The organism is Pseudomonas sp. KB-10, assembly GCF_018221585.1.
GTDB lineage: Bacteria > Pseudomonadota > Gammaproteobacteria > Pseudomonadales > Pseudomonadaceae > Aquipseudomonas > Aquipseudomonas yangonensis.
In genome coordinates, this window is sequence record NZ_QYYB01000007.1 from 281,914 (window position 1) to 335,119 (window position 53,206).

At 63.7% G+C, this 53,206-nt stretch carries 63 protein-coding genes and 2 riboswitches (2 of these 65 running past the window's edge); of the genes, 19 read left to right on the plus strand and 44 right to left on the minus strand.

Translation table 11 applies throughout. The features are described 5' to 3' along the window. The 3 genes from DXK50_RS19640 to DXK50_RS19650 all read left to right on the plus strand — a co-directional run. Positions 1–172, plus strand: the 3' portion of a protein-coding gene (locus tag DXK50_RS19640) for a M90 family metallopeptidase (protein ID WP_212631492.1). 656 nt of this gene lie to the left of the window's left edge; only the last 172 of its 828 coding nucleotides appear in the window; the start codon falls outside the window, past its left edge; the stop codon is at positions 170–172. 77 nt (positions 173–249) lie between these two features. After that, positions 250–777 (plus strand): inorganic diphosphatase, encoded by a 528-nt coding sequence (ppa, locus tag DXK50_RS19645; RefSeq protein ID WP_013717208.1) that lies wholly within the window; start codon positions 250–252, stop codon positions 775–777. Positions 778–1,065: 288 nt separating this feature from the next. Beyond that, a complete protein-coding gene (locus DXK50_RS19650) occupies positions 1,066–1,323 on the plus strand; it encodes a diguanylate cyclase domain-containing protein (RefSeq protein WP_249186936.1) in 258 nt (85 codons plus the stop codon). Here the strand turns inward: DXK50_RS19650 and DXK50_RS19655 are convergent. Then, positions 1,320–2,192: a DMT family transporter gene (locus DXK50_RS19655; RefSeq protein ID WP_212631493.1), complete on the minus strand. Its 873-nt coding sequence runs from the start codon at positions 2,190–2,192 to the stop codon at positions 1,320–1,322. The genes DXK50_RS19650 and DXK50_RS19655 overlap by 4 nt on opposite strands. Before the next feature lie 179 nt (positions 2,193–2,371). On the opposite strand from DXK50_RS19655, the gene DXK50_RS19660 reads away from it, so the two are divergent. The 7 genes from DXK50_RS19660 to DXK50_RS19690 all read left to right on the plus strand — a co-directional run bounded on the left by DXK50_RS19660 (position 2,372) and on the right by DXK50_RS19690 (position 13,379). After that, complete coding sequence (locus tag DXK50_RS19660; protein WP_212631494.1) at positions 2,372–3,148, plus strand: sulfite exporter TauE/SafE family protein; 777 nt, start codon at positions 2,372–2,374, stop codon at positions 3,146–3,148. A gap of 187 nt (positions 3,149–3,335) precedes the next feature. Then, positions 3,336–3,578 (plus strand): exodeoxyribonuclease VII small subunit, encoded by a 243-nt coding sequence (locus tag DXK50_RS19665; RefSeq protein WP_161867424.1) that lies wholly within the window; start codon positions 3,336–3,338, stop codon positions 3,576–3,578. Continuing rightward, positions 3,575–4,462: a polyprenyl synthetase family protein gene (locus DXK50_RS19670; RefSeq protein ID WP_212631495.1), complete on the plus strand. Its 888-nt coding sequence runs from the start codon at positions 3,575–3,577 to the stop codon at positions 4,460–4,462. The genes DXK50_RS19665 and DXK50_RS19670 overlap by 4 nt, the downstream gene beginning before the upstream one ends. Before the next feature lie 308 nt (positions 4,463–4,770). Further along, positions 4,771–8,043 carry an acetyl-CoA carboxylase family protein gene (locus DXK50_RS19675; RefSeq protein ID WP_212631496.1) on the plus strand — a complete coding sequence of 1,091 codons (3,273 nt, stop codon included), beginning with the start codon at positions 4,771–4,773 and terminating at the stop codon, positions 8,041–8,043. Between the two features lie 10 nt (positions 8,044–8,053). Then, complete coding sequence (locus DXK50_RS19680; protein WP_212631497.1) at positions 8,054–9,004, plus strand: alpha/beta fold hydrolase; 951 nt, start codon at positions 8,054–8,056, stop codon at positions 9,002–9,004. Positions 9,005–9,086: 82 nt separating this feature from the next. Then, on the plus strand, positions 9,087–10,982 hold the full coding sequence (dxs, locus tag DXK50_RS19685; protein WP_212631498.1) for a 1-deoxy-D-xylulose-5-phosphate synthase: 1,896 nt from the start codon (positions 9,087–9,089) through the stop codon (positions 10,980–10,982). A gap of 214 nt (positions 10,983–11,196) precedes the next feature. Beyond that, a riboswitch (cobalamin riboswitch) is annotated at positions 11,197–11,405 on the plus strand. 87 nt (positions 11,406–11,492) lie between these two features. Continuing rightward, the gene (locus DXK50_RS19690) at positions 11,493–13,379 is read left to right on the plus strand and encodes a TonB-dependent receptor domain-containing protein (RefSeq protein WP_212631499.1); all 1,887 of its coding nucleotides are present in this window, start codon (positions 11,493–11,495) and stop codon (positions 13,377–13,379) included. Between the two features lie 48 nt (positions 13,380–13,427). On the opposite strand, the gene DXK50_RS19695 is transcribed toward DXK50_RS19690, so the two are convergent. From DXK50_RS19695 to nrdR, 13 genes are all read right to left on the minus strand, one after another. Beyond that, positions 13,428–14,222, minus strand: coding sequence for a cobalamin-binding protein (locus tag DXK50_RS19695; RefSeq protein ID WP_212631500.1), 795 nt, complete (start codon positions 14,220–14,222; stop codon positions 13,428–13,430). 1 nt (position 14,223) lies between these two features. Beyond that, positions 14,224–14,637, minus strand: a complete 414-nt coding sequence (locus tag DXK50_RS19700) for an MFS transporter (RefSeq protein WP_161867417.1) — start codon at positions 14,635–14,637, stop codon at positions 14,224–14,226. Continuing rightward, positions 14,634–15,254 carry a GTP cyclohydrolase II gene (ribA, locus tag DXK50_RS19705; protein WP_161867416.1) on the minus strand — a complete coding sequence of 207 codons (621 nt, stop codon included), beginning with the start codon at positions 15,252–15,254 and terminating at the stop codon, positions 14,634–14,636. The genes DXK50_RS19700 and ribA overlap by 4 nt, the downstream gene beginning before the upstream one ends. A gap of 110 nt (positions 15,255–15,364) precedes the next feature. Then, positions 15,365–16,009: a TIGR02281 family clan AA aspartic protease gene (locus tag DXK50_RS19710; RefSeq protein WP_212631501.1), complete on the minus strand. Its 645-nt coding sequence runs from the start codon at positions 16,007–16,009 to the stop codon at positions 15,365–15,367. An 18-nt stretch (positions 16,010–16,027) separates the two neighbouring features. Beyond that, complete coding sequence (locus DXK50_RS19715; protein ID WP_161867484.1) at positions 16,028–16,756, minus strand: substrate-binding periplasmic protein; 729 nt, start codon at positions 16,754–16,756, stop codon at positions 16,028–16,030. 12 nt (positions 16,757–16,768) lie between these two features. Next, positions 16,769–17,296 (minus strand): phosphatidylglycerophosphatase A family protein, encoded by a 528-nt coding sequence (locus DXK50_RS19720; RefSeq protein ID WP_161867414.1) that lies wholly within the window; start codon positions 17,294–17,296, stop codon positions 16,769–16,771. A 15-nt stretch (positions 17,297–17,311) separates the two neighbouring features. Next, positions 17,312–18,265: a thiamine-phosphate kinase gene (gene thiL / locus DXK50_RS19725; RefSeq protein ID WP_212631502.1), complete on the minus strand. Its 954-nt coding sequence runs from the start codon at positions 18,263–18,265 to the stop codon at positions 17,312–17,314. A gap of 90 nt (positions 18,266–18,355) precedes the next feature. After that, the gene (gene nusB / locus DXK50_RS19730) at positions 18,356–18,835 is read right to left on the minus strand and encodes a transcription antitermination factor NusB (RefSeq protein WP_161867412.1); all 480 of its coding nucleotides are present in this window, start codon (positions 18,833–18,835) and stop codon (positions 18,356–18,358) included. After that, positions 18,832–19,308, minus strand: coding sequence for a 6,7-dimethyl-8-ribityllumazine synthase (ribH, locus tag DXK50_RS19735; RefSeq protein WP_012019761.1), 477 nt, complete (start codon positions 19,306–19,308; stop codon positions 18,832–18,834). The genes nusB and ribH overlap by 4 nt, the downstream gene beginning before the upstream one ends. 191 nt (positions 19,309–19,499) lie before the next feature. Then, entirely contained in the window at positions 19,500–20,579 is a 1,080-nt protein-coding gene (ribBA, locus tag DXK50_RS19740) for a bifunctional 3,4-dihydroxy-2-butanone-4-phosphate synthase/GTP cyclohydrolase II (RefSeq protein WP_161867411.1), read from the minus strand. 11 nt (positions 20,580–20,590) lie between these two features. Further along, entirely contained in the window at positions 20,591–21,253 is a 663-nt protein-coding gene (locus DXK50_RS19745) for a riboflavin synthase (RefSeq protein ID WP_161867410.1), read from the minus strand. 126 nt (positions 21,254–21,379) lie between these two features. Then, a riboswitch (FMN riboswitch) is annotated at positions 21,380–21,534 on the minus strand. Between the two features lie 66 nt (positions 21,535–21,600). Then, on the minus strand, positions 21,601–22,716 hold the full coding sequence (gene ribD, locus DXK50_RS19750) for a bifunctional diaminohydroxyphosphoribosylaminopyrimidine deaminase/5-amino-6-(5-phosphoribosylamino)uracil reductase RibD (protein ID WP_212631503.1): 1,116 nt from the start codon (positions 22,714–22,716) through the stop codon (positions 21,601–21,603). Continuing rightward, positions 22,713–23,180 (minus strand): transcriptional regulator NrdR, encoded by a 468-nt coding sequence (nrdR, locus tag DXK50_RS19755; protein ID WP_003243991.1) that lies wholly within the window; start codon positions 23,178–23,180, stop codon positions 22,713–22,715. Before nrdR ends, ribD begins: the two co-directional genes overlap by 4 nt. Positions 23,181–23,292: 112 nt before the next feature. Here nrdR and DXK50_RS19760 point away from each other — a divergent pair, with 112 nt between their 5' ends. Genes DXK50_RS19760 through trxA form a run of 3 tightly spaced genes read left to right on the plus strand, consistent with a single transcriptional unit; the run spans position 23,293 to position 25,316 of the window. Next, the gene (locus DXK50_RS19760; protein WP_212631504.1) at positions 23,293–23,733 is read left to right on the plus strand and encodes a hypothetical protein; all 441 of its coding nucleotides are present in this window, start codon (positions 23,293–23,295) and stop codon (positions 23,731–23,733) included. Continuing rightward, the gene (locus DXK50_RS19765) at positions 23,730–24,389 is read left to right on the plus strand and encodes a class I SAM-dependent methyltransferase (RefSeq protein WP_212631505.1); all 660 of its coding nucleotides are present in this window, start codon (positions 23,730–23,732) and stop codon (positions 24,387–24,389) included. Before DXK50_RS19760 ends, DXK50_RS19765 begins: the two co-directional genes overlap by 4 nt. A 54-nt stretch (positions 24,390–24,443) precedes the next feature. Further along, a complete protein-coding gene (gene trxA / locus DXK50_RS19770; RefSeq protein WP_212631506.1) occupies positions 24,444–25,316 on the plus strand; it encodes a thioredoxin in 873 nt (290 codons plus the stop codon). A gap of 72 nt (positions 25,317–25,388) precedes the next feature. Here trxA and DXK50_RS19775 read toward each other — a convergent pair whose 3' ends face one another. Further along, positions 25,389–25,739, minus strand: a complete 351-nt coding sequence (locus tag DXK50_RS19775; protein ID WP_212631507.1) for a hypothetical protein — start codon at positions 25,737–25,739, stop codon at positions 25,389–25,391. Between the two features lie 113 nt (positions 25,740–25,852). Here DXK50_RS19775 and DXK50_RS19780 point away from each other — a divergent pair, with 113 nt between their 5' ends. From DXK50_RS19780 to DXK50_RS19795, 4 genes are all read left to right on the plus strand, one after another. Then, positions 25,853–26,425, plus strand: coding sequence for a DUF2796 domain-containing protein (locus DXK50_RS19780; RefSeq protein WP_212631508.1), 573 nt, complete (start codon positions 25,853–25,855; stop codon positions 26,423–26,425). A gap of 74 nt (positions 26,426–26,499) precedes the next feature. Continuing rightward, positions 26,500–27,207 (plus strand): ABC transporter ATP-binding protein, encoded by a 708-nt coding sequence (locus DXK50_RS19785; RefSeq protein WP_197855584.1) that lies wholly within the window; start codon positions 26,500–26,502, stop codon positions 27,205–27,207. Position 27,208: 1 nt separating this feature from the next. Then, positions 27,209–28,474, plus strand: a complete 1,266-nt coding sequence (locus tag DXK50_RS19790) for an ABC transporter permease (RefSeq protein WP_212631509.1) — start codon at positions 27,209–27,211, stop codon at positions 28,472–28,474. 52 nt (positions 28,475–28,526) lie between these two features. After that, on the plus strand, positions 28,527–29,048 hold the full coding sequence (locus DXK50_RS19795) for a DUF3299 domain-containing protein (RefSeq protein WP_212631510.1): 522 nt from the start codon (positions 28,527–28,529) through the stop codon (positions 29,046–29,048). Between the two features lie 156 nt (positions 29,049–29,204). Here DXK50_RS19795 and DXK50_RS19800 read toward each other — a convergent pair whose 3' ends face one another. The 6 genes from DXK50_RS19800 to DXK50_RS19825 are packed head-to-tail and all read right to left on the minus strand — an operon-like array spanning position 29,205 to position 34,070. Further along, positions 29,205–30,302 carry a tetratricopeptide repeat protein gene (locus tag DXK50_RS19800; protein WP_212631511.1) on the minus strand — a complete coding sequence of 366 codons (1,098 nt, stop codon included), beginning with the start codon at positions 30,300–30,302 and terminating at the stop codon, positions 29,205–29,207. Positions 30,303–30,304: 2 nt separating this feature from the next. Next, on the minus strand, positions 30,305–30,988 hold the full coding sequence (locus DXK50_RS19805; protein ID WP_161867399.1) for a TonB family protein: 684 nt from the start codon (positions 30,986–30,988) through the stop codon (positions 30,305–30,307). Beyond that, the gene (locus DXK50_RS19810) at positions 30,988–31,398 is read right to left on the minus strand and encodes an ExbD/TolR family protein (protein WP_161867398.1); all 411 of its coding nucleotides are present in this window, start codon (positions 31,396–31,398) and stop codon (positions 30,988–30,990) included. Before DXK50_RS19810 ends, DXK50_RS19805 begins: the two co-directional genes overlap by 1 nt. A gap of 11 nt (positions 31,399–31,409) precedes the next feature. Beyond that, the gene (locus tag DXK50_RS19815) at positions 31,410–31,958 is read right to left on the minus strand and encodes a MotA/TolQ/ExbB proton channel family protein (RefSeq protein WP_074682460.1); all 549 of its coding nucleotides are present in this window, start codon (positions 31,956–31,958) and stop codon (positions 31,410–31,412) included. After that, on the minus strand, positions 31,951–33,300 hold the full coding sequence (locus DXK50_RS19820) for a MotA/TolQ/ExbB proton channel family protein (RefSeq protein WP_024309643.1): 1,350 nt from the start codon (positions 33,298–33,300) through the stop codon (positions 31,951–31,953). Before DXK50_RS19820 ends, DXK50_RS19815 begins: the two co-directional genes overlap by 8 nt. Beyond that, a complete protein-coding gene (locus tag DXK50_RS19825) occupies positions 33,297–34,070 on the minus strand; it encodes a DUF3450 domain-containing protein (protein ID WP_161867396.1) in 774 nt (257 codons plus the stop codon). The genes DXK50_RS19820 and DXK50_RS19825 overlap by 4 nt, the downstream gene beginning before the upstream one ends. 192 nt (positions 34,071–34,262) lie before the next feature. Here DXK50_RS19825 and DXK50_RS19830 point away from each other — a divergent pair, with 192 nt between their 5' ends. Beyond that, complete coding sequence (locus tag DXK50_RS19830) at positions 34,263–34,946, plus strand: OmpW/AlkL family protein (RefSeq protein WP_161867395.1); 684 nt, start codon at positions 34,263–34,265, stop codon at positions 34,944–34,946. Between the two features lie 55 nt (positions 34,947–35,001). On the opposite strand, the gene DXK50_RS19835 is transcribed toward DXK50_RS19830, so the two are convergent. Genes DXK50_RS19835 through DXK50_RS19850 form a run of 4 tightly spaced genes read right to left on the minus strand, consistent with a single transcriptional unit; the run spans position 35,002 to position 38,714 of the window. After that, on the minus strand, positions 35,002–35,922 hold the full coding sequence (locus DXK50_RS19835; protein ID WP_212631512.1) for an NAD-dependent epimerase/dehydratase family protein: 921 nt from the start codon (positions 35,920–35,922) through the stop codon (positions 35,002–35,004). Continuing rightward, positions 35,915–36,799: a sugar nucleotide-binding protein gene (locus tag DXK50_RS19840; RefSeq protein ID WP_161867840.1), complete on the minus strand. Its 885-nt coding sequence runs from the start codon at positions 36,797–36,799 to the stop codon at positions 35,915–35,917. The genes DXK50_RS19835 and DXK50_RS19840 overlap by 8 nt, the downstream gene beginning before the upstream one ends. Positions 36,800–36,818: 19 nt before the next feature. Beyond that, positions 36,819–37,310, minus strand: coding sequence for a single-stranded DNA-binding protein (locus tag DXK50_RS19845; protein WP_037055750.1), 492 nt, complete (start codon positions 37,308–37,310; stop codon positions 36,819–36,821). Positions 37,311–37,328: 18 nt separating this feature from the next. Beyond that, positions 37,329–38,714, minus strand: a complete 1,386-nt coding sequence (locus DXK50_RS19850; RefSeq protein WP_212631513.1) for an MFS transporter — start codon at positions 38,712–38,714, stop codon at positions 37,329–37,331. A gap of 191 nt (positions 38,715–38,905) precedes the next feature. Here DXK50_RS19850 and uvrA point away from each other — a divergent pair, with 191 nt between their 5' ends. Continuing rightward, positions 38,906–41,740, plus strand: coding sequence for an excinuclease ABC subunit UvrA (gene uvrA, locus DXK50_RS19855; protein WP_212631514.1), 2,835 nt, complete (start codon positions 38,906–38,908; stop codon positions 41,738–41,740). Positions 41,741–41,787: 47 nt separating this feature from the next. Here the strand turns inward: uvrA and bfr are convergent, their stop codons facing one another. From bfr to rplN, 19 genes are all read right to left on the minus strand, one after another. Next, positions 41,788–42,252 carry a bacterioferritin gene (gene bfr, locus DXK50_RS19860; protein WP_212631515.1) on the minus strand — a complete coding sequence of 155 codons (465 nt, stop codon included), beginning with the start codon at positions 42,250–42,252 and terminating at the stop codon, positions 41,788–41,790. A gap of 136 nt (positions 42,253–42,388) precedes the next feature. Continuing rightward, on the minus strand, positions 42,389–44,539 hold the full coding sequence (katG, locus tag DXK50_RS19865; protein WP_212631516.1) for a catalase/peroxidase HPI: 2,151 nt from the start codon (positions 44,537–44,539) through the stop codon (positions 42,389–42,391). 249 nt (positions 44,540–44,788) lie between these two features. Beyond that, entirely contained in the window at positions 44,789–45,175 is a 387-nt protein-coding gene (gene rplQ, locus DXK50_RS19870; RefSeq protein WP_003243945.1) for a 50S ribosomal protein L17, read from the minus strand. Positions 45,176–45,219: 44 nt separating this feature from the next. Then, complete coding sequence (locus DXK50_RS19875) at positions 45,220–46,221, minus strand: DNA-directed RNA polymerase subunit alpha (RefSeq protein WP_003243938.1); 1,002 nt, start codon at positions 46,219–46,221, stop codon at positions 45,220–45,222. Between the two features lie 22 nt (positions 46,222–46,243). Then, positions 46,244–46,864, minus strand: coding sequence for a 30S ribosomal protein S4 (rpsD, locus tag DXK50_RS19880; RefSeq protein WP_013717339.1), 621 nt, complete (start codon positions 46,862–46,864; stop codon positions 46,244–46,246). A 17-nt stretch (positions 46,865–46,881) separates the two neighbouring features. Continuing rightward, complete coding sequence (gene rpsK, locus DXK50_RS19885; RefSeq protein WP_003243933.1) at positions 46,882–47,271, minus strand: 30S ribosomal protein S11; 390 nt, start codon at positions 47,269–47,271, stop codon at positions 46,882–46,884. 30 nt (positions 47,272–47,301) lie between these two features. Beyond that, positions 47,302–47,658, minus strand: coding sequence for a 30S ribosomal protein S13 (gene rpsM / locus DXK50_RS19890; RefSeq protein ID WP_012019780.1), 357 nt, complete (start codon positions 47,656–47,658; stop codon positions 47,302–47,304). Between the two features lie 133 nt (positions 47,659–47,791). Continuing rightward, positions 47,792–47,908, minus strand: a complete 117-nt coding sequence (gene rpmJ, locus DXK50_RS19895) for a 50S ribosomal protein L36 (RefSeq protein WP_002555468.1) — start codon at positions 47,906–47,908, stop codon at positions 47,792–47,794. A gap of 28 nt (positions 47,909–47,936) precedes the next feature. Beyond that, positions 47,937–49,265, minus strand: coding sequence for a preprotein translocase subunit SecY (secY, locus tag DXK50_RS19900; RefSeq protein WP_031303184.1), 1,329 nt, complete (start codon positions 49,263–49,265; stop codon positions 47,937–47,939). Next, a complete protein-coding gene (rplO, locus tag DXK50_RS19905; protein WP_013717341.1) occupies positions 49,266–49,697 on the minus strand; it encodes a 50S ribosomal protein L15 in 432 nt (143 codons plus the stop codon). 2 nt (positions 49,698–49,699) lie between these two features. Then, positions 49,700–49,879, minus strand: a complete 180-nt coding sequence (gene rpmD / locus DXK50_RS19910) for a 50S ribosomal protein L30 (protein WP_003243922.1) — start codon at positions 49,877–49,879, stop codon at positions 49,700–49,702. 2 nt (positions 49,880–49,881) lie between these two features. Beyond that, complete coding sequence (gene rpsE / locus DXK50_RS19915) at positions 49,882–50,382, minus strand: 30S ribosomal protein S5 (protein WP_013717342.1); 501 nt, start codon at positions 50,380–50,382, stop codon at positions 49,882–49,884. Between the two features lie 3 nt (positions 50,383–50,385). Continuing rightward, complete coding sequence (rplR, locus tag DXK50_RS19920) at positions 50,386–50,736, minus strand: 50S ribosomal protein L18 (protein ID WP_017675612.1); 351 nt, start codon at positions 50,734–50,736, stop codon at positions 50,386–50,388. Positions 50,737–50,747: 11 nt separating this feature from the next. Continuing rightward, positions 50,748–51,281 carry a 50S ribosomal protein L6 gene (gene rplF, locus DXK50_RS19925; RefSeq protein ID WP_003463285.1) on the minus strand — a complete coding sequence of 178 codons (534 nt, stop codon included), beginning with the start codon at positions 51,279–51,281 and terminating at the stop codon, positions 50,748–50,750. A 13-nt stretch (positions 51,282–51,294) separates the two neighbouring features. Further along, complete coding sequence (rpsH, locus tag DXK50_RS19930) at positions 51,295–51,687, minus strand: 30S ribosomal protein S8 (protein WP_003243915.1); 393 nt, start codon at positions 51,685–51,687, stop codon at positions 51,295–51,297. Between the two features lie 194 nt (positions 51,688–51,881). Further along, complete coding sequence (gene rpsN / locus DXK50_RS19935; RefSeq protein WP_003243912.1) at positions 51,882–52,187, minus strand: 30S ribosomal protein S14; 306 nt, start codon at positions 52,185–52,187, stop codon at positions 51,882–51,884. A 15-nt stretch (positions 52,188–52,202) separates the two neighbouring features. Next, positions 52,203–52,742: a 50S ribosomal protein L5 gene (rplE, locus tag DXK50_RS19940; protein ID WP_003243911.1), complete on the minus strand. Its 540-nt coding sequence runs from the start codon at positions 52,740–52,742 to the stop codon at positions 52,203–52,205. A gap of 19 nt (positions 52,743–52,761) precedes the next feature. Next, positions 52,762–53,076 (minus strand): 50S ribosomal protein L24, encoded by a 315-nt coding sequence (rplX, locus tag DXK50_RS19945; protein ID WP_003463290.1) that lies wholly within the window; start codon positions 53,074–53,076, stop codon positions 52,762–52,764. A gap of 11 nt (positions 53,077–53,087) precedes the next feature. After that, positions 53,088–53,206, minus strand: the final stretch of a protein-coding gene (rplN, locus tag DXK50_RS19950) for a 50S ribosomal protein L14 (protein WP_003243907.1). Its footprint extends 250 nt past the window's final position; 119 of the gene's 369 nt are visible here — the last part of the coding sequence; the start codon falls outside the window, past its right edge — the gene reads right to left on this strand; it ends in the stop codon at positions 53,088–53,090.

Consider the following 53,206-nt stretch of genomic DNA (forward strand, 5'->3'; position numbering starts at 1 on the left):
TGCCGTGACCAGCGAATACTTCTTCAGCGCCCCGGATCTGCTGGCCGCGGCCTTCCCCGAGGTCTACCGGCAACTAGCGCTGTTCTACCGCCAGGACACCCTCGCCAGGCTGCAGCGTCTGCAGGTGGAACACCCCGACTACCGGACGGTCGAAACCGCGACCAATGGCTGATTCACACGACGTAGTAACGCCATGCGAATCCGCCTATAATGCGCCCCACTTTTTTGGCCCTCCCTGGGAGTTCACCCATGAGCTACAGCAAGATCCCGGCTGGCAAAGACCTGCCGAACGACATCTACGTCGCCATCGAAATCCCGGCCAACCATGCGCCGATCAAATACGAGATCGACCACGACACCGACTGCCTGATGGTCGACCGCTTCATGGCCACCCCGATGTTCTACCCGGCCAACTACGGTTTCATCCCGCACACCCTGGCCGACGACGGCGACCCTCTCGACGTGCTGGTCGTGACCCCTTATCCGGTCGCGCCGGGTTCGGTGATCCGCGCCCGTCCGGTCGGCGTACTGCACATGAGCGACGAAGCTGGCGGCGACGCCAAGCTGGTTGCGGTTCCGCACGACAAGCTGACCGTTCTGTACAAGGACGTTCAGGAATACACCGACCTGCCCGCGCTGCTGATCGAGCAGATCAAGCATTTCTTCGAGAACTACAAGGATCTCGAGAAGGGCAAGTGGGTCAAGGTAGAAGGCTGGGGCGGCGCTGAAGAAGCCCGCGGCCTGATCAACAAGGCAGTCGCGGCATACCAGAAGTAAGCCCTGACCACCTCCGAAAAGCCGGCCACAAGCCGGCTTTTTTATTGCCTTTCGCCAGGTAACGGGTACACATTCGTACACCTCGCCTGGCGAAGATCGAAGCCGAAGCCAACGGCATCCGCAAAGACTCGATTCTGGGCCTGTACTACCCGAGCAAGGCGCAGGAGCTATGGGCGAACCATATGCTCGAGACCCGGCGCCTGTTATTGCGCGTCGCCGACGGTGAATCCAGTCTGCCGGATAGCTACCGCGATCAGTTCGCAACTATCGAGCAGGCGCTCGATGATCATGCCCGGCACCGCCGCTGGCGGGGCACGCCTGCAGGCCGAGAAGATACGCCGCGCAGTGGAGGCGCTGGGCATCCCCCACGACCTGCCCAAACCAAGCTCCCCCATCAGCGTGAGCATCGGCATCGCCACCATCCGGCCCTCGGTGGAGCATGATCCGCTGAGCCTGGTGATCAAGGCCGATGAAGGCCTGTACCTGGCAAAGCACGGCGGACGCAACCAGGTGGTGCAGGGTGGCGAGCCCAGAACGGCTGGCTAGCGACGGTTCTGCCAAGCGGCCGCCAGGCCGCTAAGGCAGATCACGAGAATGCCGGCCAGTGTCGTCAGATCAGGCGTGTGGCCGAATATCAGCAGGCCAAGCAAGCCGGCAAAGACGATCTGCACGTACCCGAATGGCGCAAGAAGCGCTGGCGCGGCGTGACGAAAAGCATGAGTCAGCAGCAGATGCGCGGCCATCCCCAGGCCGCCGAGTGCCAGCATCATCAGTCCATGTTGAAAACTGGGTACGTACCAGAAGAATGGAACCAGCGCACTCATTACCAGCGTGTTCACCAAGCCAGCCAGGAAATTGCTCGTGGTTGCGCTGTCCACAGTGCTCAAGCGGCGGGTCAGTAGCTGGTAGAGGCTAAAACACAGCGCAGCGCTAAGCGGTAGCAGTACGGCCGGGGTGAATAGATCCCCGCCGGGATGCACGATGATCAGTACCCCCATGAAACCAACGCTCACCGCAACCCACTGGCCGATACTGACTCGCTCCCCCAGCAGCGGCCCGGAAAGGGCCGTGACCAGCAAAGGCGCCAGGAATATCACCGACGTAGCCTCCGCCAGCGGCATGAACATGAGCCCCGTCGTGAACAGCAGGCTGACACCCAGCAGGCAAAGCGCCCTGAGTACCTGAAGCAAAGGCCGTCTGGTGCGCAGGACACGCAGCCCGGATTGCGGCAGAAAAATGCCTGCCATCAGCAGCGTATGCACGAGATAACGCGCCCAGACGATCAGAATGATCGGATAGAAGCCCGACAGGTACTTGGACATGGCGTCGTGGCTGGCGAACATGAATGTCGCGACCAGCATTAGGCCAATGCCTTTGAATGGGCGATTTGCGCCTGACAACGGGAGGAAGCTCATCGGGTTCTCGATGCGCCATTGCAGCGCACATGGTTAGCAAGACAACTAACTATATGCCTCCACGAGACGCCCTGCCAGCCTCAAACTCACCTGCAGAAGGAACGCCATCTCACCTTGGTCGCACTTGGCTGACCTGCCGGTCAGCCCTATGCTGCATCCTTTTCGTGCGAGCCTGCTCAATGACTTCGTTCGATGTGCTGCTGTTGGCCCTTGCCGGTTTCGCCGCCGGCGGCATGAATGCCCTGGCTGGCGGCGGCACCTTCTTTTCCTTCCCTGCCCTGCTCGCTGCTGGGCTGCCGCCGGTAACGGCCAACGCTACCAACGCCGTGGCGTTGTGGCCGGCCAGCCTGGCGGGTGCCTGGGCCGCGCGCGCCTCGTTGCGGCCGCTGGGGCGTTACCTGATTCCGTTGCTGCTGGCCGGTCTGGCCGGTGGTCTGCTCGGCGGCCTGTTACTGCTGGCAGGCGGTGACGATGTGTTCCGCGTGTTGATCCCCTGGCTGTTGCTGGCCGCCACGGCGCTGTTCGCCGCCAGCCCCTGGCTGGGACGCTGGCTGGCCGAGCGGCGCAAGAACAGGGAAGCCGAACACCCGCCGCACACGCCGCTGTCGCTGGGCGCGCATATCGGCGTGTCGATCTACGGCGGCTTCTTCGGCGCGGGCATGGGCATTCTACAGCTGGCCGCCTTTTCCATCGAAGGCCACCCGCTGGCTCGCGCCAACGCTCTGAAGAACCTGATCTCGGCGGTGATCTACAGCATCGCCACACTGACCTTCGTCATCGCCGGCCGGGTCAGCTGGTACGAGCTGGCGATCCTGCTCACCGGCGCGACCATCGGCGGCTATGCCGGCGGTGCATTGGGCGAGAAACTGCCGCCGGCACTGCTACGCAGTTTCGTGATCCTGGTGGGCAGCACCATGACCCTGTACTACTTCTGGAGCACCTACTTCTCCGCGTAATAAAGCGACGCCTTTGTTGGCGCGGCTTCAGCCGCGATTGCCGGCGGCTGCCTGGACAGCATCGCGGATAAAACGGAATGCCGCCCAGCCACGCCTACAAGCGCCTATCGATCAGCCCCCTGATTTGCCCGTGTGGCGCGGCTCTGCTAGTGTCGCGCCCGTTCCAGAATCAGCGAGAACCCGCACCATGGCCCGCAAGAAAGCCACCCCCGACTTCGAACACTCCCTCGCCGAGCTGCAGACTCTGGTCGAGCGCATGGAGAGCGGCGAGCTGTCGCTGGAAGACTCGCTGACCGCCTTCGAGCAAGGCATCGGCCTGACTCGCGAGTGCCAAGCCGCCCTGGCGCAGGCCGAGCAGAAGGTGCAGATCCTGCTGGAGCGCGATGGCGAGCTGCAGCCGGCGCCCTTCGACACGGACGAAACGGCATGATCGCGGCGTACCAGAAACGCTGCCAGACCCGCGTCGACGCCGCCCTGGACGCCCTGTTCCAGCCGCCACGCATGGAACTCGAACGGCTTTACCAGGCCATGCGTTATAGCGTCATGAACGGCGGCAAACGCGTGCGCCCGTTGCTGGTCTACGCCGCCTGCGAAGCGCTGGAGGGCGAGATCGAACGCGCCGACGGTGCGGCCTGCGCCGTTGAGCTGATCCATGCCTACTCGCTGGTGCATGACGACCTGCCGGCGATGGACGACGACAACCTGCGTCGTGGCCAACCGACCACCCACAAGGCCTTCGACGAAGCCGCCGCCATCCTTGCCGGCGATGCCTTGCAAAGCCTGGCGTTCGAAGTACTCGCCGATCGCCGCCGCAACCCGCAGGAGGCCGAAATACGCCTGCAGATGATCGAACTGCTGAGCCAGGCCGCAGGGCCGGCGGGTATGGTCGGCGGCCAGGCCATCGACCTCGGCTCCGTCGGCGTGCAACTCGACCAGCAAGCCCTGGAGGTCATGCACCGGCACAAGACCGGCGCATTGATCGAGGCCAGCGTAGCGCTAGGCGCTCTGGCCAGCGGCAGTACCGACGAACTCGCGCGCAAGGCCCTGTTGCAATACGCCCGCGCCATCGGCCTGGCCTTCCAGGTGCAGGATGACATCCTCGACGTCGAGAGCGACACCGCCACCCTGGGCAAGACCCAGGGCAAGGACGAAGCCGACGACAAGCCCACCTACCCGGCATTGCTCGGCCTCGACGCGGCCAAGGATTACGCCTTGGAGTTGTGCGACCAGGCCCTGCACGTACTGCGCCCGTTCGGCAACAGCGCCGAGCCACTGCGCGAGTTGGCCCGCTATATCGTCGAGCGACGCAGCTAGCAGGCTGTTGAAAAACTACCTGCGTTGGCAATACTGCGTTAAAAACAGCCTCAAAATGCTCATTTACAACACGTAAACCCGAGTGCGGGCCCAGTGCTTTTTTCGGCTGTTTTTGCCTTGTCTTGCCTGCCTCGCCTACGTTTTTCAACGGCCTGCTAGGTGGCTCTTGTGGGAGCGGCTTCAGCCGCGATAGCCGTCCTGCTCCATCATTGTCATCTATGACCGCATGATCGCCACATAAGGCTTGCTTTACCCCAGCAGCCAGCCTCCTAAGATGGCTCCATAACGACAAGACGTCCGGAGCCGCCATGCCCTTCCCCGCCCTGCTGATCGCCAACCGCGGCGAGATCGCCATTCGCATCGCCCAGGCCTGCGCCGACCTCGGCATCCGCAGCGTCGCGGTATTCGCCGAGGACGACAGCGCCTGCCTGCACACGCGCAAGGCCGATCAGGCCGTGGCGCTGGCCGGGTGCGGTGTCGCGGCCTATCTGGATATGGATCAGCTCATTGGCATCGCCCGTGAACAGGGCTGCACGTCCATCCACCCCGGCTACGGTTTTCTCGCCGAGAACGCCGAATTCGCCCGCCGTTGCCAGGCTGCCGGGCTGACCTTCGTCGGCCCGACGCCGGAAACCCTGCAGCTGTTCGGCGACAAGGCCGCCGCCCGTGACCTGGCCGAACACTGCGCAGTGCCGCTGGTGCCAGGGATCAACCGTCCGGTGACGCTGGAGCAGGCAAGCGCCTTTCTCGCCGAGCATGGCAGCGTGATGCTCAAGGCCCTGGCCGGCGGCGGCGGGCGCGGCATGCGCGCAGTGGACGAGCCGGCGCAACTGGCCGAGGCCTTCGTCCGTTGCGCCTCCGAAGCCCAAGTTGCCTTCGGCAGTGGCGCGCTGTACGTGGAAAAGCGCGTGCGCCGCGCCCGGCATATCGAAGTGCAGGTGCTCGGTGACGGCAGCGGCGCAGTCAGCCACCTGTGGGAGCGCGACTGCAGCCTGCAACGCCGCCACCAGAAGCTGGTGGAGATCGCGCCCAGCCCCGATCTGGATGCGGCCACCCGTGACGCGATCATCGCCAGCGCCCTGCGCCTGGCCGCCGAGGTGCAGTATCGCGGCATCGGCACCATCGAGTTCCTGCTCGACCTCGACCAGCCTGGGCGCTTCTACTTCATGGAGGCCAACCCGCGCGTGCAGGTGGAGCACACCGTCACCGAACAGGTCACTGGCGTCGACCTGCTGCACACGCAACTGCACCTGGCCGCCGGCAAGAGCCTGGACGAGCTGGGCCTGCTAACACCGCCCACGCCGAACGGCTATGCCGTGCAGCTGCGTCTGAACCTGGAAACCCTGCTCGCCGATGGCAGCGCGCGCCCGGCCAGCGGCGTGCTCGGCGCCTACCAGCCGCCCAGTGGCCAGGGCCTGCGTGTGGATGACTGCGGCTATGCCGGCTATGCGGTGAGCCCGGCCTACGACTCGCTGATCGCCAAGCTGATCGCCAGCGCCAGCGACTACCCCGGCGCCCTGCGCCGCGCCTACCGGGGGCTGTGCGAGTTTCGCCTCGAAGGCGTGGCGAGCAACCTGCACCTGCTGCAGAACCTGCTGCAGCGCGACGAGGTGATCGCCAACCGGGTCGACACCAGCTATGTCGAGCGGCATCTGAGCAAGTTGCTGACGGCGCGCGAGCAGGCCCACCCGCACCGTTACTTCGCTGCTGACGCTGCGCTGCACAACGCCAAGACCACTGTCGACGCCCCGCCCGGCACCCTGGCGTTGAGCGCGCCCAGCGCTGGCGTGCTGGTCAGCCTGGCTGTGGCCGAAGGCGACGCCGTGGCTGCCGGCCAGAGCATCGCCGTGCTGGAAGCGATGAAGATGGAGTTCGAGGTCAAGGCCGAGCACAGCGGTATCGTCCGTGCGCTGGCCGTGGCCCCCGGTGACGCCATCGGCGAGGGCCAGGCGCTGGCGTATCTGGAACCGGCCGAGGTGGATGGCTTCGCCGAGCACGGCGAGCAGGCGCTCGACCTGGCGCATATCCGCGCCGATCTGGCCGAGGTGCTGGAGCGCCACGCCCGCCTGACCGACGAGCGCCGCCCCGAGGCCGTGGCGAAAAGGCGCAAGACCGGCCAGCGCACGGTGCGGGAAAACCTCGCCGACTTGCTCGATGCCGACAGCTTTATCGAATACGGCGCCATGGCCCTGGCCGCCCAGCGCCGGCGCCGCTCGCCCGAGGAGCTGCTGGAACTGAGCCCGGCCGACGGCCTGGTCGCCGGCATCGGCACGGTGAACGCCACGAGTTTCGGTGCCGAGGCCGCACGCTGCATGGCCATCGCCTACGACTACACGGTATTCGCCGGCACTCAGGGCGTGATGAACCACAAGAAGACCGACCGCATGCTGGCCCTGGCCGAGCAATGGCGCCTGCCGGTGGTGCTGTTCGCCGAAGGCGGCGGCGGCCGGCCGGGGGATACCGACTTCGTCGGCGTGGCCGGGCTGGACTGCCACACCTTCGTCGCCATGGCCAAACTCTCCGGCCTGGTGCCGACGGTGGGCGTGGTCTCCGGCCGCTGCTTCGCCGGCAACGCCGCACTGCTCGGCTGCTGCGACGTGATCATCGCCACTCGTAACGCCAGCATCGGTATGGCCGGCCCGGCGATGATCGAAGGCGGCGGCCTGGGCAGTTTCACCCCCGAGCAGGTCGGCCCGACCTGCGTGCAGGGCCCCAACGGGGTGATCGACGTGCTGGTCGAAGACGAGGCCGCAGCGGTCGCCGTGGCCAAGCAGTACCTGGGCTATTTCCAGGGCCCGGTGAGCGACTGGCAGTGCAGCGATCCCCGCGAGTTGCGCCAGGTGATCCCGGAAAACCGCCTGCGCGTGTACGACATCCGCAAAGTAATCGAGCTGCTGGCCGATGACGGCAGCGTGCTGGAGCTGCGCCGCCAGTTCGCCCCCGGCCTGATCACCGCGCTGATTCGTATCGAAGGCAAGCCGTTCGGGCTGATCGCCAATAACCCCGTGCACCTGGGTGGCGCCATCGATGCCGTGGCCGGCGACAAGGCCGCGCGCTTTCTGCAATTGTGCGAAGCCCATGATCTGCCCATCGTCTCGCTATGCGACACCCCCGGCTTCATGGTCGGGCCGGAAGCGGAGAAACAGGGCACGGTGCGTCATGTCTCGCGCCTGTTCGTCACCGCCGCCAGCCTTACGGTGCCCTTCTTCACCCTGGTGCTGCGCAAGGGTTACGGCCTCGGCGCTCAGGCCATGGCGGCCGGCAGCTTCCACTCGCCGCTGTTCACCGCTGCCTGGCCCAGTGGCGAGTTCGGCGCCATGGGCTTGGAAGGCGCGGTACGCCTGGGCTTCGCCAAGGAGCTGGCAGCCCAGCCGGACGAGACCGCGCGCCAGGCGCTGTTCGACAAGCTGGTGGCCAAGGCCTACGACAACGGCAAGGCGCTGAACATGGCCAGCTACCTTGAGATCGACGCCGTGATCGACCCGGCAGACAGCCGCGCCTGGCTGCTGCGCGGCCTCAATGCGGCGCCACGTCCGCCCCGGCGTGATGGCAAGAAACGTCCCTTTATCGACACCTGGTAAGGACATCTCCATGCATATCGATCACCGCCTGCTCGCCGCCAATGGCATCGAACTCAGCCTGTACAGCGCCGGCCCCAAGCACGGCCGGCCGGTGTGGCTGCTGCATGGCTTTCCCGAGTGCTGGTACGCCTGGCATCCGCAGATCGAGGCGCTGGCCACCACCGGCTATCGCGTGTTCGCCCCGGAAATGCGCGGCTATGGCGCCAGCAGCGCGCCGGCCGACCCGGCGGCCTATGACCTACTCACCCTGTGCGGCGATATCCAGGCGGCAATGGGCATGCTCGGCCAGCGCGAGGTAGCGGTGGTCGGCCACGACTGGGGCGCGCCGGTGGCCTGGCACCTGGCGCTACTGGAGCCTGAGCGGGTCAAGGCGCTCGGCGCGCTGTCGGTGCCTTTCGGCGGCCGGCCGAAACGCCCGGTCATCGAGATGATGCGCGAGGCCTTTGCCGGGCGCTTCCACTACATTCTCTACTTCCAGCAGCCGGGCGTGGCCGAGGCCGAACTGGACGAAGGCATCGGCCGCAGCCTGCGTCTGCTGCTCGGCGGCCTGGGCGATGCCCTGCTGGCGACGGAAAAACCGGCCGACGCGCGGCTGTTCGATGGCGTGCCGGATGACCTGCCGCTGCCGGCCTGGTGCAACGAGGCGACGTTCGCCCACTACCTGCGCACCTTCGAGCGCCACGGTTTTCGCGGCGCGCTGAACTGGTACCGCAACTTCGAGCGCAACTGGCAGCGTACCGAGCACCTGGCCGGACTGCAGATCACGCAGCCGACGCTGTTCCTGCTCGGGGAAAACGACCCGGTGGGCCGCTTCGAAGCGCCGACGCTGAAACGCATGGGCGACAAGGTGCCGCAGCTGGAGCGCCACGATCTGCCTGGCGCCGGCCACTGGCTGCAGGGCGAATGCGCCGAACGGGTCAGCGCCCTGCTGCTGGATTTCCTTGCACGAAATTACCGGTAGCGCCGATGTGGTCAGCAGATTGGGCTGTTTTCCTGGCATCAGGTAAACTGCCGCATCTTTTACGCCTATAACGATTCGCCTGATGCCGACCACTTTCCACGAGATCCCCCGCGAGCGCCCGTTGACGCCGCTGCTCGACAGCGCCAACACGCCCGACGAACTGCGCCGCCTGGCCGAAGCGGACCTGGAAACCCTCGCCGATGAACTGCGCCAGTACCTGCTCTACAGCGTCGGCCAGAGCGGCGGGCACTTCGGTGCCGGCCTCGGCGTCATCGAGCTGACCATCGCCCTGCACTACGTCTTCGACACTCCCGATGACCGCCTGGTGTGGGACGTCGGTCACCAGGCCTACCCGCACAAGATTCTCACCGGTCGCCGCGAGCGCATGGCTACGCTGCGCCAGAAGGACGGCCTCGCCGCCTTCCCGCGCCGCTCCGAGAGCGAGTACGACACCTTCGGTGTCGGCCACTCCAGCACCAGCATCAGCGCGGCGCTGGGCATGGCCATCGCCGCCCGCCTGAAAGGCGAGAAGCGCAAGAGCGTGGCGGTGATCGGCGACGGCGCGCTGACTGCCGGCATGGCCTTCGAGGCGCTCAACCACGCCACCGACGTCGGCGCCAACATGCTGGTGATCCTCAACGACAACGACATGTCGATCTCCAAGAACGTCGGCGGCCTGTCCAACTACCTGGCCAAGATCATCTCCAGCCGCACCTACGCCAGCATGCGCGAGGGCAGCAAGAAGATCCTCTCGCACCTGCCCGGCGCCTGGGAGATCGCGCGCAAGGTCGAGGAACATGCCAAGGGCATGCTGGTGCCCGGCACCCTGTTCGAGGAGCTGGGCTGGAACTACGTCGGCCCCATCGACGGCCACGACCTGCCCACCCTGCTGGCGACCCTGCGCAATATGCGCGACCTGGACGGCCCGCAATTCCTCCACGTGGTGACCAAGAAGGGCAAGGGCTTCGCCCCGGCCGAGCTTGATCCCATCGGCTACCACGCCATCACCAAGCTGGAGCCGGTAACGCCTGTCGCCGCCCCCAAGAAGCCCAGCGGCCCGAAATACTCCAACGTGTTCGGCCAGTGGCTGTGCGACATGGCCGCAGCCGACAACCGCCTGGTCGGCATCACTCCGGCGATGAAGGAAGGCTCGGACCTGGTGGCCTTCGCCGAGCGCTTCCCCGAGCGCTACTTCGACGTGGCGATCGCCGAGCAGCACGCCGTGACCCTGGCGGCCGGCATGGCCTGCGAAGGCGCCAAACCGGTGGTGGCGATCTATTCCACCTTCCTCCAGCGCGCCTATGACCAGTTGATCCATGATGTCGCCGTGCAGCACCTCGACGTGCTGTTCGCCATCGACCGCGCCGGCCTGGTCGGCGAAGACGGCCCGACCCACGCCGGCAGCTTCGACCTGTCCTACCTGCGTTGCATCCCCGGCATGCTGGTGATGACCCCGAGCAACGAGAACGAGCTGCGCCGCATGCTCACCACCGGTCACCTGTTCGACGGCCCGGCCGCCGTACGCTACCCGCGCGGCAGCGGCCCCAACGCCCCGCTCGATGCTGGCCTGGAGCCGCTGGAAATTGGCAAAGCGGTGGTGCGCCGTCAGGGCAAGGGCGTCGCCCTGCTGGCCTTCGGCGTGCAACTGGCCGAAGCCCTGCGCGTCGGCGAAACGCTGGACGCCACGGTAGTCGACATGCGCTTCGTCAAACCCCTGGACGAAGTCCTGCTGCGCGAACTGGCGAGCAGCCATGCGCTGCTGGTGACCATCGAGGAAAACAGCATCATGGGCGGCGCCGGCAGTGCGGTCAGCGAATTCTTCGCCGCCGAGAATTGCCAGGTGCCGATGCTGCACCTCGGCCTGCCCGACTACTACGTCGAGCACGCCAAGCCCAGCCAGATGCTCGCCGAATGCGGCCTCGACGAAGCCGGTATCGAACGCGCGGTACGCCAACGCCTGAGCCTGCTGCAGACTTGAGCATGAAGCCCGCTCATCGCCGGATGAGCGGGGCTTGCTTGTCATTCATACCCACCCGAACTAAGGTGCGCGCACTTCATGTTCCGCCAGGGTGTGCTGCGCAAGCGGCGTCAGCAGGCCGTTGAAAACCTAGGCGAGGCAAGAACGGCCGAAAAAGCGAAGTTTACGAGTCGTAAATGAGCATTTTTGACTGGGCTCGCACACGACGCCGTTCTTAACGCAGTATTGCCAACGCAGGTAGTTTTCAACGGTCTGCTGAACGGGAAGTCGGTGCGCTCTTCATGAGCAATCCCGACGCTGCCCCCGCAACGGTAATCGACAGCGAGCGCTGAGCTTGCGCCACGTCCTGTAGCCACTGGGCCATACCTGGGAAGGCGGACGCGGGTCGAGAGCCCGGAGACCGGCCCAGGCGGTGTGACTGGTGTTGCGGAGGGCGACACGGTCAAGCGCCGCCCTGCCCGCGCTTGCGCCTGCCCTCCTCAACCGTCTGCCGACCGTTGAGGAAATAGAATGAAACTGCCCCTTCTGGCTCTGGCCATAGCCGTCACGCCAGGCCTATCGCAGGCTGCCGAACCTTATCTGGCCGAGCCGCTGGTCGTTACCTCTGGACGCCTGTCCGAACCACAAGCACAGGCTACCGCCGCCAGCACGGTGTTCGAGCGAGCGGACATCGAGCGCCTGCAGGCCAGCAGCGTGCCCGACCTGCTCAGCCGCGTGCCCGGTGTGTCCATCGTGCAGAGCGGCGGTCGCGGTAGCCTCACCAGCCTGCTCCTACGTGGCGCCAACGCCAACCAGACGCTGGTATTGGTCGATGGCGTACGTCTGAATGCGGCCGCCAGCGGCCTGGCCCGCCTGGAATTTCTCAGCCCTGAGCAGATCGAGCGTATCGAGGTTGTGCGCGGCGCCCGTTCGGCGCTTTACGGCTCCGACGCCATTGGCGGGGTGATCCAGATCTTCACCCGGCGCGGCGAGGAAGGCCTGCAGCCACGCCTGCGCCTGGCCGCCGGCAGTCAGCAGACGTTCGAACGCAGCCTGGGTCTATCCGGCGGCGACCAGCGCACCCGCGTCGACCTCGGCGCCAGCCTGGTCGAGCGCGCCGGTTTCGACCGCTCCCAGGATGGGCGTGGCTACGACAATGACCACGACGGCCTGCGCCGCAAGGCTTTCAACTTGAGTCTGGAGCATCGCTTCACTGACCGCCTCAAGGGTGGCCTGAACCTGCTTGAGCAACGCGGCGAGAGTGAATACGACGATCTGTTCAGCTTCGATCCGGGCAATCCCAGCGAACACTTCAGCGTCTCCAGTGTCGCCGGTCATCTCGAGGCACAGCTCGCTGAGCGCTGGAGCAGCCGCTTGGAGCTCGGCCACGGTGAGGACAAGAGTGAAAACCGCGACCCGTTGAATGCCGACAACAACTATGTCTACAACACCTACCGCGACAGCGCCGGCTGGCTCAACAGCCTGCGAATCGGCGACGCTCACCAGGTACTGCTCGGCCTCGACTGGTACGAGGAGCGCTTGGGCAGCGACAGCGATTTCAGCCACAGCGAACGCTGGAACCGGGCCGCCTTCGCCCAGCACCGTTATCGTGGCAACGGTTTCGCCACCGAACTGGGCCTGCGCCACGACGACAACCAGCAGTTCGGCAGCGAGAACACCTGGAACGCGGCGCTGAGCCTGGACCTGGCCGAGCGTCTGGAGCTGGTACTGAGCTACGGCGAGGGCTTCCATGCACCGACCTTCAACGACCTTTACTTCCCGACCAGTTCGTTCTACGGCGGCAACCCGGATCTCGCCCCGGAGCGCTCGAAGACCTACGAGGCACAACTGCGCGGCGATCACCTGGATACCCGTTGGAGCCTGTCGGCCTACCGTACCGAGGTCGAGGACCTGATCACCGTGGTCAGCGACCCGGTGACCTTCTTCAGCACTCCAATGAACGTCAACAAGGCGCGTCTGCAGGGCCTGGAACTGAATATCGAACGCGAACTGCTGGGCTGGCAGGCGACCCTCGGCGCCAATCTGCTCGACCCGCGTGATCGCAACAGCGGCCACACCCTGCCGCGCCGCGCCAAGCGCAGTCTGAGCCTGGACCTGGATCGTCAGTTCGGCGCGTTCGCCGCCGGCATGACCTGGCAGGCGTTCTCCGGCCGCTACGACGATGCCGCCAACAATCGCAAGATCGCCGGCTACGGCCTGCTGGGTGCGCGCGCAAGCTGGCGGATGGACGAGGAGCTGCTTTGGCAGGTCAAGATCGACAACCTGCTGGACAAGAACTATTCCCAGGCCCTGTACAGCCGCCCTGATGATCCGTTCTTCAGCAGCGTGAGTTATTACGGCTACCGCGAGGAAGGCCGCAGCGCCCTGCTCTCGCTGACCTGGACGCCGCAACTCTGATGCCACTGCACGCACGCAACCTGCTTGGGGTGCGCAGCGCCCCATGAACTAGCGTGCGGCCCTCATCAGCTCGCACAGCTGCTCGATGGCGCCCAGCATCTGCCGGCTGGGTCGTTCCAGGCCCTTGTCCGGCACCGCCCACACCTGCCCCCGGCGCACCGCATGTAACTGGGGCCAGGCCTGCCAGCCGGACAATTCGGCGTTGCTGCCGCCAAGAATCACATCGGGGTCACGCGCCAGCACCGCCTCCACGCTGACCTGAGGCGCCGGCTGCGGCAGGTCATCGAACAGGTTGCGCGCTCCGCACACCTGTAGGGCATCACCCATCAGTTGCCGGCCACCGATGGTGTAGAGCGGCTGGTGCCAGATTTGATAGAACACCGACAGGGGCCGATCGCGCCGGTAGCGCTGACGCAATGCAACCAGCTCGGCGTGAAACTCGGACGCCAGCTGCTCGCCCCGCTCCCGCCGTCCAATTCGCTTGCCAATGCGTACGAACACATCACCGAGTTGGTCGAGGCGTTGCGGCTCGACGAGCAAAAGATCGATGCCTAGCCCGCGCAACTGCGCCTGCTGCGCGGGCGGCACGCTGCCTGGCGCGATCAGGATCAGATCCGGCGCCAGCTGCAGCAGACGTTCGAATTCCAGCTGGCCATAACGGCCGACAGTGGGAAGGTGCGCCAACGCTGCGGGACGCTCGTCACCTTCGAGCGCGCCAACCAACAAGTCGGCTGCGTCCAGGTCGAGCATGATCTCGCTGAGTGATGGGGCAAGGCTGATCACCCGTTCGGCTGCCGCCAGCGGTAGCGCCAGCAGGCAGAGAGCGAGCAGCCATGTGCGCATTTCAGCCGAGCTGGCGGGGAATGCGATAGAGGCCGTGCAGCACGATGCTGGAGAGCCCGAGCAGCACCAGCGGAATCGCCTCCAGGCCAGCCAGGACTGCCAGCGCAGCGATCCAGGCCGGCAGCGCAGCGCCAAGCAGCGCACGCAGGCGTACGCGATCCAGCTCCAGCCAGGCGGCGGGCTCGGCTTCGCTGTCGAGGGCCTTTTCGGTGGCGATCAGAGCGCGCTTGTAGGCAGAAAACAGCGGCAGGCTGACGAACATGGACGCCAGCCCGGCGATGAACAGCGGCATGGTCAGCACTGTGGTGCTACCGCCACCGAACAGCAGGTTGAACACCAGCAGCGGGGCCAATGCCACGCCCAGTTGGCGCCACCAGGCCAGCGCCAGACGGCGCTTCACCTGGCCTCGGGTCACAGGCTTTCCTCGGCCTCACCCTGATGCTGGTTGCCCAGCATGTGGCCGAGCTTGCCGGCCTTGGTGGCGAGGTAGCGCTTGTTGTACGGGTTGTGCGCGATCTGCAGCGGCACGCGATGATCCACGGCGATGCCCATGTCGCCCAGCGCTTTGACCTTGCGCGGGTTGTTGGTCATCAGCTTGAGGCTCTGGACGCCGAGATGTTCGAGCATCGGCAGGCAGATGGCGTAGTCGCGCATATCGGCGCCGAAGCCCAGACGCTCGTTGGCTTCCACGGTGTCGGCACCGCCGTCCTGCAATTCATAGGCGCGGATCTTGTTCAGCAGGCCGATGCCACGACCCTCCTGACGCAAATACAGCAGCACGCCGCGGCCCTCATTGGCAATGGCCTGCAACGCCGCCTGCAGCTGCGCGCCGCAGTCACAACGCAGGCTGAACAGCGCGTCGCCGGTCAGACATTCGGAATGCAGGCGGCCAAGCACCGGAGCACCATCGGCAACATTGCCGAAGGTCAGGGCGACGTGTTCCTTGCCGGTGGCCTCGTCGAGAAAACCGTGCATGGTGAACACGCCAAAGGGCGTGGGCAGTTGGGAGGCGGCGACGAACACGACGGACACCGGATACTCCTAGCAGTGAGTACGAAACAGGCGCGCATTGTATCAGCAGGCCCAGCCGCCTGGTCAGACAGAATTGCCGATCATCAGTATCGAAACGGTCAATGGCAGCCTCAAAGCTTGGACTCGAGCACCAGCATGCCCTGCTCCTCGCGCCAGCCAACCCGACTGAGGAAACTCATGCCCAGAAGCGCCTCGTGCGGCGCACCGCCCTCCAGCACCACGGCCTCGACGCCCAGCACTTCCAGATCGCCGATCTTGACCCGGTCGAGCATCACGCGCCAACCGCGGGTCACGCCGCTGGCGGTGTTGACCTGCAGGGGCCGGCCGCTGACCCGATAATCGATGCCCAGACGCTTGGCGTGGGCGTCGTTCAGCGCCACCGAAGTCGCACCGGTGTCGACCAGGAACTGCACCGTCTGACCATTGACCGAGCCGGCCACCCAATAGTGGCCGCCGATGCCCTTGGCAATGCTCAGGCGTTTTTTCACCGGCTCGGCGAAACCGGCACTGTATTCGCGGCTCATGGGATAGGCACGCTCGACGCCATCGACGCGTAGCACCGCGCCCTGTTTGTCGACACTGACCACCTGCACGCCACCCGGACCGGTATCACCAACGCGGACCAGCTTGCGCTGACCGTCGACATTGACCACGGCCGCTCCCGGGAACAAGCCAACTACCTGGATCTGAGACGCCGCCCAGGAAGAACTCGCGCAAGACAGCGCCAGCAAGACGAGACAATCACGAAGCTGCATGAATGAGGGTCTCCCGGCTCAGTCGAAGGGATAGGGTTGATCCCAGCGTTCGAAGATCGGCCGCAGGGTTCCGCTCTTGACCAGCAACGCCATGCGCCGGTCAAAGAGATCGGCCATGGCGCGCCCTCTGGGGTTATCGGCAAACCCAAGATAGAGCGGCAGCCAAAGCAGATCGACCACCTGGTAGCGCTCGCCAGAGCTCATATCGCCCAACAGCTGCTCAATCTCAACGCGAGCATCGATGTAGAAGTCAGCATGGCCTTGGTCAAGCATGCTAAGGATACCGCTGTGCCGACGAACTTCCCGGTAATGCCGCACATTGGGCAGGTAGCGCTGGTATTCGTAGCCACGCATCCATATCAGGCGCAGCTCGCCGATCCGATCCAGCGCCGGTACCGGTTTTTGCTTGAGGCCAAGCGCGCTGATCTGCTCGCCGTCGTAATGCCAGCGCGGGTAAAGCACGCCTTCGTCAACTTCGTTGCGGTAGGACCCAACCCAGGCGTCTGCGCTACCTCGCTGCACCAGACCGACCGCGCGGGTGTACGGGACGCTCTGAATGCGCAGGACGACGCCGGACGGTTCGAATACTTCGCGCAGGATATCCCACGCCATGCCAGTGCCATCAGCGCCGGTGTGATCTTCCCAGACTTCGCTGGCTATATGGATTTCCTTCGGCAGCTGCAGATCGGCATGCGCCATCAGCACTCCGACCATACCCAACAGCAACGCCAGCAGCTTCGCTGCCATCATCGTGCCTCTCTAATAGCCGAAAACCACGGCATAACGATCCCAGCCCCAGACCAACCCCTGCATGGCCAGCCAGGCGAAGACTCCGGCAATAATGTCGTCGAGCATGATGCCGACGCCGCCATGCACATGGCGGTCGATCCAGCGAATCGGCCAGGGTTTGACGATGTCGAACAGACGAAACATGAGAAAGCCCAGCAGCAACCAGACCCACCCCTCGGGCACCAGCCAAAGGGTGATCCACATACCAACCATCTCGTCCCAGACGATGCCTTCATGATCGTGCACGCGCAGGTCGTCGGCCACCTTGCCACACAGCCAGAAGCCGAACAGCATGGTCACGCCAAGCATCAACCAATAGCCCCAGTCCGGCAGCATCTGCCACAGTGGCACGAACGGCAGTGCCACCAGCGACCCCCAGGTACCGGGGGCCTTGGGCAGGGTACCGGAGCCGAAACCGAAGGCGATGAAATGCCAGGGGTTGCGCCATACCGAGGGCGGTACGTATTCGGCGGGAACCTGGTTGGGGTGATCGGTCACACGCACTCCGTTCTGTCAGAAATGTTGGTAGCCGCCAGGTGGCGGTTCGATAGTCTGGCCGGTGGCATTGCGCAACTGTACCCCAGACCCGGCCAGCACACGGCCGATAACCCGCACTTCCGGCCAATCGGCTTGCAACTGCGCGAACAGCGCTGACGGCAGGGTAAAGGCCAAACGGTAATCATCGCCACCACTCAGGGCGCAGGCCCGCGCTTGCTCCTCACCAACAAATGCACGCAGCGGCGCAGACAGCGGAACTCGCTCCAGCTCGATCTGCAAGGCTACCTGCGAAGCCTCGGCAATATGACCACAGTCGGCCAGCAGGCCGTCGGAAATATCCAGCGCGGCCGTGGCCCGCCCTCGCAGCGCCTGACCCAGGGCCAATTGCGGTTGCGGCGACCAGTAGCGCGCCAGCAGTGCCTCGCGGATGTCATCTGAGGCATCGCGCTGCCCCAGCACCAGCGGCAGCGCGCCCGCGGCATCGCCCAGTTCGCCGCCGACGCAGAGCAGATCGCCCACCTGCGCGCCACTGCGCAGCAGCGCCTGCCCGCTCGGCACCCGGCCGAACACGGTCAGCGTCAGGCTCAACGGTCCGCGCGTGGTATCGCCACCGACCAGCGCCAGCGAACAGCTCTGCGCCATCGTTTGCAGGCCACGTGCGAACTCGGCCAGCCAGGACTGGTTGGCGCTCGGCAGGGTCAGGGCGAGGGTAAAGGCCAGGGGCGTCGCGCCCATGGCAGCCAGATCACTGGCGGAGACGGCCAGCGCGCGCTGACCGAGGAGAAAGGCATCGCAGGATTCGGGAAAGTGCACCCCGGCAACCAGCGTGTCTGTGGAAACCGCCAGCTGTTCGCCAGCGGGCAATGCCAGCAGCGCGCAGTCATCACCAATGCCGCGTACCACGCCGTCGCCGCCCTGCGCACAGGGGGCGGCGGCGAAATAACGGCGGATCAGCTCGAACTCATTCACGGGCAAGCAACGATCTGCTGCGCGTCGGCCCTGCTGCGTTAAAAGCAGACTCTAGCTTGCGAGATCGTGAATCGAGCATCCCCATAGGCCTCAACGTTTGTTGGCGTTGACTTCGGCGGCGCGCAGCGTGGGCGCGAGCTTGTCGAGGATGCCGTTGACGAACTTGTGCCCGTCGGTGGCACCGAACACCTTGGCCAGCTCGATACCTTCGTTGATCACCACCTTGTAGGGGACGTCGACGCGGTTCTTCAACTCGTAGGTGGACAGGCGCAGGATGGCCAGTTCGACCGGATCGATCTCTTCCAGCGGACGATCGAGCAGCGGCGCGAAGGCACCGTCCAACTCGGTCTTCTGCCGCGGCACGCCGTGCAGAATCTCATGGAAGTAGGCACCGTCGACCTTGCTGAAGTCGTTGTCGACGCGAAACTGCGCTTCGATCTCGTTCAGCGGCTGCCCGGCGATGTGCCAGGAGTACAGGGCCTGCATGGCCAGGGTGCGGGCCTCGCGACGCGCGAGGATCTTGCCGCTGGGGCCCTTCTTGGCCGGCTGGCCGTTACCGGAGTTGCTCACTTGGCCTCCAACTGCGCCAGCAGGCTGACCATTTCCAGGGCAGACAGCGCAGCTTCGGCACCCTTGTTACCCGCCTTGGTGCCGGAACGTTCGATGGCTTGTTCGATGGAGTCGACGGTCAGAACGCCGAAGGCGACCGGCACGCCGTATTCCATGGAGACCTGAGCCAGGCCCTTGGTGCATTCGCCCGCCACGTATTCGAAGTGCGGGGTGCCGCCACGAATGACCGCGCCCAGGGCGATGATCGCCGCATACTCGCCACGCTGAGCGACCTTCTGGGTCACCAGCGGAATCTCGAAGGCGCCCGGCGCGCGGATGATGGTGATGTCGCTCTCGCTCACGCCGTGGCGGACCAGGGCGTCGATGGCGCCGCTGACCAGGCTCTCGACGACGAAGCTGTTGAAACGGCCTACCACCAGGGCGTATTTGCCCTTCGGGGCGATGAAGGTACCTTCGATGGTCTTCAGGGTCATGACGGGTCTCACATGGGTTAAAGAGCCGGAGCGCTTTGCGCTCCGAAAATTAAATTCGTTTGTCGGCGTAGCCCGGATGCAATCCGGGGCCAGTGTGCCGATCTTCCCGGATTTCATCCGGGCTACGTGCTTTAGCTCCCCTCTCCCGCTTGCGGGAGAGGGCCATCAGATTCGGCTCTTCGAGCCGCCTGTTAATCAGCCGGCAGGTATTCTACAACCTCGAGGTCGAAGCCGGATATCGCGTTGAACTTCATCGGCGAGCTCATCAGGCGCATCTTGCGTACGCCCAGGTCGCGCAGGATCTGCGAACCGGCGCCCACGGTGCTGTAGGTCGCCGGGTTGGCCGGTTGCTGACGACCGATCAGCGCCAGCAGCTCAGGCCCGGTCAGCGGGTTGCCGAGCAGCAGCACCACGCCACTGCCAGCCTTGGCCACTTCGGCCATGGCCGCACGCATGCTCCAGCGGCCCGGCTGGTTGACCAGGAACAGGTCGCGCAGCGGGTCCATGTTATGCACACGTACCAGGGTCGGTTCTTCCGCGCAGATCGTGCCCAGGGTCAACGCCATATGCGCAGTGTCTTCCACGCCATCGCGATAGGTCACCAGGTTGAACTGGCCCAGCTCGGTATCCAGCGGCTGCTCGCTGATACGCTCGACGGTGCGCTCATGAATCAGGCGGTAGTGAATCAGATCCGCGATGGTGCCGATCTTCAGACCGTGCTCTTCAGCGAACTTTTCCAGCTCAGGACGACGCGCCATGGTGCCGTCGTCGTTCATGATCTCGCAGATCACCCCGCTCGGTTCGAAACCGCCCATACGCGCCAGATCGCAGGCCGCCTCGGTATGGCCGGCACGCGCCAGCACACCGCCAGGCTGAGCCATCAGCGGGAAGATGTGGCCTGGGCTGACGATGTCGTCAGCTACTGCGTTGCGCGCGACCGCGGCCTGCACGGTGCGCGCACGGTCGGCAGCCGAGATACCGGTGGTGACACCCTCGGCGGCCTCGATGGAAACGGTGAACTTGGTGCCGAAACCGGAGCCGTTGCGCGGCGCCATCAGCGGCAGCTTGAGCAGTTCGCAACGCTCGCGGGTCATCGGCATGCAGATAAGGCCACGGGCGAAGCGGGCCATGAAATTGATGTGCTCGGCGGTGACGCATTCCGAAGCGATGATGATGTCGCCTTCGTTCTCGCGGTCCTCGTCATCCATGAGGATGACCATCTTGCCGGCGCGGATGTCTTCGATCAGTTCTTCAGCGGTATTCAGGGCCATGGTGGCGCATCTCACTTGTTCAGATAGCCGTGTTCGGCGAGAAAGCTTTCGGTCAGGCCCGAAGCCTTGGGCTCGGCGGCCTTGTCGCCGAGCAGCAGACGCTCCAGGTAACGCGCCAGCAGGTCCACTTCGAGGTTGACCTTACGTCCGGCCTGGTAGTCGACCATGATGGTCTCGGCCAGGGTATGCGGCACGATGGTCAGCTCGAACTCGGCGCCATCGACTGCATTGACGGTCAGGCTGGTGCCGTCGACGGTGATCGAGCCCTTATGCGCGATGTACTTGGCCAGCTCGCGCGGAGCCCGCACCCTGAACTGCACGGCGCGGGCGTTATCGGCGCGTGAGACGATCTCGCCGACGCCATCGACGTGACCGCTGACCAGGTGCCCGCCGAGCCGGCTGGTAGGCGTCAGGGCCTTTTCCAGATTCACCGCGCTGCCGGGCTTGAGATCGATGAAGGCGGTGCGCGCCAGCGTCTCGCGGCTGACGTCGGCCCAGAAGCCGTCGCCGGGCAGTTCCACTGCCGTCAGACAGATGCCGTTGACGGCGATGCTGTCGCCGAGCTTGACGTCGCCCAGGTCGAGTTTGCCGGTGGCCACGTACACGCGCACGTCGCCGCCTTTCGGCGTCATGGCGCGGATACTGCCGATGGCTTCGATTATGCCGGTGAACATAGGCCCTCCGGTTTCACGTTGAAGATGTTGCGCAGCAGCATGGACGAACTCCTGTTTTGGTCAAAAACAGGGCAATGCCGATCGATAGGGATTTCGCGGACGCGCAAAAGGCGCCCGAGGTGGGAATCCCGCTCTCTCTTTATCCGGACTATACCGTCGGCCCCGGAATCGCACCGGGTCTGCTGGACCTCGCGCGGCAGAAGCCGTAGCGAGCGCTCGCGGGCTAGGTTCTGCGAACCATTACCGCCGGTGGGGAATCACACCCCGCCCTGAGAACGTTGCGGCCTCCTTATGCATGGCCGCATGGCGTTTTACCACATTTGTCGGCGCAACGCATGGTTCGGGTGCTAGCGCGACTTGGGCACCGCGGTGATCTGCCAGTCGTCGCCGACGGCACGAATATCGAGAATCTGTAACTCCGGCGCTTCGGCCATGCGGTTGAGCGGCAGCTCGAACAATGGCCGCGCATGGGAGCCCAGCAGCTTGGGCGCGACGAAGATGCGGTACTCGTCCACCAGCCCGGCACGGGCGAAGGCGCCAGCCAGGCGAGGCCCGGCCTCCACCAGCACCTCGTTGACGCCACGCCCGGCCAGCTCCTGCAGTAGCTTGCGCAGGTCGACATGACCATTGCTGCCCGGCACGGCGAGCAACTCGTGGCCATCGGCCAGATAGCGGTCACGAGCAGCGGCGGCCGCGCAGGTCGCCACCAAGGCCGGGCCGACCTGAAAGAACGTCTTGCTCAGCGGCACCCGCAGCCGACCGTCGACCAGCACGCGCAACGGCGGCCGCGACGCCGCCATGAAGGTGGCCTCGACGCCCAGCCCCAGCTCGTCGGGGCGTACCGTCAGCCGGGCGTCGTCGGCCAGCACGGTATCGGCTCCGCTGAGCACCACGCTGGACTGCGCGCGCAAACGCTGCACCTCGGCGCGCGCTGCCGGCCCGGTAATCCACTGACTTTCGCCGCTGGCCATGGCCGTGCGGCCATCCAGGCTCATTGCCGACTTGACCCGCACGAACGGCAGGCCAGTCTCCATGCGCTTGATGAAGCCGACGTTGAGCGCCCGCGCATCGGCCTCCAGCACGCCGGACAGCACCTCGATCCCGGCATTGGCCAGGCGCAGCAGGCCGCGCCCGGCGACCTGCGGGTTGGGATCCTGCATCGCCGCGACCACCCGGTCGACACCGGCGGCCACCAGCGCATCGGCGCAGGGCGGCGTACGCCCGTGGTGGCTGCAGGGTTCCAGGGTGACGTAAGCGGTGGCACCGCGCGCGCGCTCGCCGGCCTGGCGCAGGGCGTGCACCTCGGCGTGCGGCTCGCCGGCACGAGCATGCCAGCCCTCGCCGACGATTTCGCCATCGCGCACGATGACGCAGCCAACCCGGGGATTCGGATGGGTGGAATAAAGGCCCTTGCGCGCCAGCTTGAGGGCGCGCGCCATGAACAAGTGGTCGCGCTCGCTCATCGGCTTTTCGACGGCTCGCGGGCCAGACGCTCGATTTCTTCGCGGAATTCGTTGAGATCCTGGAAGCGGCGATACACCGAGGCGAAACGAATGTAGGCCACCTCATCAAGCTTGCTCAGTTCGGTCATCACCAGCTCGCCCAGCACCAGCGACTTCACCTCGCGCTCGCCAGTGGCACGCAATTGCTGCTTGATGCGGGCGATGGCCTCTTCCAGGCGTTCGACGCTCACCGGGCGCTTCTCCAGTGCGCGCTGCATGCCGGCGCGAAGCTTTTCTTCATCGAAGGGCTGGCGGCTGCCGTCCTGCTTGATCAGACGTGGCATCACCAGCTCCGCGGTTTCGAAGGTGGTGAAACGTTCACCACAGGCCACGCATTCGCGACGGCGGCGAACCTGATCGCCCTCGGCGACCAGACGGGAATCGATGACCTTGGTGTCGTTGGCGGCGCAGAAGGGACAATGCATGGCAGGCGCGGGCTGTTGGCGGCAAAGGCGTCATGGTAGCGCATAGAAGCGGCAAGACAAGCCGCATCCCGTTAGGCTATATGAACGCCCGCCAGAACAGCAGACCCTTGCCATGAACCGATACCGCCTCCTGCTTCCTCTTGCCGTCGCCGTACTGCTCAGCGCCTGCGCCAGCGAACCGACCACGCCTATGCCCGCTCCTCCGGCAACCACGACGCAGACCAACGCCGCATCCGAAGAGTCACCAGGCCCCGGCCTGCGCGGCGAGTTGATTGGCGTGGCCGCCGGTGCCGATGTCGACCTGGCGCTATTGGGCGTGGATATGCGCGGTCGGCCGCGTGCCCTGCTCGGCCAGGTGCACCTGCGGGGCAACGGCGAAGCGCTGCCGTTTCATCTGCCACTGAGCGACCGGCAGGCACCGCAGGATCTGCGCCTGGAACTGCGCGGCCGAGTCAGCCAGTCCGGCCGACTGGTGCAACGCCTGCCGGCACGCACCATTGCCGAACTCAAGGATCAGGACCTCGGTTCACTGCAACTGGTGCCGGCGCCATGAGGCCACCCGAGGCGCTGCAGCAGGCGCTGAGCGAACTGCTCGGCGATGCCCGCCTGGTAGCCGAAAACCTGCCAGGCACCGATATCGCCCTGTGGCTGATCGACGCCAGCAACATGGATCGCGCGTTCAACCCCGAGGAAACTCGGCGCATCCTCGAAGAACCGCCCTACTGGTGCTTCTGCTGGGCCAGCGGCCTGGTGCTGGCGCGCTGGCTGGCCGCACGTCCCGAGTGGGTGCGCGGCAAGCGCGTGCTGGACTTCGGCGCAGGCTCCGGCGTGGCGGCCATCGCCGCCGCCAAGGCCGGCGCCGCCGAAGTGGTGGCCTGCGATCTCGACCCGTTGGCGCTGGCCGCCTGCCGCGCCAATGCCGAGCTCAATGGCGTGACGCTGAGCTACTCGGACGATTTCTTCGCCGAAGCGGACCGCTACGACCTGATTCTGGTAGCCGACGTGCTCTACGACCGCGCCAATCTGCCGTTGCTGGATCACTTCCTCAGCCGCGGCCGTCAGGCGCTGGTGGCCGACTCGCGGGTCAAGGACTTCCAGCATCCACTCTATCAACGCCTGGCTCTGCTGGAGGGCTGCACCTGGCCGGATCTGGCCGAGCCTGCGGAATTTCGCGAGGTCAGCCTGTATCACGCGGCGCGCCCCTTGTAACCGCACGCCGCTGCCCGCATTAATAGAGCATTGCCCTGCTTTTCGAGACTGACCATGAGCGACTCCCCCTACATCTTCGATATCTCCGGCACCGCCAACTTCGAGCAACTGGTGATCGAGAACTCGTTCCACAAGCCGGTGCTGGTGGATTTCTGGGCCGAATGGTGCGCGCCTTGCAAGGCGCTGATGCCGATGCTGGCGAAGATCACCGAGGGCTATGCCGGTGAGTTGCTGCTGGCCAAGGTCAACTGCGACATCGAGCAGGACATCGTCATGCGCTTCGGCATTCGCAGCCTGCCCACCGTGGTGCTGTTCAAGGACGGCCAGCCGGTGGATGGCTTTGCCGGCGCCCAGCCGGAAGCGGCGATTCGCGAGATGCTCAAGCCCCACGTTGCCGAACCGGCTCCGGCCGCTGCCGATCCGCTGGAAAGTGCCCAGGCACTGTTCGCCGAAGGACGTTTTGCCGAAACCGAAGCGCTGCTCAAGCAGGTGCTGACCGAGGACAACGAAAACGGCGCGGCGCTGATTCTCTACGCGCGCTGCCTGGCCGAACGCGGGGAGCTGGGCGAGGCCGAAGTGGTACTCGACGCCGTGAAGGGCGACGAACACAAGCAGGCACTGGCTGGCGCCAAGGCACAGCTGACCTTCCTGCGCCAGGCCGCCGACCTGCCTGACGCGGCCACGCTGAAAAGCCGCCTGGCGCAAAACGCCGAGGATGACGAGGCGGTTTACCAGCTAGCGGTGCAACAGCTGGCGCGCCAGCAGTACGAAGCCGCGCTGGAGGGTCTACTCAAGCTGTTCGTGCGCAACCGCAGCTATGGCGACGGCCTGCCGCACAAGACCCTGCTGCAGGTGTTCGACCTGCTTGGCGGCGACCACCCGCTGGTCACCCGCTACCGGCGCAAGCTGTATCAGGCGATCTATTAAAAGCGGCGGCGGGCTCCAGGCGGCCGGCCACAGGTAAAAACATTAGCGGGACGCTCTTGGCCTGACTGCGGCCTATAGCCCTTCCTGCCAGTGATAGATCGGCGCATCCGCGCCGGTTTCCATGCGAATCTGCGCGCAGTGGCGCAGACGCACCAGCAGCCGCTTGCCTGCAGCCTCACCACCAGCCAGCGCCGCCAGTTGCGCCATCAGTCTCGGCCCTTCCACCTGCCCTGCATCGCGTACCAGCTGCAAGGCGGTCTGCCACAGGGCGTCGCCCGTATCGGCCGCGGGAGCAGCAACAGGCGCTGGCACGCTGGCCGGCGTAAGCGCCATATGCTGAGCCAGTTGCGCCCAGTCCTCGGCATCCAGTTCCAGTGTCAGGTCTACCGGCCAGTCGCCGATTCGCCCACGGATTCGCATCATGTTCAGCCTCCAGTCAGGAATTGCCATGCTCCCACGGCAGCAGCGGGCTGGCCAGTTCGCCATAAAAGTTGTTATAACGTAACAACTAAATCGCACCCTCGCTGGAGACAACCATGCGCCACCTGCTGCTCGCCCTGCCCTTTGCCCTGTTGCCTCTGGTCGCCGCCCAGGCGCATGAACATGGGCATGACCATGACCACCACCACGACAGCCTGGGCGCCCACGAGCACGGCGTCGCCAGCCTCAACGCGGCGCTGGACGGCAACCTGCTGGAGCTGCAGCTCGAGAGCCCGGCGATGAACCTGGTCGGCTTCGAACATGCGGCCAAGAGCGATGCCGACAAGGCCAAGGTCGCCGCGGCCAAGCGTGAACTGGAACAACCCATCACGCTGTTCGCGCTCGACAGTGGCGACTGCAAAGCCACCGAAGTGGAACTGCAAAGCCCACTGTTCGGCGACGCCGATCACGGCCACGACCACGACCATCATGCCCACGAAGGCGAACACAGTGACATCCACGCGCACTATCGCTTCGAGTGCACCAAGGCCAACGAATTGAAACAACTGGATCTCGCCGAACTGTTCAAACGCTTCCCCGCTACCGAGAAGATTCAGGTACAACTAATCGGCCCCAACGGCCAGCTGGGCGTGGAGTTGACGCCGGCGCAGCCACGTCTGAGCTTCTGACCTGCCACGCCCCATTGCCGGAGCGAGTGCACCTCGCTCCGGCATGAGCGCCTTCTCCCGACACGCAGTAGACAATGACCGAACCTCTGATCGAACTCGCCAATCTCGGCTTCGCCTGGCCTGGCCAGGCGCAGTTGCTGGATATTCCCACCTTCACCCTGGCGCGCGGTGAAACCCTGTTCCTCAAAGGCCCCAGCGGCAGCGGCAAGACCACCCTGCTTGGCCTGCTCGGCGGCGTACAACGTGCGCAAAGCGGCCATATCCGCCTGCTCGGCCAGGATCTGGGCCAACTCTCCGCCGGCGCCCGCGACCGCTTTCGCGTCGATCACACCGGCTACATTTTTCAGCAGTTCAACCTGCTGCCATTTCTTTCCGTACGCGAGAACGTCGAGCTGCCCTGCCGCTTCTCGCGTCTGCGTGCCGAGCGCGCACGCCAGCGCCATGGCAGCATCGATGCGGCCGCCGCGGCGCTGCTCGACCATCTCGGCCTGCGCGCCGATCTGCTCGGCCGCCGCGCCGATGAGCTGTCCATCGGCCAACAGCAACGCGTTGCCGCCGCCCGGGCGCTGATCGGACAGCCGGAACTGGTGATCGCCGACGAGCCAACCTCGGCACTGGACTTCGACGCCCGCGAGGCCTTCCTGCAATTGCTCTTCGCCGAGTGCCGCGCTGCCGGCGCCAGCCTGCTGTTCGTCAGCCACGACCAGAGCCTGGCTCAGCTGTTCGACCGTAATCTGTCACTGGCCGAACTCAACCGCGCCGCCAAGCCCGTCGAGGTCTGAGATGCATCTTCTACGTATAGCCCTGGCCAGCCTGGCCAACCGTCGTTTCACCGCGCTGCTCACCGTGTTCGCCATCGCCCTGTCGGTGTGTCTGCTGCTGGCCGTGGAGCGTGTGCGTACCGAGGCCCGCGCCAGCTTCGCCAACACCATCAGCGGCACCGACCTGATCGTCGGCGCGCGCTCGGGCAGCGTGAACCTGCTGCTTTACTCGGTGTTCCGCATCGGTAACGCCACCAACAACATCCGCTGGGACAGCTTCGAGCGCTTCGCCAATCACCGCCAGGTCAAATGGGCCATCCCCATTTCCTTGGGCGACTCGCACCGTGGCTATCGGGTGATGGGCACCAGCACTGCCTATTTCGAGCACTACCGCTATGCTCGCAGCCAGGCGCTGAAGCTGGCTCAAGGCCGCGAGTTTGCCGACGATCCCTTCGAAGTAGTGCTCGGTGCGGAGGTGGCGCAGGCACTGGGCTACGGTCTGGGCGAGGAGATCGTCCTGGCGCACGGGGTCGCCACCATCAGCCTGGTCAAGCACGACGACAAACCCTTCACAGTGGTCGGCATCCTCGAACGCACCGGCACGCCGGTCGACCGTACCCTGCATATCTCCCTGGCCGGCATGGAAGCACTGCACGTCGACTGGCAGAACGGCATGCCGGCCCGCGGGGATGCGCGGGTCAGCGCTGATCAGGCGCGCGCCATGGACCTGCAACCCAAGCAGATCACCGCCTTCATGCTTGGCCTCAACAGCAAGATCGCCACCTTCAGCCTGCAACGCGAGATCAACGAGTTTCGTGGTGAGCCGTTGCTGGCGATTCTCCCAGGGGTAGCGCTGCAGGAGCTGTGGAGCCTGATGGGCACCGCCGAGCAGGCGCTGTTCGTGGTCTCGCTGTTCGTCGTGCTGACCGGCCTGATCGGCATGCTCACGGCGATTCTCACCAGCCTCAACGAGCGGCGCCGGGAGATGGCCATTCTGCGCTCGGTGGGCGCACGTCCCTGGCATATCGCCAGCCTACTGGTGCTGGAGGCCTTTGCCCTGGCATTGGCCGGCGTGACCTTCGGGGTCGCGCTGCTGTACCTGGGCATCGCCGGCAGTCAGGGCTTCGTACAGGCAAATTACGGCCTGTACCTGGCACTCAATGCGCCGTCCGCTTACGAATGGAAACTGCTGGGCAGCATTCTCGCCGCTGCCGTGGCGATGGGCAGTGTGCCGGCCTGGCGGGCTTATCGGCAGTCGTTAGCCGATGGCCTGTCGATTCGCTTGTGAGGTACGATTCGCCTGTACACTGTGCAGGCGAATCATTCCACAGAGGTAGCCCATGCCCCGCCCCCTGCTCGCCACCCTGCTGCTAACCCTGGCACTGCCACTGGCTGCCGCGGATGTGCGCGAAATCACCTGGTCCGATCTGATCCCGCCGGATGCGCCGCCGCAGGTCGTCGACCCGACGCCTATTCATGACCTTTCGCAACTGGCCGATGCACTGTCCGAAGCCGGCCCGGCAGCCATGCAACAGTCCCCGGCTGCACCAGTGGTCAAGGAGCTAAACGGCCAGGACGTGAAACTGCCCGGCTACATCGTGCCGCTGGACGTCACGGACGAAGGCCGCGTGGTGGAATTCCTGCTGGTGCCCTACTTCGGCGCCTGCATTCACGTGCCGCCACCGCCCTCGAACCAGATCGTCCACGTCACCAGCGAGCTGGGCGTGCTGCTCGATGCGCTTTACCAGCCATTCTGGGTGGAAGGCCCGCTGAAGGTCGAACACGTCAGCAGCGAGCTGGCGGAAGTCGGCTACCAGATGGAAGCGGACAAGATCTACGCTTACGAACTGCCCGATAGCTGACCCCTGCCGGGGCATTCGTAGGTGTGGCTGTAGGAGCGGCTTCAGCCGCGAAAAGATTCGCGGATAAATCCGCTCCTACAGAGATACGCCACCAAGTAAAAAGCCAGACACTAGGTCTGGCTTTTTACTTGGTGCGTACGGCGCACCGAGAACGACTCAACTGCGACTGGCTACCCGATTTTCTCGTTCGAAGCGCAGCTCGCTTTCCGCCCACTGCCGCCACGAACGCACCTTGGCGCGCTCGGCACCGCCACGTTCGGCACGCGCCAGCGCATCCAGGCCGGCCTGCCAGCGCGACTGCTCCAGCTCCAGTTGCGCAACATAAAGCCAATGCTTGCCATTGCCGCTGCGCTCGGCCAGCGGGCGCAATACGCGCACCGCAGCAGCACGATCACGCGCCTGCCACCAGAACAGCCCCAGGCGCTCCTGACGGGCAGCGGTGTTGGCCAGTAGGCCGCTGTCGAGCATGCCGGCCAGCAGCTTGGCGCCCTGCCACGGCTGATCGGCGGCGCCAGCGAGCAGCACCAGGTTGTCCAGCTCCGACTCGCTGAAACGCAGGCCCTTGCTATGTGCAGCGCGCAGGGTCGCCAGTGCCTTGTCGTTACTGCCGGCCATCTGCTGCAGACCGGCCAGTTGGCGCCAGCCCTTGGCATCGTTCGGTTGGCGCGCCAGCAACTGACGCTGCCAGCGCTCGGCCTGGGCATAGCGCTTCAGATCGGCATTGGCGCCCACCAGAAACTGCAGCCAGATGTCCGCGGCTTTGGGGTTGGCCTGCACGTAACGCTCGGCCAGCGGCAACGCTTTGGCCGGCTGATTCATGCCCTGATAAGCCTGCACCAGCATCTGCAGCACTTCCTCGGAGGCTTTGCCCTGATCGGGCGCCAGCAACTCGACGACCTTGGCGTAACGGCGCTCGCCCAGGTTGAGCTTGGCCAGGTTGAGGCGCTCGCCAGCCAGCATTTCCGCGTCCAGCTTGCCGCTGCGTACGGCCTTGTCCAGCCAGTCGATGGCCTGAGCGTTGTTGCCGGCCGACCAGGCCACATAGGCCTTGCTGCGCCAGACCAGCGCCTCTTCGAGACTGCCGCTCTTGGCCTGAACCTCATCCAGCGCGCGCCGCGCAGCGCTGTAATCGCCCTTCTGCTGCGCAGTCTGCGCCGCGTTCAGGGCCTTGAACACGGCCGGGTCGACGGTCTGTTGGGCCATACCGGGCACGGCCGCGGTACCGAGCATCACGAGCAACAACCAACGGTACATGGTCAGCTCCTTTCCAGACGGAAGTAGAGGGTCTTCACCGCTTCGCGGTCCACCGCCAGGCCGCCTTCAGTACGTGGCGCGAAGCGCCAGCGTGCCGCGGCGCGGCGTGCTTCGCGCTCGAAGACGTTACGCGGGTTGGCTTCCAGCACGCGGATGTTCTCCACGTTGCCGGAGCGATTGATGGTGAAAGCCAGTTTGACGAAACCTTCGATGCCACGCTGCAGCGCGTAACGCGGGTACTCAGGGCGCACGTCGTTGAGCGGCATGACCTCGCTCTCCATACCACCCATCTGCCCGCCGGAGTCGGCGGCCTCGCTGGGCGGCGTCGGTGCGGGAGCGCCAGGGGCAAGACCGGACAGGCTCGGCGCCGGCGCGCTGTTGACGGCAATACCGCTGGCCAGGCTGGGCAACTGGATGTCCAGCGCCGGCAGGTTGGCATTCGGCGTGGCCGTCTGCGGCGTCGGCGGCGTGGGCGGCTGCGGTGTTTGCGGCTGCGGCGGCTGCGGTGCCTGCTGACGGGTACGGCTGGCGGTCTCGCTGGTATTGCCGTCCATGCGCACGAAGTTGGCCACGCTGACCGGGTCCTGGCTCACCTTGGCGCTCGGCGGCGCGACCATGTACAGCATCAGGGCGAACAAGCCCAAAGCCATCAGACAGGCGCCGAGAAAAGACAGCGGCAGGCGCATCAGTTGACTCCGCTACCGGCTGCCAGGGCGACATCCTGCACACCGGCCAGACGCGCCTGATCCATCACCTGGACCACCAGGCCGGTACGCGCATCCTTGTCGGCCTGTACCACCACGGCGCCTTCCGGCTGGTCGACACGCATACGCTCGACATGCGCACGCACGCTGCGGATATCCACTGCCTGCTTGTCCATCCATATCTGTCCGTCGGCGGTGACGGCGATGAGGATGTTGCCCTTGTCCTGCGGGTTGGCGGTTTCCGCCTGCGGGCGCTGCACCTCGACCCCGGACTCGCGGATAAAGGAGCTGGTGACGATGAAGAAGATCAGCATGATGAAGACCACGTCGAGCATCGGCGTAAGGTCGATGCCGGTGTCTTCGTCCTGCTGGTGGTGACGACGCATTCTCATGTTGGGCGATCTCAGTCGTGACGCAGCTGGTCGGCCAGCCGCTCGATGGCCTGGCTGGCTTCGCGCTCGAGGCGCGCCAGGCTGAACAATCCAGGAATGGCCAGGACCATGCCGGCCATGGTCGGCAGGGTCGCCTGCCACACGCCTGCGGCCATGCCGCGCGGGTTACCGGTACCGTTGAGGGCAAGTACGTCGAACACGGCGATCATGCCGAGCACGGTGCCGAGCAGGCCCAGCAGCGGATACAGCGCAACCAGGGTCTTGCCCAGGCGCAGCGGCGCCGCCAGCTGCTGACGCGCCTGCGCCAGCCAGGCCAGGCGCACCGCGCGCTGCCAGTTGCCGTTGTCATCGGCCAGCACCTGCTGCCAGGCCTCGCGGCGCTCCTGCACCCAGCGCGGGAAAATCCGGCGCATGTACCAGAAACGCTCGAACACCAGGGTCCAGAACACCACGCAGAGCACCGCCAGCGCCCACATCACCACGCCGCCGGCGCCCATGAAGTCGAGCAGTGCATAGGCACTGTCGACTGCACGCAGCCAGAAGGCGAACAGATCAGTCACGGCGCGGCGCTCCCGACAGGTGCAGGGCGATCAGGCCGGCGCTCTGCTGCTCCAGAATCTGGATCAGACCCTTGCTGCGGCTGGCCAGCAGGCTATGCAGGAACAGCAGCGGGATGGCTACCACCAGGCCGAGCACGGTGGTCACCAGCGCCTGGGAAATACCATCGGCCATCAGCCGCGAGTCGCCGCCACCGCTCTGGGTGATGGCCTGGAAGGTCACGATCATGCCGGTCACGGTACCCAGCAGGCCGAGCAGCGGTGCCACGGCGGCCAGCAGCTTGAGCAGGCCCTGGCCTTTTTCCAGCGGCGGCGTTTCCTGCAGGATCGCTTCGTCGAGCTTCAGCTCCAGGGTTTCCAGGTCTGCCAGTTGCGGCTTGGCGCCCAGCACACCGATCACGCGGCCCAGCGGGTTGTCATTGCGCGGCGCGCTGAGGTCATGCATCTGCGCCTTGACGCCGCTGCCGACGCGGCCCAGATAGACCATGCGCCACACCGCCAGAAGCAGGCCGAAAGCGCCCAGCACGACGATCACCCAACCGACCAGACCACCCTGCTGCAGACGATCCCACAGGGTCGGCTGCTGCTGCAGCTGAGCCAGCAGGCTGCCGCGGCTTGGATCGATGGGCAGCGTGGCGAGCGTGTCAGAGCTGCTCAGGTAGTCCTTGACCTGGCCCAGGCCGGACGGCTGACGCGGCGGCGCCACCAGTTGCCCGGCATCGGCGTCGTAGCGCAGGAAGGCATCTTCGCCATACACGGCGAAGGCGCCGACTCGCAGCACCTGCTGCTCCTGACGCGAACCATCGGCACTCACCACTGGCAGTTGCAGGCGCTCGATACGGCCGCTGGCGGCCAGGTCTTCGAGCAGCAGCATCCAGTAGCCGTCGAGATCCTCGGCGGACGGCAGCGAGCGGCTTTCAGCCAATGCCTTGAGGCGCTTGAGGCGCTCCGGGTACTGCGCGTTGAGCAGGCTGTCCTGCCATTGCCCGGCCACATCACCGGCGCTCTGACGGACCACACCGAACAGCTCACCGAGGTGCCCGACACGCTGCGCCAGCAGTTTTTCCTGCTCGGCCAGCTCGGCCTCCTGACGGTCGAACTCGGCCTTCAGACGCTCGCTTTCGGCCTTCTGGGTATTCAGCGCGGAACGCGCGGCCGCCAGCAACTGCGCCTGCTCGCTGCGCTTGGCGAGAAACGCCTGTTCGCGTTCCTGCATGGCGCTGACTTCGGCGGCGCGCTCGCTGCGGATGCGCTGCAACAGTTGATCGGGGTTGAGGGTTTCGGCCACGGCGGCCAGTGCCGGCAACAGGCTGAGCGCCAGTACGGCTACAACACGACGACTCATTGTGCGGCCTCCTCGGCCAGGGTCTTGATCGGCAGGGACAGCACGGCGGGCGCCTGTTGCTGACGGGCGATGGCGATGGCCTGGGTCAACGGACGACGTGCGCTGCCGTCGAGCACTTCCCATGCCTTGGTCTGCGGGTTCCACCAGCCGCTCTCGTGTGCATCGAGGGTCTGGTAATAAAGCATGCTGCGGCCCAGGCGCAGGAACTCGACGCTGCGCGAACCACCGTCAGCCTGATTCAGCTCGCCGCGCCAGGCTTCGAGCGTGCGGCCATAGTCGCTCTCGATCTGGTACGCCTCGAGGATGCGGCGGTATTTGTCGGCCAGGCTCACGTCGGCGCGCGGCAGCAGATCCTGCAGCTGGGCCAGACGGTCTTCACGCTCTTCGGGCAGGAACGGCAGGTCAGCGGCGATGAACTCACCCAGCACCTCGACCATTTTGACCATCTGCGGGCTCACCGCTTCCTGGGTACGTTCGATGCCATCGAGCTGCTTCTGATAACTGGCCAGCTCCTGACGCTGGGCTTCGACCAGGTCACGAAGTTGACTGTTATAACCTTTCAAAGCCTCGGCCTGCTGCAGAGCGTTACGGTACTCATTGAGCATCTCACGGCTGGCGTCATCCAGCTGCTCGACACGGCCCTGCGAGGCTTTCGCCTCGGCGGCCAGGCGCTGGCTTTCATCCAGCGCGGCATCCAGCGGCGCAGCAGCCAGCGAGCCGCTGGCCAACATCAGGGCCACGGCCAGGGAACGGAGGGGGAAGCGATTCATGCGCAGAGGGTCCTCAACAGACGGGCTTGCTTCAAAAAGAGAAACATTATCATCTAGAGACACATTTGAAGCAATGCCAAAAACATCGCATTAGAGCTCGTCGATCTATTGAGCCAGGTCAAAAAGTGGATTGTTGCTTGGCTTAGCATTGATTCCAGCCAAAGACACAACCGACTCGAACTGGAGCTCGCTATGTATAAGTCACTGTTCACTGCCTCCCTGCTGGCCCTGGCCATCGCCGCCCCTATCGCTCAAGCCCACCAGGCTGGCGACATCATCGTCCGCGCCGGTGCCATTACCGTCGATCCGCACGAGGACAGCGGCAACATCGATCACGCTGTACTGGGCAAAGTCGCTGGCAGCGGCGCAACCTTGAACAGCGATACCCAGCTGGGCCTGAACTTCGCTTACATGGTGACCGACAACTTCGGCATCGAGTTGCTGGCAGCTACTCCGTTCAGCCATGACGTTGGTGTAAAAGGCATGCCGGGCGCCTTCGCCGGCCTGAACGGCAAGCTGGGCAGCCTCAAGCACCTGCCGCCGACCATCAGCGCCGTCTACTACCCGCTGGACAAAGGCTCGGCCTTCCAACCCTATGTCGGTGTCGGTATCAACTACACCTGGTTCTTCGATACCGAATTGAGCAGCGAAGCCGAAGCCAAGGGCTTCCGTGGCCTGGACATGAAGGACTCCTGGGGCCTGGCCGGACAGATCGGCATGGACTACATGCTGACCGACAACCTGATGCTCAACGCCCAGGTGCGCTATATCGATATCGATACCACCGGCACCACCCACCTGGCAGGCGACAAGGTCAAGGTCGATGTGGACGTCGATCCCTTCGTCTACATGGTCGGCCTGGGCTACAAGTTCTGATAGCCCACGCAAAAACGAAAAAGCCGGCGAATGCCGGCTTTTTCGTGGGTTAGGCTCACAGCCCGAGCAGTTGACGCAGCCCGTCACGCAGCGGCGTCTGCTCTGGCAAGCGGTAATGAGCCTGCAACCGCGCATTGTCGGCCCGCGAGTGACGAATATCGCCTGCACGCGCCGGCAGGTGCGTCACCTGCGGCAGACCGCCGCAAAGCGCACCGATTTCCGCCAGCAACTGATTGAGACTGACCGCCTGGTTCCAGCCGACATTCACCGGCGGCTCGACGAACTCACCCAGCAATCCCTGCAGCAGCAGTTCGATCAGGTCTCTCACGTAGAAGAAATCGCGGGTTTGCTCACCATCGCCGAAGACGCTGATCGGCAGTCCCTGTTGCGCTCGCTGGGTGAAGATACTGATCACCCCCGAGTAGGGCGACGATGGATCCTGCCGCGGCCCGAAGACATTGAAGAAACGAAATACCGCCGGCTCCAGGCCATGCTGGCGGCGGTAGAAGTCCAGGTAGTGCTCGCCGGCGAGCTTGTCGGATGCATAGGGCGTCAAGGGTGCCTTGGCGGTGGCTTCATCGATTGCCACGCCTTCGCCATTGTTGCCATAGATAGCCGCGCTGGAGGCATAGACCACACGCCGAACGCCATGCCGACGCATGGCCTCGCAGACATTCAGGGTCCCGATGAAGTTGCTCTGGTGAGTGGCTACGGGATCATCCACCGAAGCCTGCACCGAGGCCACCGCGGCCAGGTGCGCCACGGCTGAACAGCCGGCGACGGCCTGAGCTACCACCTCCGCGTCGGCAACGTCACCCTCGATGAAGCGCAACCGCGAATTGTCCAGCGGCAGGTTGCCGCGCTTGCCCATGGACAAATTGTCCAGCACACGCACGCTGTGGCCAGCGGCCAGCAAGGCATCGACCAGGTGCGAGCCGATGAAGCCGGCGCCGCCGGTTACAAGAATTTCAGCCATGACGGTAATAACGATCCAGCAGGTTAGGCAGACCGGAACGCCAGGCTCGCGGTTTGATGCCGAAGGTGTGAAGAATTTTCTTGCAGGCCAGTACGGCGTGCTGTGGCTCATCGGCGGCATCAGGGCGCGCAGCGTGCGCCTGAGGCGAGACATCCTCAACCAGGTTGCTGCGGTAGTGACGCGCCTCGCTCAGTACTGCCTGCCCCAGGCTCAGCGACGTGCTGGCCTCGTGGCCGCCGTAATGATAGGTGCCCCACAGGGGCGACTCGCAGTCGAGCTGCTTGAGCACCGCCAGAAGCACACGCGCGGCATCGTCCACCGGGGTGGGGTTGCCGCGCCGATCATCGGCGAGATACAGCGCATCGTCGCGCTCGGCACGCAGCAGAAAGCGTCCCAGCAAACCTTCCCGGCTGTCATCGAGCAACCAGCCGAAGCGCAGCAACACATGACGCGGACAGATCGCCCGCACGCTCTGCTCCAGCCGCCACAGTGCCTGGCCACGCAGCCCCAGAGGTACCGGCTCTTCCTTTTCGCTATAGGCGGTGACGCGCGAACCGTCGAACACGCGATAGCTGGACGGCTGCAGCAGCACGATTGAATGGTGCTGACACAGCTCGGCCAGACGCTCCACCGCACGCTCCTGCGTCTGCAGGCGCGACTCGGCTACCGACTCGGCCTGGAACCAGTCGAAGTAGTAGGCCAGGTTGATCAGCGCGTCCGGGCGGGTGTCGTCGAGAAGCTCGGTCAGGCTGGCGGCATCCCAGCCCTCTTCCGGCGGACGCGGCGCGAGGAAGCTGATGTCTTCCTCGGCACCGAGACGGATCAGCGCTTGCCCCAGGGCACTACCGCCGCCCAGCAGCATTAGGCGCATTCGCATAGGCTAGAGCCCGCTCGGTTCAGAACGGGATGTCGTCATCGAAACTGTCGTAGTCAGGTGCAGGCTGGGCTTGCTGCGGCGCCGGACGCTCCTGACGCGGAGCTTGTTGCGGCTCGCGCTGCGGGGCCGGACGCGACTGGCGTGGCGCGCCACTGTCGTCACCGCTCGGACGACCGCCAAGCAACTGCATGGTGCCCTGCATGTCGACGATGATCTCGGTGGTGTAGCGCTTGATGCCGTCCTTTTCCCACTCGCGGGTCTGCAGCTTGCCTTCGATATACACCTGCGAGCCCTTGCGCAGGTACTCGCCGGCGATTTCGGCAACCTTGCCGAACAGCGCGACACGGTGCCATTCGGTCTTCTCGACCTTCTGCCCGGTCTGCTTGTCGGTCCACTGCTCGCTGGTGGCCAGGCTCAGGTTGGTTACCGCGTTGCCGCTGGGCAAATAGCGTGTTTCCGGGTCCTGGCCGCAGGTACCGACCAGAATGACTTTGTTAACCCCACGGGCCATAACGTTCTCCTAGGCTACTCACGCCGCGGGCGCCGATGCGATCAGGCGCTTCACTGACGTGCGATCCACTTGTTGGGTATCGACTTTGATATAGATGGCCGCTTCGTCGACCACCACCACGGCGTCTGCCACTCCCGGCGTCGCCTTCAGGCGTTCGACCAGTCCGACATCGGCCAGTGCCGCGGCATCGAGCGGCAGGCGCAAACTGGTCACGTACGGCGGTTCGCGCATAGTAACAGCAATGGCCAGCCAAATTGCACAGAGCACGGCGCAGCCGATGAAGACACCAGCAAGGCCTACATGCTGGTATAGCCAACCACCGAGGATGCCACCCAGGGCGGCACCGAGGAACTGGCTGGTGGAATAGACGCCCATCGCCGTGCCCTTGCCACCGGCCGGCGCCACCTTGCTGACCAGCGAGGGCAGCGAGGCCTCGAGCAGGTTGAAGGCGGTGAAAAACACCACGATGCCCAGCACCAGTGCTCGCAAGTCGCTGCCGAAAAGGGCGAAGTACAGCTCGCAGAGCAGCAACACCGTCACCGCCCCCAGCAGAACGCGTTTCATCTGGCGTTTCTTCTCGCCATAGATGATGAACGGCACCATGCCGAAGAAACCGACCAATAGCGCAGTAAGGTAGACCCACCAGTGTTCTTCCTTGACCAGTCCACCCTGCTCCACCAGCGCCAACGGCAAGGCCACGAAACTGGCCATCAGCACCGCGTGCAGGGCCAGGATGGCGAAATCCAGGCGCAGCAGGTCGCCATGCTTGAGGGTCGGCCACAACGCCTGAGCCGCCACGCCGGACTCGCGGTGCTGCAGCGGCCCGGCATCCTTCGGCACGATACCGGCGACGATCAGGATGCCGAGCAGGGCCATCGCCCCGGTGGCCCAGAACAGGCCGGACAGGCCGAAGGCACGGGTCAGCAGCGGGCCGACCACCATGGCCACGGCGAACGACAGGCCAATGCTCATGCCGATCATCGCCATGGCCTTGGTCCGATGCTGTTCGCGGGTCAGGTCCGAAAGCAACGCCATCACCGCCGCGGAAATCGCCCCGGCGCCCTGCAGCACGCGCCCGGCGATCACGCCCCAGATCGAGTCGGCATTGGCCGCCAGCACGCTGCCGGCAGCGAAGATCAGCAGGCCGACATAGATCACCGGACGTCGGCCGATGCGATCGCTGATGATGCCGAAGGGAATTTGCAGCACAGCCTGAGTCAAACCATAGGCACCGATAGCCAGACCGATCAGCGCCGGCGTACTGCCGTTCAGGTCCATGCCGTAGGTGGCCAACACCGGCAGCACCATGAACATACCCAGCATACGGAACGCGAACACCATGGCCAGGCCGCCGGCCGCGCGGGTCTCGCTACTACTCATGCGCTCGCTGTGCGGATCGTGCATCGGATAAGCCCTGAGGAAATCAGCCGGCGATTCTAGCAGCCGGCGCCGTTTCGGCACAGGCGCACACTTTGCCGCAGGGTAGCAGCAAGCCCTATACTCGACCGTTTTCCGCCCGCCCAGCGAGGCCCGTTGCAAGCTGCCAGCGTTTGACGCGGCAGTGGCAATGCAGACAGCTTTCAGAGGTTCCCTAAGTGGACAAAATCCTGATTCGTGGGGCACGCACCCACAACCTCAAGAACATCGACCTGACCCTGCCACGCGACAAGCTGATCGTGATCACCGGACTGTCCGGCTCCGGCAAGTCCTCGCTGGCGTTCGACACCCTGTACGCCGAGGGCCAGCGCCGCTACGTCGAGTCGCTGTCGGCCTATGCCCGGCAATTCCTGTCGATGATGGAAAAGCCCGACGTCGACACCATCGAAGGCCTCTCTCCGGCCATTTCCATCGAGCAGAAGTCCACTTCGCACAACCCACGCTCGACTGTCGGCACCATCACCGAGATCTACGACTATCTGCGCCTGCTCTATGCCCGCGTCGGTACGCCGCGCTGCCCGGACCACGACGTGCCGCTGGAGGCGCAGACCGTCAGCCAGATGGTTGACCAGGTGCTGGCCCTGCCGGAGGGGCGCAAGCTGATGCTATTGGCCCCCGTGGTGCGCGAGCGCAAGGGCGAGCATCTGTCGGTATTCGAGGAGCTGCGCGCGCAGGGTTTCGTCCGCGCCCGGGTCAACGGCAAGCTGCATGAACTGGACGAACTGCCCAAGCTGGACAAGCAGAAGAAGCACAGCATCGACGTGGTGGTGGACCGCTTCAAGGTGCGCGAGGACCTGCAGCAGCGTCTGGCCGAATCCTTCGAGACCGCCCTCGGCCTGGCCGACGGCATTGCCCTGATCGCGCCGATGGACGATGAAGAAGGCGAAGAAATCATCTTCTCCGCGCGCTTCGCCTGCCCGCACTGCGGCCACTCGATCAGCGAGCTGGAACCCAAGCTGTTTTCCTTCAACAACCCGGCCGGCGCCTGCCCGACCTGCGACGGCCTGGGCGTGAAGCAGTTCTTCGACGCCAAGCGCCTGGTCAACGGCGAGCTGACCCTGGCCGAAGGCGCCATCCGCGGCTGGGACCGACGCAACGTCTACTACTTCCAGATGCTCGGCTCACTGTCCAACCACTATGGCTTCAGCCTGGAGGAGCCCTTCGACGAGCTGGCCGCCGAGCACCAGAAGGTGATCCTGTTCGGCAGCGGTACGCAAAGCGTCGACTTCAAGTACCTCAACGACCGTGGCGATATCGTCAAACGCTCGCACCCCTTCGAGGGCATCATCCCCAACCTTGAGCGTCGCTATCGCGAGACCGAGTCGAACAGCGTGCGCGAGGAACTGGCCAAGTTCCTCAGCACCCAGCCCTGCCCCGATTGCCGCGGCACGCGCCTGCGTCGCGAGGCGCGGCACGTCTGGGTCGGCGAGAAGACCCTGCCGGCGGTCACCGGCCTGCCGGTGGGCGATGCCTGCGATTACTTCGGTGATCTGCACCTGACCGGCCGCCGCGGCGAGATCGCCGAGAAGATCCTCAAGGAAATCCGCGAGCGCCTGCAGTTCCTGGTCAATGTCGGTCTGGATTACCTGACCCTCGACCGCAGCGCCGATACCCTGTCCGGCGGCGAAGCGCAGCGCATCCGCCTGGCCAGCCAGATCGGTGCCGGCCTGGTGGGCGTCATGTACATCCTCGACGAGCCGTCCATCGGCCTGCACCAGCGCGACAACGAGCGCCTGCTGGCCACCCTCACCCACCTGCGCAACCTGGGCAACACGGTGATCGTGGTCGAGCACGACGAGGACGCCATTCGCCTGGCCGACTACGTGGTGGATATCGGCCCCGGCGCCGGCGTGCACGGCGGGCGGATCGTCTCGCAAGGCACCCCCGACCAGGTGATGGCCGACCCCGAGTCGCTAACCGGTAGCTACCTGTCCGGACGCAAGAAGATCCAGTACCCGGCCACGCGCACTCCGCGCGACAAGAAGAAGTCGCTCAAGCTCAAGGGCGCGCGCGGCAACAACCTGCGCAAGGTCGATCTGGAGATTCCGGTCGGTTTGCTCACCTGCGTCACCGGCGTGTCCGGCTCGGGCAAGTCGACGCTGATCAACAATACCCTGTTCCCCATCACCGCCACCGCGCTCAACGGCGCCACCAGCCTGGAAGCGGCGCCGCACGACTCGTTCGACGGCCTGCAGCACCTGGACAAGGTGGTGGATATCGACCAGAGCCCGATCGGCCGCACGCCGCGCTCCAACCCGGCCACCTACACCGGTCTGTTCACGCCGATCCGCGAGCTGTTCGCCGGCGTGCCGGAGTCGCGCTCGCGCGGTTACGGCCCGGGCCGCTTCAGCTTCAACGTCAAGGGCGGGCGCTGCGAGGCCTGCCAGGGCGACGGTGTGATCAAGGTGGAGATGCACTTCTTGCCGGACATCTATGTGCCGTGCGACGTGTGCAAGGGCAAGCGCTACAACCGCGAAACCCTGGAAGTGAAGTACAAGGGCAAGAGCATCACCGAGGTGCTGGACATGACCATCGAGGATGCCCGCGCCTTCTTCGATGCCGTGCCGGCCATCGCCCGCAAGCTGCAGACACTGATGGACGTGGGCCTGTCCTACATCAAGCTGGGGCAGAGCGCGACCACCCTGTCCGGTGGCGAGGCGCAGCGGGTCAAGCTGAGCCGCGAACTGTCCAAGCGCGACACCGGCAAGACCCTGTACATCCTCGACGAGCCGACCACCGGCCTGCACTTTGCCGATATCCAGCAACTGCTCGACGTGCTGCATCGCCTGCGCGACCACGGCAACACCGTGGTGGTGATCGAGCACAACCTGGACGTGATCAAGACCGCCGACTGGATCGTCGACCTCGGCCCGGAGGGTGGCTCCAAGGGCGGCATGATCATCGCCACCGGCACCCCGGAAGAAGTGGCGGCCAACCCGGCTTCGCATACCGGGCACTTCCTCAAGCCGCTACTGGAACGCGACCGCGCCTGAAACGAAAGAGCCCCGCACATGCGGGGCTCTTACTTTGGCAAGTCAGCTTACATCTGGCTTTGCAGGTACTTTTCCAACCCCAGCTTGTCGATCAGCTGCAGCTGAATTTCCAGCCAATAGGCGTGGTCTTCCTCGGTGTCCTTGAGCTGAGCCAGGAGGATGTCGCGGGTCTGATAATCCTGGTGTTGCTCGCACAGTTCGATACCCTTGCTCAGGGCCGCGCGCACTTCGTACTCCAGGGCCAGATCCAGCTTCAGCGCATCAGGTACGGTCTGCCCAAATGTAAAGGCATTGGGCACCATGTCCGGCACCCCCTCGAGGAAGATGATGCGTTTGAGCAGCGCATCGGCGTGCTGGGTTTCCTCTTCCATTTCGTGGTTGATGCGCTCGTAGAGCTTGCTGAAGCCCCAGTCCTCATACAGCCGCGAATGGATGAAATACTGGTCACGAGCGGCCAGCTCGCCTTTGAGCAGATGCTTGAGATAGTCGACGACTTCGGTATGGCCTTTCATGCCGGGCATTCCTTGTTGCATTCATGAACAGATGGCAATGCTCCGCTTGACGCAGGGTTCGGTCAAGCAAAAGCACAACGCCTCCACGAGGGAGGCGTTGCGGTTTACTGACGCACCAGCGATACGCCCGTCAGGCTCAGGCCAGATCGAAACGATCCAGGTTCATCACGCGGGTCCAGGCCGCGACGAAGTCCTTGACCAGCTTCTCCTTGCCGTCGGAGCTGGCATAGACCTCGGCGTAAGCACGCAGGATGGAGTTCGAGCCGAACACCAGATCGTTGCGGGTGGCGGTGTACTTCACCTGACCATCCTTGCGTGTGCGCCCTTCGAAGACTTCATTGCTGTCATCGGTGGCCTTCCATACGGTACCCATGTCCAGCAGATTGACGAAGAAGTCGTTGGTCAGCACACCCACCTTGTCGGTGAACACACCGTGCTGGCTGCCATCGTGGTTGGCCCCCAGAACCCGCAGTCCGCCGACCAGTGCGGTCAGCTCCGGCGCGGTCAGGGTGAGCATCTGCGCCTTGTCCACCAGCATCGTCTCGGTAGGGACACCCAGGTTGCCCTTGCTGTAGTTGCGGAAACCATCGGCAGCCGGCTCCAGCACATCGAAGGACTCGACGTCGGTCTGATCCTGACGTGCATCGACCCGACCGGGTGCGAAAGGTACGTCGACCGCCACACCAGCCGCCTTGGCCGCCTGCTCGACACCGACATTGCCGGCCAGCACGATCACATCGGCCAGCGACGCCTTGCCCGAAGCCTGCTGGATCTCCACCAGCTTCGGCAGCACCGCCATCGCCCGCTGGTTGACCGCCCAATCCTTCTGCGGAGCCAGGGCCAGACGCGCGCCGTTGGCGCCGCCGCGCTTGTCACCACCGCGGAAGGTGGAGGCCGAGGCCCAGGCCACGGACACCAGATCACCCACCGACAGACCGGACGCCGCAATCTTTGCCTTCAGGTCAGCGATGTCGGCGACGGTCGGATTGTGCGTGGCAGCCGGCAGCGGGTCTTGCCAGATCAGGTCCTCTTTCGGCACTTCCGGGCCGAGGTAACGGGCTTTCGGCCCCATGTCACGGTGAGTCAGCTTGTACCAGGCACGCGCGAACGCATCGGCGAAGGCCTGCGGATCTTCGTAGAAGCGCTTGGAGATCTTGCCGAACTCGGGGTCGAAGCGAAGAGTCAGGTCGGTGGTGAGCATGGTCGGCTTATGGAACTTGCCCGGCACATGGGCGTCCGGGATGATCTCCGGCGCGTCCTTGGCCACCCACTGCTTGGCACCGGCAGGCGACTTGGTCAGCTCCCACTCGAACTTGAACAGGTTCTCGAAGAAGTTGTTGCTCCACAGCGCCGGCGTCTTCGTCCAGGTGACTTCCAGGCCGCTGGAAACGGTGTCCTTGCCGAAACCGCTGCCGAAGTTGCTGGCCCAGCCCAGGCCCTGAGCTTCGATCGGCGCCGCTTCCGGCTCTGGCCCCTTGTGCGATTCGGGCGCAGCACCGTGGGTCTTGCCAAAGGTATGCCCACCGGCAATCAGCGCGACAATTTCCTCGTCGTTCATCGCCATGCGGTAGAAGGTCGCGCGGATATCCTTGGCTGCAGCGAGGTAGTCGCCACTGGCGTTCGGGCCTTCCGGGTTCACGTAGATCAGGCCCATATGCGTGGCGCCGAAGGGTGCGGTCAGCTCCCGCTCGTCGTTCACACGCTTGGGATCGACGCCCAGCCAGGCAACTTCGGCGCCCCAGTTGACGTCCTGATCCGGTTCCCAGACGTCCTCACGTCCACCCGCGAAACCGAAGGTACGAAAACCCATGGACTCCAGCGCAACGTTGCCGGCGAGGATGTAGAGGTCAGCCCAGGAGATGGACTGGCCATACTTCTGCTTGATCGGCCACAGCAGGCGACGCGACTTGTCGATGTTGACGTTGTCCGGCCAGGAGTTCAGCGGGGCGAAGCGCTGCTGGCCACGACCGCCACCACCACGACCATCGGTGGTGCGGTAGGTCCCGGCAGAGTGCCAGGCCATGCGGATGAACTGCGGGCCATAGTGGCCGAAGTCGGCGGGCCACCAGTCCTGGCTATCGGTCATAAGCCGAACCAGGTCGGCCTTCAGGGCTTTGTAGTCGAGCTTCTTGAAGGCCTCGGCGTAGTTGAACTTCTCACCCAGGGGGTTGGATCGGTCGGAATGCTGATTCAGCAGGTCTACACGCAACTGGTTCGGCCACCAATCTTTGTTGGTCGTACCGCCACCGGCAACGTGGTTGAACGGACATTTACCTTGGTTCGACATGCTTCTCTCCTTCTCCTCATCGGGTCGGTCACAGCGTCTGCGACCAACGATGGGACAAGCCTAGACCCGCTTCGCTAGGCGAACCAATTCATCAAGCGTAACGGCTCGATAGCTAATTTCTTTCAGGCATCCAGCCCCTCAGCCATCGCCGGGCTCTGCTTGCGCCCGCTCCAGTGGTCACATTCGAAACCGTAAATCGAGGCAACAAAAAACCGGGCACTAGGCCCGGTTTCTTGTACAACCAGCAACTTACTCGGCAGCTTCTACCGAACCGCCGACCGGACGGTCGACCAGTTCAACGTAAGCCATCGGAGCGTTGTCGCCAGCGCGGAAACCGCACTTGAGGATGCGCAGGTAGCCGCCGTTACGGGTGGCGTAGCGCTTGCCCAGATCGTTGAACAGCTTGCCGACGATGGCTTTCGAACGGGTACGGTCGAAGGCCAGACGACGGTTGGCAACGCTGTCTTCCTTGGCCAGGGTGATCAGCGGCTCGGCAACGCGACGCAGTTCCTTGGCTTTCGGCAGGGTAGTTTTGATCAGCTCGTGCTCGAACAGCGAGACCGCCATGTTCTGGAACATGGCCTTGCGGTGAGCGCTGGTGCGGCTGAGGTGACGGCCACTTTTACGATGACGCATGGTTCAATTCCTTACCAAACTTGTTCGTTCGGTGATGATGACGATCAGGCAGTGGCCTTATCGTCTTTCTTCAGACTTGCCGGCGGCCAGTTGTCGAGGCGCATACCGAGGGACAGACCGCGAGAAGCCAGAACATCCTTGATTTCGGTCAGGGATTTCTTGCCCAGGTTCGGGGTTTTGAGCAGCTCTACTTCGGTGCGCTGAATCAGATCGCCGATGTAGTAGATGTTCTCTGCCTTGAGGCAGTTGGCCGAACGTACGGTCAGTTCCAGATCATCGACAGGACGCAGCAGGATCGGATCGATCTCGTCTTCCTGCTCGACCACTACCGGCTCGCTGTCACCCTTGAGGTCGACGAACGCGGCCAGCTGCTGCTGCAGGATGGTCGCGGCACGACGGATGGCCTCTTCAGGATCCAGGGTACCGTTGGTTTCCAGGTCGATAACCAGTTTGTCCAGGTTGGTGCGCTGCTCGACACGGGCGTTTTCCACCACGTAAGCAACCCGACGCACAGGGCTGAACGAAGCATCCAGCTGCAAGCGACCAATGCTGCGGCTTTCATCTTCGTCGCTCTGACGAGCGTCAGCCGGCTCATAGCCGCGACCACGAGCTACGGTGAGCTTCATGTTCAGCGAGCCATTGGCCGCCAGGTTGGCGATGACGTGGTCGCCATTGACGATTTCGACATCGTGATCCAGCTGAATATCGGCAGCGGTAACTACGCCCGGGCCCTTCTTAGCCAGAGTCAGGGTCACTTCGTCACGGCCGTGCAGCTTGATAGCCAGACCTTTCAGGTTGAGCAGGATCTCGATCACATCTTCCTGCACACCTTCGATCGCGGAGTACTCGTGGAGTACGCCGTCGATCTCGGCCTCGACTACTGCACAGCCAGGCATGGAGGACAACAGGATGCGACGCAGCGCGTTGCCCAGGGTATGGCCGAAACCACGCTCGAGAGGCTCGAGGGTGATCTTGGCGCGGGTCGGACTGACCTCCTGCACATCGATGTGACGGGGGGTCAGGAACTCATTTACCGAAATCTGCATGGATGCACCTATTTTCTAGCCCTTACTTGGAGTAGAGCTCGACAATCAGGCTCTCGTTGATGTCAGCGGACAGATCGCTACGAGCCGGAACGTTCTTGAACACACCGGACTTCTTCTCAGCGTCTACTTCTACCCACTCAACACGGCCGCGCTGGGCGCAGAGCTCGAGAGCCTGAGCGATGCGCAGCTGGTTCTTCGATTTCTCGCGAACAGCAACGACGTCGCCAGCTTTAACCTGGTAGGACGGTACGTTTACGGTCTGACCGTTGACGCTGATTGCTTTGTGCGAAACCAGCTGACGGGATTCGGCGCGGGTAGCACCATAGCCCATACGGTAAACCACGTTATCCAGACGGCACTCCAGCAGTTGCAGCAGGTTTTCGCCGGTGGCGCCCTTCTGGCTGGCAGCTTGCTTGTAGTAACCGCTGAACTGACGCTCCAGAACGCCGTAGATACGACGGACTTTCTGCTTTTCACGCAGCTGGGTGCCGTAGTCGGACTGACGACCGCGGCGCTGACCGTGAATACCGGGAGCTGCTTCGATGTTGCACTTAGATTCAAGCGCGCGAACACCGCTCTTCAGGAAGAGATCGGTGCCTTCACGGCGAGACAGTTTGCACTTGGGACCAATGTAACGAGCCATTTCTCACTGTCTCCTGTTTACACGCGACGCTTCTTCGGCGGACGGCACCCGTTGTGCGGGATCGGCGTCACGTCGGTGATGCTGGCGATTTTGTAGCCGCAGGCGTTCAGAGCACGCACAGCGGATTCGCGACCTGGACCCGGGCCCTTGACGTTGACGTCGAGGTTCTTCAGGCCATATTCCAGAGCAGCCTGACCAGCGCGCTCGGCGGCGATCTGAGCAGCGAACGGAGTGGACTTACGCGACCCGCGGAAACCCGAACCACCGGAGGTAGCCCAGGACAGAGCGTTGCCCTGACGGTCGGTAATGGTCACGATGGTGTTGTTGAAAGACGCGTGGATATGGGCGATGCCATCAACCACCGTCTTTTTGACTTTCTTACGAGTACGAGCAGCAGGTTTTGCCATGACTAAATTCCTGTCGATTCGCGAATGCGATTACTTGCGGATCGGCTTACGCGGGCCCTTACGGGTGCGAGCGTTGGTCTTGGTGCGCTGACCGCGAACCGGCAGACCTTTACGATGACGCAGGCCGCGGTAGCAACCCAGATCCATCAAGCGCTTGATCTTCATATTCACTTCACGACGCAGGTCGCCTTCGGTATTCACCTTGGCTACTTCGCCACGCAGCTGTTCGATCTGCTCGTCAGTCAGATCCTTGATTTTCGCAGCCGGGTTTACACCGGTAGCGGCACAGATTTTCTGTGCAGTGGTGCGACCAACACCATAGATGTAGGTCAGCGAGATAACAGTGTGCTTGTTATCCGGAATGTTAACGCCTGCAATACGGGCCATTCAGTGGAACTCCAATTGACAGCTACCTACGCCCCGGAAGCCAAGAAATAGGGCGCGAGATATTAACGCTGTAAAAACAAATAATCAACCCGGCAGCGCACTAGCTGCCGGGCTTATCACGCGTGGTTCACACTCAGCCTTGGCGCTGCTTGTGACGCGGCTCTGCGCTGCAGATCACCCGCACGACACCTTCGCGACGGATAATTTTGCAGTTACGGCACAGCTTTTTCACCGATGCACGAACTTTCATTACCAACTCCTCGAACCTTACGGGTGGATCAGCGGAGCATGCCGCTGCCATAGCCCTTCAGGTTGGCTTTCTTCATCAGGGAATCGTACTGGTGAGACACGAGGTGCGATTGCACTTGGGACATGAAGTCCATCACAACCACGACCACGATCAGCAACGAGGTCCCGCCAAGGTAGAACGGAACGTTGGCCGCAACCACCAGGAACTGGGGCAGCAGGCACACGGCCGTCATGTACAGAGCACCGAACATGGTCAAGCGGGTCAGAACGCCATCGATATAGCGCGCCGACTGCTCGCCCGGACGGATGCCCGGAATAAAGGCACCGGACTTCTTCAGGTTTTCCGCTACGTCTTTCGGGTTGAACATCAGCGCTGTATAGAAGAAGCAGAAGAAAATGATCCCTGCACTAAACAGCAGAATGTTCAACGGCTGACCAGGAGCGATAGCCTGCGAAATGTCCTGCAGCCAGCCCAAACCCTCGGACTGACCGAACCAGGCACCCAGCGAGGCCGGGAACAGCAGAAGGCTGCTGGCGAAAATGGCCGGGATTACGCCCGCCATGTTCACCTTCAACGGCAGGTGGCTGGTCTGCGCAGCGAAGACCTTGCGGCCCTGCTGACGCTTGGCGTAGTGCACCGCAATGCGGCGCTGACCACGCTCGATGAACACCACGAAACCGATGATCGCTACTGCCAGCAGGCCGATGGCAATCAGAGCGAAGATATTGATATCGCCCTGACGAGCAGACTCGAAAGACTGCCCGATCGCCGACGGCAGACCGGCCACGATGCCTGCAAAGATCAGCATCGAGATACCGTTGCCGACACCGCGCTCGGTGATCTGCTCGCCCAGCCACATCATGAACATCGCGCCCGCCACGAAAGTGGTGACCGCCACGAAATGGAAGCCGAAATCGACCGAGAACGCCACGCCCTGGCTAGCCAGGCCAACGGACATGCCGATGGCCTGCACGAATGCCAGGACGAGAGTGCCGTAGCGGGTGTACTGGCTGATCTTGCGACGGCCAGCTTCACCTTCCTTCTTCAACTGTTCCAGCTGCGGGCTGACGGCGGTCATCAGCTGCATGATGATCGATGCCGAGATGTACGGCATGATCCCCAGTGCAAAGATGCTCATCCGCTCCAGCGCGCCGCCGGAAAACATGTTGAACAAGCTAAGAATGGTCCCCTCATTCTGCCGGAACAGATCCGCCAGTCGGTCTGGGTTGATGCCAGGAACCGGGATGTGCGCACCTATCCGGTAGACGATGATCGCCATGAACAGGAAGCGCAGACGAGCCCAGAGTTCGGACAACCCGCCACCTGCCAGCGCTGAGAGAGCACCTTGCTTAGCCATTTAGTCCTCGAACTTACCGCCAGCTGCTTCGATAGCCGCACGCGCACCTTTGGTGGCAGCGATACCTTTCAGGGTAACCGCACGGGTAACCTCACCGGACAGCATGACTTTTACGCGCTGTACGTGTTGGCCAACCAGATTGGCATCCTTCAGAGCCTGCAGAGTTACAACACCTTCTACCTTGTTCAGCTCGGAAGTACGCACTTCGGCGCGATCCATAGCCTTCAGGGAGACGAAGCCGAACTTCGGCAGACGACGGTGCAGCGGCTGCTGACCACCCTCGAAGCCCGGAGCGATGGAACCACCGGAGCGGGAGGTTTGACCCTTGTGACCACGGCCACCGGTCTTGCCCAGACCGCTACCGATGCCACGGCCCGGACGGTGCTTCTCGCGACGGGCACCCGGCGCGGAACGCAGATCGTTCAGTTGCATGATTAACCCTCCACCTTCAGCAGGTAGTAAGCCTTGTTGATCATGCCGCGGTTTTCCGGAGTATCCAGAACCTCTACGGTGTGACCGATGCGACGCAGGCCCAGGCCCTTGACGCAAGCTTTGTGATTGGCCAGGCGGCCATTGGTGCTCTTGATCAGAGTCACTTTGACGGTGTTAGCCATGGTTAGAGAATCTCCTCGACGCTCTTGCCACGCTTGGCCGCAACGGATTCCGGAGACTGCATGGTCTTCAGACCGTTGAAAGTGGCATGAACCACGTTCACCGGATTGGTCGAGCCGTAGCACTTGGCCAGAACGTTCTGTACACCAGCCACTTCCAGTACGGCACGCATGGCGCCGCCGGCGATGATACCGGTACCTTCCGAAGCCGGCTGCATGTACACCTTGGAGGCGCCATGAGCGGACTTGATCGGGTACTGCAGAGTGGTGCCGTTCAGATCCACCTGGATCATGTTGCGACGCGCAGCTTCCATCGCCTTCTGAATGGCAGCCGGAACTTCACGGGACTTGCCACGGCCGAAACCGACGCGACCCTTGCCATCACCCACCACGGTCAGCGCGGTGAAGGTGAAGATACGGCCACCCTTTACGGTCTTGGCAACGCGGTTAACCTGAACCAGCTTCTCGATGTAGCCTTCGTCGCGCTTTTGGTCGTTATTTGCCATAACTTAGAACTCCAGCCCGCCTTCACGAGCAGCATCAGCCAGCGCCTTGACGCGGCCGTGGTACTTGAAGCCAGAACGGTCGAATGCCACCTGGGTCACACCAGCGGCTTTCGCACGCTCAGCAACCAGCGCACCAACCTTCTTGGCCGCGTCGACGTTGCCGGTGGCGCCATCACGCAGTGCTTTGTCCAAGGTAGAGGCGCTGGCCAGAACCTTGCTGCCGTCGGCCGAGATGACCTGGGCGTAGATGTGCTGCGAAGAGCGATACACGCACAGACGCACGGCTTCGAGCTCGTGCATTTTCAGGCGTGCTTTGCGAGCGCGACGCAGACGAGTAACTTTTTTGTCGGTCATTTCTCAGCCCCTTACTTCTTCTTGGCTTCTTTACGACGGACAACTTCATCCGCGTAACGAACGCCTTTGCCCTTGTAAGGCTCAGGACGACGGAAGTCACGGATTTCCGCAGCCACCTGACCCACCAGTTGCTTGTCGATACCCTTGATCAGGATCTCGGTCTGGTTCGGGGTTTCGGCCACGACGCCTGCCGGCAGTTCGTAGTCGATCGGGTGAGAGAAGCCCAGCGCGAGGTTCAGCACCTGGCCTTTGGCCTGGGCTTTGTAGCCTACGCCGACCAGTTGCAGCTTACGCTCGAAGCCTTGGCTGACACCGATGACCATGTTGTTAACCAGGGCGCGAGTAGTACCGGCCATGGCGCGGTTCTGCTGGTCGCCATTACGAGCGGCGAAACGCAGTTCGCTGCCTTCCTGGATAACTTCTACGGACGAATGAACGTTCAATTCCAGGGTGCCCTTGGCGCCCTTGACCGAGAGCTGCTGACCGGCGAGTTTGATCTCGACACCGGCAGGCAGCACAACGGGGTTCTTAGCAACGCGAGACATGCTTATCCCCCCCTTAGAACACGGTGCAGAGCACTTCGCCGCCGACACCGGCAGCGCGCGCAGCGCGATCCGTCATCACACCTTTGTTGGTGGAGACGATGGAAACACCGAGACCGCCGCGTACCTTCGGCAGGTCATCGACGGATTTGTATTGACGAAGGCCAGGACGGCTCACGCGCTTGACTTCCTCGATGACCGGACGGCCTTCGAAGTACTTCAGCTCGATGGACAGTTGTGGCTTGGCTTCACCATTGACTTCATAACCCGCAATGTAACCTTCGTCTTTCAGAACTTTGGCTACGGCTACCTTCAGAGTGGAAGAAGGCATGCTTACGACGGACTTTTCAGCCATCTGGGCATTACGGATACGAGTTAGCATGTCCGCTAACGGGTCCTGCATACTCATGGGCTAGACGCTCCTGATACAAAAAGAACAGCCCGAGGGCTGTGGGATCATCCAAAAGCTCGGCATGGAAATACCAGGCTCAGGAGAGCCGGACATTCTAGAGACCGATCAAAAATGAAGCAAGCCCCAAAAGGGGCTTGTTCAATAAAAGGCAAAGCCGGCACAAGGCCGGCTCTGCTTACAGCTATTGCTGCTTACCAGCTGGCTTTCACCAGGCCCGGTACGTCACCACGCATGGCGGCTTCGCGCAGCTTGTTACGCGACAGACCGAACTTGCGGTAAACGCCGTGCGGACGGCCGGTGATGCGGCAGCGGTTGCGCAGGCGCGAGGCGCTGGCGTCACGCGGCTGCTTCTGCAGGGCGACCTGAGCTTCCCAACGAGCTTCCGGAGTGGAGTTCGGGTTGGCGATGATCGCTTTCAGCTCGGCACGCTTCTTGGCGTACTTGGCAACCGTTTGCTGACGCTTCAGCTCGCGGTTCTTCATGCTTGTCTTGGCCATTGTCCAGGACTCCGATCAGTTGCGGAACGGGAAGTTGAAAGCACGCAGCAGAGCGCGGCCTTCATCATCGTTACGGGCAGTGGTAGTCAGGGTGATGTCCAGACCACGCAGCGCATCGATTTTGTCGTAATCGATTTCCGGGAAGATGATCTGCTCTTTCACGCCCATGCTGTAGTTGCCACGACCATCGAAGGACTTGGCATTCAGGCCGCGGAAGTCACGCACGCGCGGCAGGGAGATGGACAGCAGACGATCCAGGAACTCGTACATACGCTCGCGACGCAGAGTGACCTTGACGCCAATCGGCCAACCTTCACGAACCTTGAAACCTGCGATCGACTTGCGGGCATGAGTCACAACGACTTTCTGACCGGTGATCTTCTCGAGGTCGGCAACGGCGTTCTCGATGACTTTCTTGTCACCGATCGCTTCGCCCAGGCCCATGTTCAGGGTGATCTTGGTGATGCGCGGAACTTCCATCACGTTGGCCAGCTTCAGTTCTTCCTTCAGCTTGGGCGCGATTTCCTTCCGGTAAATCTCTTTCAGTCGTGCCATGGTATTTACCTACGGATTCTCAAGCGCCAACCGGCTTCTGGGTGGACTTGAAGACACGAATTTTCTTGCCGTCTTCGACTTTGAAGCCAACGCGGTCAGCCTTGTTGGTCTCAGAGTTGAAGATGGCAACGTTGGAAGCGTGCAGCGGCGCTTCTTTCTCGACGATACCGCCTTGAACGCCCGACATCGGGTTCGGCTTGGTATGACGCTTCACCAGGTTGATGCCACCGACGACCAGACGGTCGTCAGCGAGAACCTTGAGCACCTTACCGCGCTTACCTTTGTCTTTGCCGGCGATCACGATGATCTCGTCGTCACGACGAATCTTTTGCATGTCGGATCTCCTTAAAGCACTTCAGGGGCGAGCGAGACGATCTTCATGAACTTCTCGGAACGCAGTTCACGGGTCACTGGCCCGAAGATACGGGTACCGATCGGCTCTTGCTTGTTGTTCAGCAGAACAG

Excerpts from the sequence above, each read along its gene's own strand:
- ppa (WP_013717208.1), top strand. The coding sequence starts at position 250 with ATGAGCTACAGCAAGATCCCGGCTGGCAAAGACCTGCCGAACGACATC.
- DXK50_RS19650 (WP_249186936.1), top strand. The coding sequence starts at position 1,066 with ATGCCCGGCACCGCCGCTGGCGGGGCACGCCTGCAGGCCGAGAAGATA.
- DXK50_RS19655 (WP_212631493.1), bottom strand. The coding sequence starts at position 2,192 with ATGAGCTTCCTCCCGTTGTCAGGCGCAAATCGCCCATTCAAAGGCATT.
- DXK50_RS19660 (WP_212631494.1), top strand. The coding sequence starts at position 2,372 with ATGACTTCGTTCGATGTGCTGCTGTTGGCCCTTGCCGGTTTCGCCGCC.
- DXK50_RS19665 (WP_161867424.1), top strand. The coding sequence starts at position 3,336 with ATGGCCCGCAAGAAAGCCACCCCCGACTTCGAACACTCCCTCGCCGAG.
- DXK50_RS19670 (WP_212631495.1), top strand. The coding sequence starts at position 3,575 with ATGATCGCGGCGTACCAGAAACGCTGCCAGACCCGCGTCGACGCCGCC.
- DXK50_RS19675 (WP_212631496.1), top strand. The coding sequence starts at position 4,771 with ATGCCCTTCCCCGCCCTGCTGATCGCCAACCGCGGCGAGATCGCCATT.
- DXK50_RS19680 (WP_212631497.1), top strand. The coding sequence starts at position 8,054 with ATGCATATCGATCACCGCCTGCTCGCCGCCAATGGCATCGAACTCAGC.
- dxs (WP_212631498.1), top strand. The coding sequence starts at position 9,087 with ATGCCGACCACTTTCCACGAGATCCCCCGCGAGCGCCCGTTGACGCCG.
- DXK50_RS19690 (WP_212631499.1), top strand. The coding sequence starts at position 11,493 with ATGAAACTGCCCCTTCTGGCTCTGGCCATAGCCGTCACGCCAGGCCTA.
- DXK50_RS19695 (WP_212631500.1), bottom strand. The coding sequence starts at position 14,222 with ATGCGCACATGGCTGCTCGCTCTCTGCCTGCTGGCGCTACCGCTGGCG.
- DXK50_RS19710 (WP_212631501.1), bottom strand. The coding sequence starts at position 16,009 with ATGCAGCTTCGTGATTGTCTCGTCTTGCTGGCGCTGTCTTGCGCGAGT.
- DXK50_RS19715 (WP_161867484.1), bottom strand. The coding sequence starts at position 16,756 with ATGGCAGCGAAGCTGCTGGCGTTGCTGTTGGGTATGGTCGGAGTGCTG.
- ribH (WP_012019761.1), bottom strand. The coding sequence starts at position 19,308 with ATGACCCTGAAGACCATCGAAGGTACCTTCATCGCCCCGAAGGGCAAA.
- ribBA (WP_161867411.1), bottom strand. The coding sequence starts at position 20,579 with ATGGCCCTGAATACCGCTGAAGAACTGATCGAAGACATCCGCGCCGGC.
- DXK50_RS19745 (WP_161867410.1), bottom strand. The coding sequence starts at position 21,253 with ATGTTCACCGGCATAATCGAAGCCATCGGCAGTATCCGCGCCATGACG.
- ribD (WP_212631503.1), bottom strand. The coding sequence starts at position 22,716 with ATGAGCGAGCGCGACCACTTGTTCATGGCGCGCGCCCTCAAGCTGGCG.
- nrdR (WP_003243991.1), bottom strand. The coding sequence starts at position 23,180 with ATGCATTGTCCCTTCTGCGCCGCCAACGACACCAAGGTCATCGATTCC.
- DXK50_RS19760 (WP_212631504.1), top strand. The coding sequence starts at position 23,293 with ATGAACCGATACCGCCTCCTGCTTCCTCTTGCCGTCGCCGTACTGCTC.
- DXK50_RS19765 (WP_212631505.1), top strand. The coding sequence starts at position 23,730 with ATGAGGCCACCCGAGGCGCTGCAGCAGGCGCTGAGCGAACTGCTCGGC.
- trxA (WP_212631506.1), top strand. The coding sequence starts at position 24,444 with ATGAGCGACTCCCCCTACATCTTCGATATCTCCGGCACCGCCAACTTC.
- DXK50_RS19775 (WP_212631507.1), bottom strand. The coding sequence starts at position 25,739 with ATGATGCGAATCCGTGGGCGAATCGGCGACTGGCCGGTAGACCTGACA.
- DXK50_RS19780 (WP_212631508.1), top strand. The coding sequence starts at position 25,853 with ATGCGCCACCTGCTGCTCGCCCTGCCCTTTGCCCTGTTGCCTCTGGTC.
- DXK50_RS19785 (WP_197855584.1), top strand. The coding sequence starts at position 26,500 with ATGACCGAACCTCTGATCGAACTCGCCAATCTCGGCTTCGCCTGGCCT.
- DXK50_RS19790 (WP_212631509.1), top strand. The coding sequence starts at position 27,209 with ATGCATCTTCTACGTATAGCCCTGGCCAGCCTGGCCAACCGTCGTTTC.
- DXK50_RS19795 (WP_212631510.1), top strand. The coding sequence starts at position 28,527 with ATGCCCCGCCCCCTGCTCGCCACCCTGCTGCTAACCCTGGCACTGCCA.
- DXK50_RS19800 (WP_212631511.1), bottom strand. The coding sequence starts at position 30,302 with ATGTACCGTTGGTTGTTGCTCGTGATGCTCGGTACCGCGGCCGTGCCC.
- DXK50_RS19805 (WP_161867399.1), bottom strand. The coding sequence starts at position 30,988 with ATGCGCCTGCCGCTGTCTTTTCTCGGCGCCTGTCTGATGGCTTTGGGC.
- DXK50_RS19810 (WP_161867398.1), bottom strand. The coding sequence starts at position 31,398 with ATGAGAATGCGTCGTCACCACCAGCAGGACGAAGACACCGGCATCGAC.
- DXK50_RS19820 (WP_024309643.1), bottom strand. The coding sequence starts at position 33,300 with ATGAGTCGTCGTGTTGTAGCCGTACTGGCGCTCAGCCTGTTGCCGGCA.
- DXK50_RS19825 (WP_161867396.1), bottom strand. The coding sequence starts at position 34,070 with ATGAATCGCTTCCCCCTCCGTTCCCTGGCCGTGGCCCTGATGTTGGCC.
- DXK50_RS19830 (WP_161867395.1), top strand. The coding sequence starts at position 34,263 with ATGTATAAGTCACTGTTCACTGCCTCCCTGCTGGCCCTGGCCATCGCC.
- DXK50_RS19835 (WP_212631512.1), bottom strand. The coding sequence starts at position 35,922 with ATGGCTGAAATTCTTGTAACCGGCGGCGCCGGCTTCATCGGCTCGCAC.
- DXK50_RS19840 (WP_161867840.1), bottom strand. The coding sequence starts at position 36,799 with ATGCGAATGCGCCTAATGCTGCTGGGCGGCGGTAGTGCCCTGGGGCAA.
- DXK50_RS19845 (WP_037055750.1), bottom strand. The coding sequence starts at position 37,310 with ATGGCCCGTGGGGTTAACAAAGTCATTCTGGTCGGTACCTGCGGCCAG.
- DXK50_RS19850 (WP_212631513.1), bottom strand. The coding sequence starts at position 38,714 with ATGCACGATCCGCACAGCGAGCGCATGAGTAGTAGCGAGACCCGCGCG.
- bfr (WP_212631515.1), bottom strand. The coding sequence starts at position 42,252 with ATGAAAGGCCATACCGAAGTCGTCGACTATCTCAAGCATCTGCTCAAA.
- katG (WP_212631516.1), bottom strand. The coding sequence starts at position 44,539 with ATGTCGAACCAAGGTAAATGTCCGTTCAACCACGTTGCCGGTGGCGGT.
- rplQ (WP_003243945.1), bottom strand. The coding sequence starts at position 45,175 with ATGCGTCATCGTAAAAGTGGCCGTCACCTCAGCCGCACCAGCGCTCAC.
- DXK50_RS19875 (WP_003243938.1), bottom strand. The coding sequence starts at position 46,221 with ATGCAGATTTCGGTAAATGAGTTCCTGACCCCCCGTCACATCGATGTG.
- rpsD (WP_013717339.1), bottom strand. The coding sequence starts at position 46,864 with ATGGCTCGTTACATTGGTCCCAAGTGCAAACTGTCTCGCCGTGAAGGC.
- rpsK (WP_003243933.1), bottom strand. The coding sequence starts at position 47,271 with ATGGCAAAACCTGCTGCTCGTACTCGTAAGAAAGTCAAAAAGACGGTG.
- rpsM (WP_012019780.1), bottom strand. The coding sequence starts at position 47,658 with ATGGCCCGTATTGCAGGCGTTAACATTCCGGATAACAAGCACACTGTT.
- rpmJ (WP_002555468.1), bottom strand. The coding sequence starts at position 47,908 with ATGAAAGTTCGTGCATCGGTGAAAAAGCTGTGCCGTAACTGCAAAATT.
- secY (WP_031303184.1), bottom strand. The coding sequence starts at position 49,265 with ATGGCTAAGCAAGGTGCTCTCTCAGCGCTGGCAGGTGGCGGGTTGTCC.
- rplO (WP_013717341.1), bottom strand. The coding sequence starts at position 49,697 with ATGCAACTGAACGATCTGCGTTCCGCGCCGGGTGCCCGTCGCGAGAAG.
- rpmD (WP_003243922.1), bottom strand. The coding sequence starts at position 49,879 with ATGGCTAACACCGTCAAAGTGACTCTGATCAAGAGCACCAATGGCCGC.
- rpsE (WP_013717342.1), bottom strand. The coding sequence starts at position 50,382 with ATGGCAAATAACGACCAAAAGCGCGACGAAGGCTACATCGAGAAGCTG.
- rplR (WP_017675612.1), bottom strand. The coding sequence starts at position 50,736 with ATGACCGACAAAAAAGTTACTCGTCTGCGTCGCGCTCGCAAAGCACGC.
- rplF (WP_003463285.1), bottom strand. The coding sequence starts at position 51,281 with ATGTCTCGCGTTGCTAAGAACCCCGTTGTGCTGCCTGCCGGTGTCGAG.
- rpsH (WP_003243915.1), bottom strand. The coding sequence starts at position 51,687 with ATGAGTATGCAGGACCCGTTAGCGGACATGCTAACTCGTATCCGTAAT.
- rpsN (WP_003243912.1), bottom strand. The coding sequence starts at position 52,187 with ATGGCCAAGACAAGCATGAAGAACCGCGAGCTGAAGCGTCAGCAAACG.
- rplE (WP_003243911.1), bottom strand. The coding sequence starts at position 52,742 with ATGGCACGACTGAAAGAGATTTACCGGAAGGAAATCGCGCCCAAGCTG.
- rplX (WP_003463290.1), bottom strand. The coding sequence starts at position 53,076 with ATGCAAAAGATTCGTCGTGACGACGAGATCATCGTGATCGCCGGCAAA.